We start from the raw sequence: 57,671 nt of genomic DNA on the forward strand, positions 1-57,671 counted from the left end.
CCGCTGGCGCGAGCTGCGCCCCGGCAGGACGGCGGTCCTGCTGGCAGCGCTGCTCGCGCTGGGGTTTGCCGCGCTGTGGCTGCTCAACAGCGCCGATTCTCCCGCGGCCGCCGCGCGGGAGAGCCACGTCGGGCGCGCGTTCGACGCGCTGCGCGCAGGGCAATTCGATCGGCTCGGCGAGCTGATCGTGCGCAAGCTGCGGATGAACGTGCACCTGATCGGCGCATCCGCATGGAGCAAAGTGCTCATCACGAGCCTGTTCGTGATGGCGGTGCTGGTGCTGCGCCCCCGTGGGCGGCTTATGCTGTGGCAGCGCCAATACCCGTACTGGATGTACGGGTTCTCGGCCAATACGCTCGGAGCCGTAGCAGCTTTGCTGCTCAACGACTCCGGCATCGTGGCGGCGGCGACGATGATCGTCTACGTCGCGGTACCGATGCTCCTGCTGTGCTTGCAGGAGCTGGAGCTCCGCCCGCCCGACTCCGCCAGCGGGCCTGCCGAAAGACTCGCCGGCTAGAGCCGGCTCATCTCCTTGGCAGCGCGGAGAATTGCTGCAACAGCCCGCCATGCCGCCGGGCGCACCCATGCCGCCGTCGCCGGTTTATCATCCCTTTGCTGCTGGATACGCTTGCCTCGACTAAAAGCCTGCAAATTTCAGGCTGTTGAGAAAGTGATGCGTTAGAGGAACCGAAGGGGGCGCACCGCTCTCACGCAGGTTGCGGCGCTGCTCAGTGAGAGAGAGCATGAAGAGGCTGGACAGGGAGAAAACCTGCGAAAGTCAGGCGTGTTGAGAAAGCCGTAATACTCAGTTAGGGCTACGGGAAACAGTGAGGCCCTAATTTGAGGGATAGCCACTTTTTCCGGGCGCGCACCTCTCCTTGTGAGATCGCGGAACTGAACAAAATGGGCGGGAGACATCGTGATAGGGAAAAAACCTGCGAAAGTGCAGGTTTTTTCTCCGGAATTAGCGTATTTTGGCGAAAATCCTGCGAAAGTACAGGAATTTTCGCTAAAAGTGAACCTGAGCCCATGTCCCGGCTGAAAAGCCTGCACTTTTGCAGGAATTGTTCGTGGACAGCGATCAAGGACGCAAATTCATGTATTTTTGCAGGTTTTCTTCGTGCAGTCAAGCAAATTGTGGTTATCGCCTCTGACGCGGGGGTTTTACAAAAGCCTGCGAAAGTGCAGGCTGTTTCCGTGAATGCAGCCCGTCTGGAGGAAAAGCCTGCAATTGTGCAGGAAATTCCTGATCATACTGGGGCTAAGCCCCGAATTTTAGCGAAACAACTGCACATTTGCAGGAATTCCCGGAAACCAGCGCATCAGTGAGTAAAAAGCTGCACTTTTGCAGGCTTTCTGTTCAGGGGCCCGCAGGGGCGGCGATTTTTCGCCCGCCGGATGCCTGGGAGTCCGACCGAGGGAGTTACTTTTGTACATCGTACAGACTTACTAGACCAGCAGCGTCTCCCATTCTTCATAGCAGGCGGCGAGCTCGCTTTTTTTCAGCTCGGCCGCTGCCGTTTTCTCCTGCACGAGCACGTAATTGTTGTACACGTCCGGATCGGCCAGCTCGGCTTCGACCGCCGAGATTTCTTCTTCCAGCCGGGCGATGTCCTGCTCCAGCTGTTCAAGCCTGCGCTGGCGGTTGCGTTCTTCGCGCTTGGCCTGCTTGTCGGCTTCGTAGCTGCCGCCCGCGCCTGCACCTGAGCCCGAGGAGCTTCCTCCGGCGGCGGCGCTTTTCTTCTCGGCCTCTTTGGCCAGGCGCTTCGCTTCCATTTCGGCCAGCTCCGCCTTTTTTTCCATGTAGTCGTCGTAGTTGCCCAAATATGTGTGGATGCCGGCAGGGGTCATCTCCAGCATGCTTTCCGCCATTTTGTTCAGGAAATAGCGGTCATGGGAAATAAACAGCAGCGTTCCTTCGTAATCGATGAGGGCCGATTCCAGCACTTCCTTGCTGTACAGATCGAGATGGTTCGTCGGCTCGTCGAGAATGAGCACGTTCGCTTTTTGCAGCATCAGCTTGGCCAGCGCGACTCTTGCCTTCTCGCCGCCGCTCAGGGCGGACACTTTTTTGAACACGTCCTCACCGCTAAAAAGAAAGCTGCCGAGCACCGTGCGAATGCGCGCTTCCTCCAGATTCGGGTAGGCGTTCCAGACTTCGCCCAGCACCGAGTTGGCCGGATTCAGGCCGGTTTGCTCCTGGTCGTAATAGCCGATCGTCACATTCGCGCCCCATTTCAGGCCGCCCTGATCCTGCGCATGCTGTCCGATCAGCGTCTTGAGCAGCGTCGATTTGCCGATGCCGTTCGGCCCGATCAAAGCGGCGGTTTCCCCGCGGCGCAGGTGGAAGGAGATATTGTCCGCCAGCCGCTTTTTCCCGCCGTAGGAAAGCGCCAGGCCGTCAACCTGCAGCACCTCTTTGCCCGAGGTCTGCTCGATTTCAAAAGAAAACGAAGCCCGCTTCAAATCGCCCAGCGGCTTGTCGAGACGCTCCATTTTTTCGAGCGTTTTGCGGCGGCTTTGCGCTCTTTTGGTCGTGGAAGCCCTGACGATATTGCGCTGGACAAAATCCTCCAGCTTGGCGATTTCTTCCTGCTGCTTTTCGTATTGCTTCATTTGGATTTCGTAGTCGGCCGCCTTGATTTCAATGAAGCGCGAGTAGTTGCCTGTATACCGCCTGGAAGCGTGCCGCTCGATTTCATAAATGGAAGTGACAAGCGCGTCCAAAAAGAAACGGTCATGCGATACGACGAGAATCGCGCCCGGATATCCGCGCAAATAGCCTTCCAGCCACGTCAGCGTGGCGATGTCCAGATGGTTCGTCGGCTCGTCGAGCATCAGCAGATCGGGCTCTTCGAGCAGCATTTTGGCCAAGGCGAGCCGGGTTTTTTGCCCTCCGCTGAGCGTCGCCACTTTCGTCTCCGGCGGAAACTGCCCGAAGCCCATGCCGTGCAAAATACCGCGGATTTTCGCCTCGATCTCGTATCCGCCCTGCTCGCGGAACCACTCGGATTTTTGCGCGTAGCGGTTCATGGTAGCTTCGTATTTTTTCTCGTCGGCTGCGAGATCGGGGTCGGCCATGGACGCCTCCAGCTCGCGCAGCTCTTTTTCCGCATCCAGCAGTCCCGCGAAAACGCCGAGCAGCTCGTTCCATATCGATTTGTCCGTGTTCAAGCCGCTGTTTTGGCGCAAGTAGCCGATTTTGGTTTCCTTCGCCTTGAACAGTTCGCCGCTGTCGTAGGATATCTCGCCCGCGATGATTTGCAGCAGCGTCGATTTGCCCGCACCGTTGACTCCGACGAGGCCGATGCGCTCTTTATTTTCAATCTGCAGCGTTATATTGGAAAGCACGGAGCGTACGCCGTAACTTTTGGATAAGTTCGATACTTGCAATAACATCCTGCCTCTTGCCTCCTGCTTGAGTAATAATGCCGTCAATTTATTAGTATACACCATTTCTGCGGCGCGTCGTAAGCCGGATTTGCCCGGACACGGTTTCGGCCATGCGCTATTTTGCCTGCTGGAGGCGGTTTCGGCGGGCTTCGGGGTACGAGTGTAGTTTTTTTTCTTGTTTATGTTAAAATGAGGGAAACCACTCCTCTTTAGTGAAGGACTGAGCATCTATGAACATCCGAGAGCGGAAAATTGAACTGCGCAAGGCCGTTGAAGCGAAGCGCGCCTCCCTGACGCCCGAGGAGCGCAAAGAGAAGCAGCAACGCATCCATGAGCGCCTCGTCGCGCTGTGTGAGGACAAGCTGAAAGGGGCGGACGGCAATCAACCGGCTTCCCGCGTTCCGACGCTGCTTTCTTATATGCCGTTTCGTACTGAACCCGATATTGCTCCGCTTATGGCCTGGTGCTGGGACAACGGAATCCGCGTTTTGCTGCCGAGAGTGGCTGCCGATACGAAAACGATGAATCTGCATGTCGTACAAAGCCCGGATGATTTGGAAAAAGGCGCATACGGCATCAGGGAACCCCGCCCGCATTTGGCGGTAGAGCACGATTTGTCCGTCATCTCGATGATTTTGGTGCCGGGACTCGCTTTCGATACGGATTATGGCAGGCTTGGTTACGGCGGCGGCTACTACGACCGCTTCATGCAGTTGTTTGCCGCACGCGGGTTGAAACGGCCTTTGGCGGTTGCCGCCGCTTTCGATATTCAGCTGATTCCCCAGGTGCCTTCTTCCTGGCACGATTTTCGGGTGGACTGTCTTGTAACCGAAAGCAGACAAATGTTTAAATCATAAAAGATTGAGGTGAGTGCGCTGAGCGAATCTCCGGATTTGACCCATTTTAACGAGCAGGGACGGGCGCGGATGGTCGACGTTTCCGATAAAGCGGAGACAAAGCGAACTGCAACGGCGCGTTCCGCCATCATCATGAAGCCTGTGACGCTGGATTTGATCAAACAGGGCAAGCTGAAAAAAGGCGATGTGCTCGCCGTAGCCCAGGTAGCGGGCATTATGGCGGCGAAAAAAACGGCGGACTGGATTCCGATGTGCCATCCGATTCCGCTCACCGGCATTGACATCGTTTTTGGCGACAACGGTTTGAATGAATTATACATAGAAGCAACCGTGCGTACGACCGGCCAGACCGGAGTCGAGATGGAGGCGCTCACTGCCGTATCGGCGGCGGCGCTGACGGTCTATGACATGTGCAAAGCGGTGGAAAAGGACATGGTGATCGGCCCCACGATGTTGATCAGCAAAACGGGAGGCAAGAACGGGGACTTTCACCGCAGCGATCGATAAAGGGAGAGGTGACAGAGGATGAGCTGGAAGGTTGCGATTTTGACAGCCAGTGATCGCGGTTACCGGGGAGAGAGAGAAGACACAAGCGCACAGGTAATTCGCGAACTGGTCGAAGAAGAGATTCAGGGGGAAATCATCGAGTATCGGGTAGTGCCGGATGAAATGGATGAAATTATGGCTTCTTTGATTGAAATGACCGATTATTATCAGGCTGACCTCATTCTGACCACCGGAGGGACGGGGCTCGCTCCCCGGGATGTCACTCCGGAGGCGACCTTGAACGTAGTTGACCGCGTCGCGCCGGGATTCGCCGAGGCGATGCGGATGGTTTCGATGCAGCGGACGCCCAGGGCGATGCTTTCGCGGGCCGTCTCCGGCATTCGGGGGCGGACGCTCATTATTAATCTGCCGGGAAGCCCGAAGGGCGTGCAGGAAAATTTGATGGCGATTATCGATCAGCTGCCGCATGCACTCGGCATTTTGACCGGCAAAGAGGGTGATCACGGTTGAGCAAAGCGGATGGCATGCTTCGTGAAGTCAAAGTGGAAGATGCGGTCGGGATGATCCTGCCGCACGATTTGACGCAAATTTTGCCGGGCGAATTCAAAGGCCGCCTCTTTCGCAAAGGACATCAAATCAGCGAAGGGGACATTCCCGCGCTCCTGAGTATAGGCAAGGAGCACATCTATGCGATGGAGCTTGAGCCCGGCTATCTCCATGAGGATGAAGCCGCCCTGCGCATGGCGCGGGCGGTTCAGGGAGCGAACGTGACGCTGACGGAGCCGCACGAAGGCAAAGTGAACGTGAAGTCGGCGATTCACGGATTGGCGCGAATCGATCGCGCTTTTATCGATCGCGTGAACGCGATGGATCAGATCGTCATGTCGACGATTCGGACGAACACGGTCGTGCAGGCCGGCGCTTCGCTGCTCGGGACGCGCGTCATTCCGCTGATCGTCGAGGAAGCGAAGATCGAGGTAATCGAGCGGCTCGCTGCGGAGCGGCGGGCGGAAGGCGCGGCTTTGGTCGAGGTCAAGCCGTTTCGCCGGCTGCGCGTCGGCGTCATTACGACCGGCAGCGAGGTGTTCAAGGGCCGAATCGAAGATAAATTCGGCCCGGTTGTCAAAGCCAAGGTCGCCGCGCTCGGCTCCGAGGTCGTGGACCAACGCTTCGTCCCGGACGATAGCGAGGCGATTGTTCGCGAAATCCGCGCTTTCCAGGCGGAGGGCGCGGATTTGATCCTGGTCACGGGCGGCATGTCCGTGGACCCTGACGATCGTACCCCGGGCGCGATCAAGCAGGCCGGGGCCCGTGTGGTCAGCTACGGCACGCCGATGCTGCCGGGCTCGATGCTGATGATCGCCTATCTGGGCGATCTGCCGGTTATGGGACTGCCGGGTTGCGTGATGCACGACCCGTACACGTCCTTTGACGTGCTTCTGCCGCGCATCTGCGCCGGCGAAGAGATTGTGCGCCAAGACATCGCCGAGATGGGCTACGGCGGCTTTTACCAATGTTAGCGGACGTTAAGCATAATAGATGGAGATGAAGCGATATGTTTCAAAATATCGGATTTACCGAGCTGCTGCTGATTGCGATCGTCGGGCTGCTGCTGTTCGGTCCGCAAAAGCTGCCGGAACTTGGCAGGGCGATAGGGCGGACGATCAGCGAGTTCAAAAAAGGGACGCGCGACCTGATGAATGACGTAAAAACGGCGCCGGGGCAGGAAACGGCGGTTAAATCCGACGTTATTGAAGCCGTCGGCGGGCAGGCGCCGCAAGGGCCGCAAGCCGAGCCCGCGCGCAAAGAAGCGGACGCGCCGGGCCCGGCGCGGCGGCTGCCGGACTAAGCCGGGGTTGTCGGGGATTAAGTGAGCGGGCAGACCGTTCGCTTCACAAAGGTTAGGTTGGTGGACACATGACAACGAATGAAGAAATGTCGCTCGTCGAGCATTTGAGCGAGCTTCGCAAGCGAATCATCTGGGTTTTGGTCGTGCTGGTGCTCGGCATGGTGGTCGGACTTATTTGCGCCAGACCGATCATTCGCTTTCTCAAAAATATTCCCCCGGCCAGCGGCATCGGCTGGAACATCTTTTCGCCGTGGGATGCGCTGCGGTTATACATGAATTTTGGCCTGGCCGTAGGCATTCTGGTCACTTTGCCCGTCGCGCTTTATCATATCTGGGCTTTCGTGAAGCCCGGTTTGAGCGAAATCGAGCAGAAAGCTTCGATTATTTACATTCCTGCGGCGTTTCTGCTGTTTTTGGTGGGGATTGCCTTCGGCTATTTCGTCGTGTTTCCGATGGCTTTTTACTTTACGTCTTCCATCAGCAAAAGCCTGGAAATTACCGAGCTGTACGGGGCCGCACAGTATTTCTCTTTCATGTTCAACATCATCCTGCCGCTGGCGCTGCTGTTCGAGCTGCCGATTGTGGTGATGTTTTTGACCAAAATCCGCCTGCTGAACCCGAAACGGCTGCACAAATTCCGGCGCTACGCTTACATGGTGCTCGTTATTTTGGCCACCGTCATTACGCCTCCAGATGCGATTTCAGCGATTCTGGTTGCGGTGCCGCTTATCATTTTGTATGAGTTCAGCGTGTTTTTATCGGGAATTATTCATCGGAAGCAGCTCGCGAAGGATGCTGAGTGGGAAAAGGAATACGGCCCTAAATAACGACAGTCTGCGGTTTGCCGCAGGCTGTTTTTGGCGCTTAAGGGGGCTGGGCGGCAGGAACCCGCGGACTTTTTGCTGGGAACCGGGTTCTGCAGTAACTCCGCCCGCCGGAATCCTATGAATTTTCTCGCGGCGAAGAATATTTGCATCCGCTTTGGATAGAATGAGGGGGGTGCCCCAAGAAGTGAAAAATGTGTAAAAAGACTTGCAAAATGCTTCTGGAATGATTATCATAAGAATTGTTGTTAGCACTAAACACATTCGAGTGCTAATAAGCTTGAAACATATCCAATACCTATTTCTAAAGGAGGCTATTTTTCCATGATCAGACCGTTAGGTGATCGCGTAGTCATTGAAGCCATTGCGAAAGAGGAGACAACTGCCAGCGGCATCGTGCTGCCGGATTCAGCTAAAGAAAAACCGCAAGAAGGCAAAGTATTAGCTGTTGGCGCGGGTGCATTGAAAGACGGCGTGCGTGTTCCGCTTGAAGTTAAAGAAGGCGACCGCATTATTTTCTCCAAATACGCTGGAACTGAAGTGAAATACGAAGGCCGCGAACTGTTGATCTTGCGCGAAAGCGATATTCTCGCTGTTTTAGCCTAATTTAGCAGTCATAGAGCTGCAGCAGCGCCCTGCGCTGACGGCAGCGCCGGTTCGAGAGTATACTTAAGTTTTTACCGAAATCGCTACTTACTTCGTATATGGATCCGTTCCGTCACCGGCTTGGTGAGGACGGTTTCGAAATATTTATAAATACAAGGAGGCTTCCTATATCATGGCAAAGGAAATTAAGTTCAGTGAAGACGCACGCCGCGCGATGCTTCGCGGGGTTGATGCATTAGCGAATGCCGTAAAAGTAACCCTGGGTCCAAAAGGCCGCAATGTTGTTCTTGAGAAAAAATTCGGCAGCCCGCTGATCACGAATGATGGCGTAACGATCGCGAAAGAAATCGAGCTTGAAGATGCTTTCGAGAACATGGGCGCTCAACTCGTTAAAGAAGTAGCTACCAAAACAAACGATGTTGCCGGTGATGGTACGACTACAGCGACGGTTCTGGCTCAAGCGATCATTCGCGAAGGTCTGAAAAACGTAACTGCAGGCGCTAACCCGATGGTTATCCGCAAAGGTATCGACAAAGCGGTTAAAGCGGCTGTAGAAGAGCTGAAAGCTATCTCCAAATCGATCGAAGGCAAACAATCCATCGCGCAAGTTGCTTCCATTTCCGCAGCTGACGATGAAGTAGGCCAATTGATCGCAGAAGCTATGGAAAAAGTGGGCAACGACGGCGTCATCACCGTTGAAGAGTCCAAAGGCTTCGCTACCGAGCTTGAAGTTGTAGAAGGTATGCAATTCGACCGCGGCTACACTTCCCCTTACATGATTACCGATACGGATAAAATGGAAGCTGTCCTTGACAACCCATACATCCTGATCACCGACAAAAAAATCTCCAACATCCAGGAAATCCTGCCTGTGCTTGAAAAAGTGGTGCAATCCGGCAAACAATTGCTGATCATCGCTGAAGACGTTGAAGGCGAAGCACAAGCGACTCTGGTTGTGAACAAACTTCGCGGCACGTTCACTTGCGTAGCGGTTAAAGCTCCTGGCTTCGGCGACCGCCGCAAAGCTATGCTGGGCGACATCGCTGCATTGACCGGCGGCCAAGTGATCACGGAAGAGCTGGGATTGGATCTGAAATCCGCAACTCCTGATCAACTGGGCAGCGCGCGTCAAGTTCGCGTAACTAAAGAAAACACGATTATCGTGGACGGCGCTGGCGACAAAAAAGACATCGGCGCTCGCATCACGCAAATCCGTGCTCAACTGGAAGAAACGACTTCCGATTTCGATAAAGAAAAACTTCAAGAGCGTCTGGCTAAACTTGCCGGCGGCGTAGCCGTTATCAAAGTTGGCGCAGCGACTGAAACCGAGCTGAAAGAGCGCAAACTGCGCATCGAAGACGCTCTGAACGCAACTCGCGCAGCCGTTGAAGAGGGCATCGTTTCCGGTGGCGGTACAGCCCTCGTGAACGTGTTCAATGCTGTATCCAAGGTAGCAGCTTCCGGCGACGAGCAAACAGGCGTTAACATCATCCTGCGCGCTCTGGAAGAGCCTGTTCGCACGATCGCGGCTAACGCCGGTCAAGAAGGCTCCGTTATCGTTGAGCGCCTGAAAAACGAAAAAGTCGGCATCGGCTACAACGCAGCTACCGGCGAGTGGGTAAACATGTTCGAAGCAGGCATCGTCGACCCTGCCAAAGTAACGCGCTCCGCGCTGCAAAACGCAGCTTCCGTAGCGGCTATGTTCCTGACAACCGAGGCTGTCATCGCCGACAAGCCTGAAAAAGACAAACCGGCTATGCCAGACATGGGCGGCATGGGTGGAATGGGCGGCATGATGTAAGAAGGGCTTCGAGCCCTGATACATCAAGAGTTTCCGCCGAGCGGAAACGCCGTTTGATCAGCTTTAATAAAAAAGAGGCTTCTCACGAGTTCAAATCGAACTTTGTGAGAAGCCTCTTTTCGCCTACCCCAATATCTTTTTCTTCTTCGCTTCGGCGATGGCTTTCGTGCGGCGGTTCACATTTAATTTGCTGAAGATGTTGTGGATATGGACTTTAACCGTACCTGCCGTTACGCCGAGTTGAAAGGCGATTTCTTTATTTGTCATTCCCGACGCCATCAGGTTCAGCACTTCGAGCTCGCGGTCGGTCAAGGAGTCTATGGACTGCTCTTCAGACTTTTCGGCCTGCTGGATAGCCGAGACAGACGCATCGCCGAAGGAGTCGGAAAGCTTCCAAACGAAAAGAGCCTGCGATGCCAAAATGCGGAGCGTTTCGATGCGCTCATCCGTAAACAGACGGTGAACACGATTATCCTCCAAGTACAACACACCGGAAAATTGTTCCTGAGAAAAAAGCGGCAAACAACAAACCGTTTTGCAGCGATTCCGGGCTATATATGGATCGGACCGAAAAAGATCGTCCTGTGCGGCATCCATCAGCTGAACCGGTTTCTCAAGCCGGGAGGTGTACTGAATTAAGGATACCGGCACATCTTTGCTGTCAACCAATAGCTCCGCTTCCCATGCCGATTCCCCGTTTGCGTCGAATACCGTTTCCACCCGCAAATCCCCGTTTCTGCGAACGATCAGGCATCCCTTTTCCGTTTCGGAAGCTTCCATAATGATCGACATGAGCTGTTTCAGAATATCTTTCAAGTCCATGCCTTGCGACAAGGATGCGGAAGCTTTTACAATAGCGGCCAGGTCAATCTCTCCTGCGCCAGACGCAATTCCTTCCAATTTGTCCGTTTGCAGCGAGACAAAGCTTTCATCCGCGGCTTTTGCGGCAGCGGCCAACGCATTACCGCTTGGCGGTTCATCCAGCCACCCCGGATACTCAGTCCGCATTTTGCTCCGCTTGGACTCCGCGCCCCACAATCCATACGCCTCATAAGCCTCTTTCAAATATCCGACCGCAACTCTCTCTCTGCCCTTTTGCAGATGATATTTCGCCGCTTGTTCACAAGCCACTGCCTGATACTGGAGGTAATTGTGCTCGCGTGCAAAAAGGATGGAGCGATCGTAAAGCTCGATAATCTCCTTTTCCAAACCTTTGAACCGGGCGAGTTCCGCCTGGAGCAGCAAAAACTTATGCCTGAAGTTTTCCGGCGACATCCGGTCCCAAGCTTTGAACTGGCGATACCGCCGTTTCAATCTTTTTGAACACTCGGCTCTTTCGTCGACGGGAAGTTCGTCCCAGGCAGCTATAATAGATAGCGCTTCATACAAATGATGCTCCGGCAAATGAGGGGCATGGACAGAAAGGAGCTCATACGGATTGGCTTGTTCCGCAAAGCCGACCGCTTCCCGGTAGCGTCCGAACAAATAATAAATTTGTGCTTTGTAGGTGTATAGCTGATAGAGTGTTACGGCTCGGCTCTCGTCTTTCATCACGTCATCCAGGAAATTTGCTTCGCTTGCACGGCCGTCAGTGAGGTGGAACGCATCTCCATGGGGGGATTGCAGTTTTTTCGCCATATCCATGTACACTAATGCATTTTTAAAAACGAGATCCTCCTTGGTGTGCTCGATCACCTGCAAATTTTTGCGGTTGACTCTCAGCATATGATCCATAGAATCTCTGACATAAGACAAATTAATAAGACTTCCGACCGCATAACTGGCGTACACGTAATCGCCCGCTTCCAAACCAAGCTTTGCAGCTTGCTCCAGCTTGGCTTCATCATCCCGATCATATCGCACCCACGGGGAAATTACACCGTAAAACATCACATGCACCTTGCATCTCACAGAAGCAATGGCGGATTGATCGGCCAGATCAAGTGCGATTTTCCCCAATTGATACGCCATAGGGTACTGGTCGAGCACGGTGCCTAGCAACATGCCGAAAGAAGCATACAAGCTTGGCGCCACGGGGCAAGAACCGTACTTGTAAGCCAGCCGGATGAATTTCGAAGCAATGACGGCGAACACTTCCCGATTAGAAAAGAAGGTCGGCGCTACAAGCGAAACTAGCAGTTCCATCATGACTTTGATTTGAAGGTTGTCAATCTCCGGTAGCGAGAGGAGTTCGTTCATCCTTTTGTCCAACAGCCGCTTCGTTACAAGCATTTCTTTAATAATCACGAGCTTATGCGGCCGCTCTGATATGCGGATCCCGACTTCCCGAAGGGCTTGCAGCCCCAATTCGATAGCCTGCGAATATTTTCCCGTATTGCTGTACTGTCCGATTTTTAAAATATACACCTGGGCTCGCTCAGCCCACGTTCTTGCCCGCTTCAGCACATCGTTCAACCTGGCCTCAGCCCGCCCATAATGCGCACACAAATAATCGCACTCGGAACACTTTAAATAAAGCTGAAACGTGAATTCAAAATGGCCCGCCCAAAAATCGTTCGGAAGACATTCGATCCCAGTTTCGAAGTATTGCAGCGCTGTCGAGTAGGCGGAGGATTGCATCGCTCTCCTTCCCGCTTGCTCATTCAGCCGGGCTGTCAATTCCAGCTCCTCTGCGGACAGCAAATCCAACGCTTGATTAAAATGGTTCACGATATCGAACAAAGCTTGTTCTTTTTCGTTGGAATTGTCGAATTCAAGCAAAACCCGGCCTGCCGACAAATGAATTTCCATCCGCCGCCGACTGTTCAACAGCGAATAAACCGCCTGCTGAATCCGGTCGTGAGTAAATTGATACTGCCTGATAGCCTCAGGCTCTTCAAAAATGCTCAAAAGTCCTTCATTCACGGCGGACGATAAAATATGGACCAACCCATCCTCGTTGTTCCCACTAACGGCATGCAATACCCGGATGTTGAACTTGCCGCCCAGACAAGCACCAATCATCAGTAATTCTCTGGTTTGAAAAGGAATTTTGTTGATGCGCTCGACAAGATAGTCGAGTTGGCCGTCGATTTCCGGGAATTGGTTCAGAACTTGCATGTTCCATTCCCAACTACCGCTTAATGGGCTGGGACGAATGCATTGTTCGTCGTAAGCCGATTGCAGCAACTGTTTCAAATAAAGCGGATTGCCGACGGATTTTACATATAGCGTATGAGCGGCTTGAAAGCATTCGTCAGGGTCGCACTGCAGCGAATCCGACACCATGGTTTGAATATGCGAGAGCTCAAGCGGCTTCAACGAAAGCTGGCGAACTGAATATCCAGGATGTTCTCCCTGCAGCCATTCTTCGAGTAAATTCATGTTCGCGTTCCGTACTTGACTCCGGTATGCGGCAATGACGAGCAGATGCTGGCTTTCAGGGTCGACAATCAATGAATGCAGCAATCGAAGCGAAGCTTCATCCGCCCACTGCACATCGTCAAAAAATAAAACAAGCGGATGATCCCTGCCAGTGAAAACTTGCACGAACCGGCGGAACACCCATTCAAACCGATTCCGGGATTCCAAACTCGGAACATCCTCGCTGGGAGGAAACCGTCCGAGAAGCAATTCGGCTTCCGGAATGACGTCCGTTATTATGGAGCCGTTCGGCCCAACCGCCTCCTTTACCCGTTCAGTCCATTTTTGCAAATGGGGTTCAGGCTCGGTCAGCAGCTGTCTGATTATAATTTGAAAGCATTTTATAAAAGGCTCGTAAGGGCCGCCTGCATTGTATTGGTCGAATTTTCCGGAGGCAAAATAGCATCTGCCAATTACCTCGGGTTTGAAGGCATTCTGGACGAGAGCCGATTTACCGACACCGGGTTGACCGGATATCAGGACCAATTCCGTAGATCCGACAGAAGCCCACCGAAAAGCTTCCTGCAAAACGGCCAGATCGTCCTCTCTGCCATATAATTCATCCGATACCCGGAGAGTTCTGGAATGCTTTGACAAGGCTACACTTCCTTTGATGCACATGATGGATCCTAATAAAAAATTACAAAATAAAATTCGACAATATGTGTGAATTTCCTCTTGATTACGAGTAAATTTCCGGATCTATACCATTTGGTATATGTGAAATCGGTCGTTTTGAACTATACTGCTCGGGAAGAGCTGCCTGTAGGCGGAAAAAGCATTCAAAAATAACCATTTTGGAGGTGAAGATATGTTTCGAAAGCTTTTATTGGCGGCTGTTATTTGTTCGGGCATCGGTTACCTTTTTGCAATTGCAGACGGCAATATGACCGCACGCTGGATTTTAAAGCCGGGAACGATCATTCTCATAATTTTACTTGCTGCAACCTGTCGCGACGCTGCCAAGTCCTATAAGCGTTTCATCATTGCCGGATTATTCCTCTCCGCTATTGGCGACAGTTTTTTATTATTATCAGGCAATCAATGGTTCACGTTGGGAGTACTTGCTTTTCTCATCGCTCATCTTGTCTATACCGGCGCTTTCTTGACACGTTGGCGATTTTCTCTCCTGCGTGCGCTTTCTCTGATTCCGATTGCGATTTATTCCTTTTTTCTTTTGCGGGGACTTCATGCAGGCATGCTTACAGGCGGGAAAAGCGGATTATGGGGTCCCATTCTGCTATATGTCATCGTGATTTCCGTCATGATATGGAGCGCTGTCATGAGCAAAAGCCGGCTTGCCGCAACAGGCGGAGTGTTGTTTTTCCTGTCGGATTCGCTGCTTGCCTGGAATATGTTTGTCACGCCGGTTCAATGGGCCGCATACGAGGTGATGATCACCTACTATATAGCCCAATTTTTAATAGCTGCGAGTATTGAAAAGTCATAGAATTATTTGGGATGGGAGCGGGAATAAGACATGATGGAACGGATCATAAAAGCATGTTAAGCAGGCGGACGATTGCCGCGGTGATTGCGATGGAGATACCGTCGCTAGCGGTCCTGCCCGGGACGGCTAGTGCGGGGACAGTCGGCAATTTGTGGTATCGTGTGTACGTTGCAGGAGACGTTGCATCCATGTAATACTGCTTTAGTACCCTGAGCAGCGGATTGCCAAACGTGCAAACATCGCTTATGGTTTTTTCCCCCATGTAGGCAAGTGCACACGCCTTGTCTAGGGGATATTCGTATAGTAACGTATACCCAATAAAAGGAGATGACCTGATTCATGGCTTTTCAACCTCAAAGAAATGTTCAATGTCCGCCTGCCGACCCTATAATGACAGATCCGCAAAGAGTCGTTAGAGATTTTTATCATCCGCAGCGCGTTCAAGTCGTTCATCCGATCGAGGTCGTAAACAGACATTATTGTATTCCGGTTTACGAGCATGTATATACTTGTTCGGAGAGAGATGAGTTTTGTGGAGTTCATCCACACCACCACGCATTTAGAGAAGGATTTTAATTTCGGAAAAAAATACTGTAGGCCGGCAAGCAGCAGGGCGATGCGCTCCTCAAGGAGACAACGCTTGCTGCTTGCTGCTATTTTGAAAATGATGCCCCTTTATTTCAATCATAGATCAATTTCTGTATACTTAAGGGATAGACCAATCATTAGAGGGGCAGTACGGATGGAAGAAGCAGATACAGTTATCGTTAAAATAATCAACACGTACCGGTCTTATTTCAGCAGTACCATATTGAACAGGGGCTGGCACTACTACGAGAACCGGGCGGTCAGGCAGATGCAAATGGAAGGCCTCAAATTGGCAAAAGCCAAAGTAAGAGGCTCATTTTCATACACCGTAACCATCAATTTGGAATCTTTTCACAACAGCAGTTGCAGCTGTCCTTACGGCGGGTATTGCAAGCATATGGCAGCAGTGCTTTTTGAAATCTTCGATGAACTCGGCTATAATCCCAAGGATTTGCGGAAACCTGTGCAAAGGGACTTGTTTGGCGATCCGATCGTTAGTTCTTTCGAAACGCGGACAGCTCGTCCAAAAGCTCAGGAGATGAGCCAAGTCCCCACAACGCCCCGGGAGTCCGAATCAACGGTTAAGTGGCACCAATATTTCGAGAAACAATTCGAAGGCACTACCGCTTATAACGTTTATTATGTGGATGAATTATACAAAAAGGCGTTCAACAAGCTGTATCCGATTGCCGAGCATTGGAATACGACCATTCGGGGCATATACCGGATTCATGTGCAGCTTTTTCTGATGAAGCTGTGCGAAAGCAAGTATCAGCAATTGGCGAGAGGATATTACTCTTATCAGGAAATGAGCAATTATTCAAGTGCGATCTCCAAAGACTGTATGGAAAAACTGTACCAGGCTTTGGCCGACTTGAATTCTGAGGATGCGAGAGCCAAATATCCGCTTCACTTGGCGGAAACGTGCGACTTTTTGGCGGAGCATGCCTTGAAAGGTTATCGACAGGAGAAGATGGACATGACAGAAGCTTATCGGTTGCTGTGGTGGAATCTTCTGAACGAAGAGAGCCTAATGAGCAAGGAGCAGCAAAGATTGCGGCTTGTGGCGGCTGATTCGTCGCTACCGGCCGATACGAAGGATGCGGCCATCATGGCGCTTGCCCATTTTGAGGCGATTGCGGGACGGGATGAGGAAGCCTGGCGGCTATTCTCCGGGGAAGTGGAACGTTTTGAGCCGGCAGAAGTTTTCGGTTATTTCCATACATTTGTGCAAGTGGAGCAGTGGGACAGACTTGCGAACTGGCTCCAGGAACTGCTGCCGCTGCTCAAATCACCCAGTCGAGAGCAGCTGGTCTACTATTTCAATCTTTGGAAAGAGGCCGCCAAGCATCGGGAGCTGAAAACACAGGTCAGACAGGCTATGATTGCGTTGCTTCCGGGGAGCTACCCATGGTATTCGGCGCAGCTGCTGGGGGACAGGGAGTATCGGCAATGGGTGGATCTGTGCTTATTGATGGAATTGACCCCTTTCCAGTTGGGCACCGCTTACTTGAAGGAAATTGAAAAAGAAAATGTGCGTCTGCTGCTGCCGCTTTATCATCGTGCCGTGGAGCAGTTTGTACAGGAAAAAAGCAGGGATTCTTACAAGCTCGCTGTCAAGCTGCTCAAAAAACTGGCGCAGTTTTATAAAAAGCTGAAGGAGCCGCTGACATGGGAGCGGTACATCGGGCAGCTCAGCAAGGAGTATGTGCGCTACCGCGCTTTCCAGGAAGAACTGAGGAAAGGAAAGCTGATCTCATGATTGGTTTGGAACCGATATTTGTATCGTCGGAATGGTTGAGTTCAGGCAATCTCGTGCTTAAAGGCACTAACTTGAACTATCTTGTTGAGTCTGATTGGCTTAGAAGGCTGCTTTTCGCCTGGCATGAGCGATCCTTCTATGGGACGCGGGTTGAATCCACTGAAGCGGAGGATGGTACCCCCGGGCTTGACTTATCCCCTTTAACAGCTATGGATTATCTGGCTGCCCCTTCGCCTGCGCTGCTGCATAGTGAGCTTGAATGGAGCGGGGAACTGCAGTTCTTGAAGCGGGCGGCGGCAATCTATAAGGAGGCGCTTGGCCATGGCTGGTTCCGGCCTTCGTTCAGCCGTTGGCGGGCCGGAGAATTCGGCTGGGAGCTTGCGCTGCCGGAAGAACAGGAAGCCTCCTATCGGGAGCTGCTGCAGCAAGGCGAACGCTCGAATATCGCTATGCCGGATCGTTGGTTCGATGAAATCGTCCAGGAACTGCTGCGCGAGGAGCCTGAAATCGCTGCCGCGTGGAACGAAGTTGTAAGCGAGAACGAACTGCTGCGTCTGGGCCCGGCAGTAGATAGCGAAAGCGTGGGAGCTTTGACTTGGATGCAGGAAGAGGACTGGCTGGCGGCCATAGGCTGGAAGCAGGATGAAGCGCCTTTTCGCATCTGCTTGCATCTGTTGGAGCCCGGTGAATTGGAATTGGATGACGGCTGGCGATTGCAGCTTATTGTTCAGGATCGCCGCGATCTGGGGCAATTTGCTGAATTTGACGTAAGCGGGAAGCATTTGTCGGGACATATACCTGAAGCGTGGGGGGGCGCGATTGAGCAGCGCGTCAGCGAAGCTGCAGATAAATTTGTGAGGATTGCTCCCGGTTTGGCAAATAGCGGGCAATTGATGGAATATGTTACGGATGACGAAGCATGGACGTTTATGAACGAGACGAGCCTGAGCTTGCTGCAGGCCGGGGTTTCCGTGCTTTTGCCTTCGTGGTGGGAAGAACTGAAGCTGTTAAGACCGCAGTTGAAAGCGAAGCTGCAATCTTCTGTAGGTTCGTCGCGAAACTCCATGTTCGGCATGGATCAGCTTGTGCAATTCGATTGGCGGGTCGCGGTCGGGAAAGTAGATCTAACGGAAGAAGAGTTCCTGCTGATGGCTGAGCAGAAAAAGCGGCTCATGTACATTCGCGGCAATTGGGTGCAGCTCGACCCGTCATTTTTGGCAAAGATCATGGCTGCCATGAAACAAGTGGAAAAAAAGAAAGGACTTACGTTCCGCGATGTGCTGCAAATGCATCTGGCCGAAGGGGACGAGCCACCGTCAGGAGATGCCGCGCTTGACGCCGCGGAGGCGATGCCCATTAAGGTAGAGCTGAACAATAACTTGCGCAATCTGATGAAACAGCTGAATCAAACCCAAAGCATTCCTCTTATAGAGCAAGTGGAAGGATTAGAAGCGCATCTGCGGCATTATCAGCAGGAAGGGGTATCATGGCTCGCGTTCCTGCGCAAGATCGGTCTGGGAGGCTGTCTGGCCGACGATATGGGACTGGGCAAAACGATTCAATTCATCGCCTACCTGCTGCATGTGCGAGGAGAAGAGGCTAAAGCTATAGGACTCACGCTTGCGCCCTCACTGCTCATCTGTCCGACCTCCGTACTGGGCAACTGGCAAAAGGAATTGGAAAGGTTCGCTCCTTCCCTGCGAATTCATCTGCATTACGGCTCGCAACGCGCCAGAGGCGAGCAATTTGCAGAGGCTGTCCGGGACGCCGATCTTGTGTTGACATCGTACAATCTCTCACACCTGGACGAGGAAGAACTGTCGTCTCTTGAGTGGAACGCTCTCTGTCTGGACGAGGCGCAAAACATCAAGAACGCCTATACCAAGCAAGCCTCGGCGATCCGCCGCTTGAATGCAAGACAGCGCATCGCCCTGACGGGAACGCCGATTGAGAACCGGTTGACCGAGCTGTGGTCCATATTTGATTTTATAAACCCTGGATACTTGGGCAGTTTGGGGCAGTTCAATCACAAATACGTTAATCCGATTGAAAAAAACGGAGACGCCGCGCTGACCGCCCAAGTACAGCGGCTTATTCGCCCCTTTTTGCTGCGCAGGTTAAAAAAGGATCCGGCTATTCAGCTTGATTTGCCGGACAAATACGAGTCCAAAACCTACGTATCTCTAACTCCGGAACAGGGGGCTCTGTACGAAAACATCGTCCGAAACATGCTGGACAACATCGATACGTTAACCGGGATGGAGAAAAAAGGCCTGATTCTGGCTTCGCTTGTCAAACTGAAGCAAGTTTGCAATCACCCGTCCTTATTCCTCAAAGAAACGGGCGCTGTGCCCTCATTAGACCGCTCGCACAAGGTGGAGCGCTTGCTCGAAATGATTGACGAGCTTCGGGCGGAGGGCGAAAACTGCCTGATATTCACCCAATTCGTAGAGATGGGCAACATTTTGCAAGCCGTCATCGAAAGGGAACGCCAAGAGCCCGTCCAATTTTTACACGGCGGACTCAGCAAGCTCAAGCGCGATCAGATGATCGCTCGCTTTCAGGATCGTTCGCTGACGCCAAGCGAGCAATGCGGCATCTTTGTCCTCTCGCTGAAAGCGGGGGGCACCGGTCTGAATCTGACCGCGGCGAACCATGTGTTTCACTTCGACCGCTGGTGGAACCCTGCCGTCGAAAATCAGGCCACCGATCGCGCCTTCCGCATCGGCCAGACCCGCGACGTTCAGGTGCACAAATTTGTCACCTTAGGCACGTTGGAAGAGCGCATCGACGAAATGATCGAGCGTAAGCAGGGCTTGAGCCAGCAGATCGTAGGAAGCGGCGAAAACTGGATCACCGAAATGTCGACAGGCGAACTGCGAGAATTGTTCGCCCTGCGAAAAGAATGGATCGAGAAGTGAGGCCGATGAAGATGAGCGAGAAAAGAAGAGGCCGCCCGCCCGCCGAAACTGCCGATACCGGCGGGACCGGCGAAGCGGATAGCTTGCCGGCAAAGCCGCGGAGAAGCAAAAAAGCCGCTAAAGAGGCGGCAGTACAGACGGAAGAGCTGCAGGGCATGTCGGCTGCCTGGAGGCGGTTTTACGAGGCTGTGAATAGGTCTGTAAAGTAAGAACACAGTAGTCTTGCCGAAGAGCAGAAATATAAATGCAAAAACAAGCCCTTTGACGGTGTTTAACCATCGAATGGCTTGTTTTTTTGGATTCCCGCGCTCGCTTCGGGATTAACGATTTTTTAGCTTTTCAATCTCTGTTTTAAGTTTCAATTGCTCACGATTCAGTATGTCGATGTTGTATTCATGCGTGTTCAAATCCGACGCCACTCTGCGCTCAAAAGCTTCCTTGTCCTTCTCGATATTTCTTAAAATCTCGGCGCTTTCAAGCACAGCCCGGCGAATAAGCGGAATGTCCGAAGTATCCGCTTTAATGGAACGCAGTTCTTCGCTCATCGAGCGCTGCTCTTTTTGTATGGAGCTCATTTCACTCTGCATGAGGCTCAAATCATTCCTCATTGAACCGATCTCACTTCTCACTCCGCGCTGCTCGTCCCGAACGGTACGCAGCTCATCCTCTACAGATTGCAGCTTCTCCAATATTTGATTCAAAATATTCTCACTCATACTCTACCTCCCTTTCCACGAGAAAATAACCGTCCCGGGCTGCCCACGAATCGGCGATTCGAAAGTCCTCCGCTAAAATATACTCCTACGATTATACCACAGATCTTGGTCAGGAGCAGTTCAAACACTACCTATCGAATCAACCTGAAACGGCAAACAGCCGTCACCCAGGGTGGGGACGGCTGCTTTTCAAAGGCTGTACTTATTTCAATTCAAAATTCGTCGCCTTAATGGACTCGATCACTTGCTTCTCATTCGCGTCCTTGGCGATCAGCTTATCGTAAAGAGCTTGATCGTTCGAGCCTTGTTTTTGCAGCGCGGCGAGATACCAGCGGGCGGCAAGCCTATTTATTTGATCATCGAGCTGATCGCTCAGGTATGGCTTGATTGCATTAGCCGCTGCCGCATAATCTCCGCGCATATAATACACTTGCCCGACATTCAGAGCCATGCTCGGAGTGACGGCGAATTCGCGGCCCTGCAGCTGCCCTGTAGGCAAATTCTTCAACGATTCGACGCGATCGACCACGGTTTTATAAGTTGCAAGCACTTCGTCCCACAATTTGTTTGTTTCCTGGAAATCTTTGCTTTCCCGCTTCTGATTCGCTATCTCAACATCTAAAGCAGTAATTTTCTCATAGAGATCAATATACCAAGGGTAGTTGGCAATCTCAGTTCTGGCTACATCCAGAGCTTCCTGAAGCTTGCCCTTAGTTTGGTACATATAAATTTGCTGAAAAGGAACCATGCGGTTGTGCGGCTCTTTCTTTTTCAAATCATCAAGCAAGCTCTGCGCCTGATTAAAAAATTCGTCGGCTTTGGCTTGATCCTGGGCTTTCATTTGGTTATACACCTGCAGCGTAATCCCGATCCGGCTAATATAGCCGCTCAAAATATAGTCAGGATGCCCGGGGTGCAGGCTGATCGCTTTATCCAACGGCGCTACGATATCGTTAAAATTGTTGTTGTTCTTGATAACATCCATTGCTTTTAAATAAGAACTGTTTGCCGAAAGCAGCTGCGCAGAGATGTAGAACATGACGATGGACAACACCGTCAAAAGCGCGGGAAATGCTTTTTTCAATGCTACAGACTCCGACTTGATCCGGATAGGCGCCCCAGCGCTGCCGGCAAGCATAGCCCCGAGAGCCAGAAACAAAATTCCCCCCAAATAGACATAACTCAAATCAAAGTCAATCATACTGTGAATCAACAACGAGATTGCAATAATGAAAAAGATGAAGTGCAGATCCTTGTTCTCTTCAGAGCTTTTTATATAACTTCGAATATAGAAAAATAGCACAGCAGCAACAAACGCGATAAACGCCAAAAACCCAAGAGCACCGGCTTCTACCAAATATTGCAAGGCAAAGTTATGCGCCTGTCGGCTCGTATAAGGGTTGTTCTGATACTTTTCATAAAGGGAAGCCCACGCTCCGCCGCCGGCCCCGATAATCGGGTAATCCTTCCACAGCTTTACGGCATCTTTGTAGAAAGTGCCGCGCTCCAAAACCGAGTGCTGTTGAAAGTTGATATTTTCCAGGCGCGTCTTCACGTTATCCGGCAGCACATTTTTCAAACCGGTATCTCCGAACAAAAGCACAGCCCCGAGAATGCCGACTACAATCGCCGCAACCGGCAAAATAAAATTAACGAATTTCTTTTGAGCCAAACGCTCAGAAACGCGATTCAACCATGGCGCCAAAAAGAGCTGGATAGCGATAGCAAGAGCCGCATAAATGACGGAGGCCAGCAGCAAAATCGACCATCCGCTCCATGATAGCGATGCAGTCGGCTTCGTTTGCAGCTCTGTTCCGATCGTCGTGATCTTTTGCAAAATCACCAGAGAAGCCGCGAAGCCCAACACAAGATGGATCAGGGCCAAAATTTGCCTGCTGAACGACAAGAAGAACATCATGACTAAGAAAATAACCGGCAGCACCACCAAAGCGCCGCGGGACAAAGTCAGCCAAAAAGATACAATCATGGGAACCATCAATAAAGCGTGAGGCAAAATCCCATACCATTTACGAGACTTTAAAATATAGAAAATTGCGCCAAGAATAAAAGCAATCAGAAAAGCCGCATAAGTATTTGCATACTGGAAAACAGAGGTAAGACGCAGACCGTTCGAATCCGTCATCACCGCATCTTTATAGACCAAAGGAGCGTTTGACTGCATCAGCGCAAACCATCCGACCAAATGACCGGCAAAATTTCCGTTGCCCAGCCAGTACAAAAGTCCGAAAATAACGATGACATAACTGGAAACCATGAAGATCGTCGAAGTAATGGTTGTGCCAAGCTTGTTTTTTGTCAAAAAAACGCCTAAGATGAAGAAGGTGGCATACAGCATCTGGATGTAGACCATGTTCGTTGCCAAGTAATGCGACGCAGCATTCGACAAAGAGATCACATACGTAAGCGGCATTAGCAGGACGAGAATGGTTAATACATCTTTTTGATCATTGAGCTTGTACACAAAAAAAGCATAGATCGCAACCAAGAGCAAAATGATAGAAGACCAGACAGAAGCCGAATAAATCGATCTTTCAAAATCGTAGGTCCCGCCGTTAAAAAGCCCTCGCTGAAATGGCGCCCAGAACAAAAACAGGCCCACAAAGACGGTTAAAAGCCAAAAAATAATCGAGCTCTTCTCTGCCGTCGTCCCGTTGGCCTTCGCTCTCGCAGCCGCGTACGTATTCTTGCTTGCACTCATGAGAAAACAGTCTCCTTCTTCGCTAAAGTTCGAGTTTTATTTTAGCATACTGGGAGAGGCTTTCCAAATTATAATATGTGGGGTAAATGAAGTAGTGTAGCATTTATATTAAATTAATTAATAATAGACATGGATCGACATTATTGGTAATATTTTTGGCGGTGAGTAAAAGTATGGGGAAATGGTTTTATCGTATTTTATATAAATTAGCGGTATATGGGAAGCGAATTTTAAATCCCATACTTTCTACCAAATTTAAGAAACTAGTTAAGAAAAAATTACTTAATAAGGCGTACCCACTAGATAAAGGTTCAATAGTGGGGGGACGCGATATGAAGAAACTAGGTGACATTAATAAAGGTATTAATCTAATTGGATATTCAAGAGCGGAAATGGGGATTGGGGAGTCTTGTCGAATTGCCGCAAGAAACTTAAATGCAGTGCAGTATCCTTTTGGAATTATTAATTATAAAGGTACTAACTCATCGAGAATGACTGATACAACTTGGCAACACAAGGAGATAAAACAACCTTTATATAATGTTAACATTTTTCACATTAATGCTGAACAGATGATGGAGGTTTACTCCAGTGAGGGGAGCGAAATATTTCAAAATAGATATAATATTGGATATTGGCACTGGGAATTGCCTGATTTTCCGGATGAGTGGGTGGAGAACTTTCGATTCGTAGATGAAGTATGGGTTCCTTCGAATTTTGTAGCAGATTCCATATCAATCAAAAGTCCTGTTCCAGTCATTAAAATTCCCCACAGTATCGAAGTTATTATTAAAGAAGTTCGTACTAGGGAATATTTTAATCTTCCAGAAGATCGTTTTTTATTTCTTTCCATGTACGATACTCATAGCTATCAAGAGCGCAAAAATCCAAAAGCTGCAATTCAAGCTTTCATGCAAGCATTTTCTCCAGATGAAAATAGAGTCGGATTAGTAATTAAAGTTAACAACTCAAACTCGACGCCAAATGAACTAAAACTATTACAACAGATGATTCAAGACTACAGAAATATTTATTTATTAAAAGAAACCTACAGTAGAAATGATGTTAATGCGCTACTTGACAATATTGACTGTTTTGTTTCATTACATAGATCAGAGGGGTTTGGACTTGGGCTAGCGGAAGCAATGTATCTGGGTAAAGCGGTAATAGGCACGAATTGGTCTTCAAATGTAGATTTTATGAAACATGATAACTCTTGTTTAGTTGATTTTGAGTTGGTACAAATTGGTGAAGATCATGGTCCATATCAGTTGTATCAGTTTTGGGCTGACCCTGATATTAGTCATGCTGCTGAATATATGAAAAGACTTGTAGAAGATGAAAAGTATTATCAACAAATTTCTCTAAATGGGGAAAAGACCATTAAGGAACATTTTTCTCCAGAAGTAATAGGGGCTCTTATTCAGAAGAGACTGAAGTATGTTTGTAAGTAATTAAATTGCGGAGGTAATACAATGACAACAATTACGTCTGTAATTATGGCTGGAGGTAAAGGCGAACGGTTTTGGCCAAAAAGTCGAACAAATTTACCTAAACAGTTTCTAAATATATCTGGAAATAAATCGATGATTCAGCAAACTGTTAGCAGGTTAGAAACACTAATTGATGTCAGCCAAATTTTCATTGTGACGAATGAACTTTATGCGGAATTGATACGTGGCCAAATTCCCCATCTACCCGCCGAAAATATTATAATTGAACCGGTAGGAAGAAATACTGCACCTTGCATTGGGTTAGCTTCTATAGTCATTGAAGAGAAATTTCCTGATAGTACGATGGTGGTTTTGCCTTCTGATCATATTATTGAGAACGAACAGGGCTTTATCAACATATTAAAGACAGCTGTTCAGGTTGCTCAAGAGGGAGGGAATTTGGTAACATTGGGGATTTCCCCCACTTATGCTGAAACAGGTTATGGTTACATTGAGAGTACAGGAGAAGCAAAAGTTCTTGACGGTCTAGAAGTTTATAGAGTTAATCGATTTGTTGAAAAACCGAATGCTGTAACAGCACAAACATATTTGGATTCAGGAAATTTTTATTGGAATAGCGGTATTTTTATTTGGAAGATCTCCACAATTAGAAACTATTTCAAATCCTTAATGCCTGAGGTTTATGATATATTAGAAACAATAAAGCAAGGATTTGGTCAGAATGATAAACAAAACATCATTAGGTCGGAATTCACCAAAATGCCCGACCAATCTATTGACTATGGAATTATGGAAAAGGCAGAACATATTTTTATGATTCCTTGCATGTTAGGTTGGGATGATGTAGGCAGCTGGACTGCACTTGACCGAATCAATGACAGAGACGAAGATGGGAACGTTATCCGCGGCAATATACTTAATATTGATACCAAAAGATGTATTATTGAGAGTAATAACGGAAAGTTAATAGCAACTCTAGGGATTGAAGATTTGATTGTTGTTGATACGGATGATGTAACACTAATCTGTACGAAAGATAAAGCACAAGAGGTTAAATTACTTCTTAAAGAACTAAGAACTCAAAAGTTAGATCATTATTTATAATAGACCATTTAAAGGGGATACTAGGAAATGTCATCAAAGAAGGCTCTAATAACAGGAATTACAGGACAAGATGGATCTTATTTGGCGGAATTACTGCTTTCAAAAGGGTACAAAGTATATGGTTTACGAAGAAGAACAAGCTCCCCTTTAATGGAGAATATTGCACATATTGCAAATGAAATTGAATTTGTTGATGGAGACTTGCTCGATCAGGGTTCTCTTTCCCAAGCCATTCGAATTTCTAGGCCAGACGAAGTATACAACCTTGCGGCGCAATCCTTTGTTGGCACATCCTGGGCCCAGGCGGTGTTGACTGGTCAAACAACAGCTATTGGTGTTACTAATATGCTTGAAGCGGTTCGTTTGATTAAACCGGAAGCTCGTTTTTATCAGGCATCAAGTAGTGAGATGTTTGGGAAAGTAGTGGAAACTCCGCAAGTTGAAACAACACCATTTTATCCACGGAGCCCATACGGAGTAGCTAAAGTATATGGTCATTGGATCACAGTTAACTATAGAGAGAGCTATGATATGTATGCATGTTCGGGTATTCTGTTTAATCATGAGTCGCCTCGTCGCGGTGTCGAGTTTGTTACTAGAAAGGTAACAGACGCAGTAGCACGAATAAAATTAGGGATGCAAACAGAACTACGTTTGGGGAACCTTGACTCAAAACGTGATTGGGGGTTTGCTGGTGATTACGTGAAAGCAATGTGGCTAATGCTTCAACAAGATAAACCGGATGATTTTGTTATATCGACTGGCGAAACCCACACGGTCCAAGAACTTGTGGAAATTGCTTTTAATTATGTTGGCCTCAATTGGAGGGATTACGTCATTATTGACCCTAAATTTGTACGTCCGGCCGAAGTTGATCTTTTGTTAGGAGATTGTACGAAAGCTAAGGAAAAACTAGGTTGGAAGCTAGAGGTTGAGTTTGAACAGCTAGTGAAAATGATGGTTGAAAGTGATTTAACAAAACTGAGTAAACTGAAGTAAGAGGGTTCATATAATGAGGGCATTAATTACAGGCTATAACGGTTTCGTAGGACAACATTTAGTTAGACATCTCGAATCTATTGGATATGAAGTATACGGTACGACAAGTAAAGTAGGTAATACAAGAAAATCACTACTTCATAATGACTTATCCAACGAATCAAGTATAGTACAATTAATTAACCAAATAAAACCTGACCATATTTATCATCTTGCTGGTCAAAGTAATGTACGTAAATCATGGGAGGCAATCTCAGATACATTCCAAAGTAATGTTAATTTAACAGTTAATTTGTTGGAAGCTATACGAAAAAGTGAAGTCGCCAACAAAGTTCGGATTCTAACAGTCGGTTCATCTGAAGAGTATGGAATATCGAGAAAAGATTCGTTACCGATCAATGAAACTGCTAAATTAAATCCATTAAATCCATACGGAATCTCGAAAGCAGCTGTATCATATTTAGCAAACCAATATTATAATGCCTATGGATTGAAGGTAATTCATGCACGCCCATTTAATCATATCGGGCCGGGTCAGAACCTAGGGTTTGTTGTCCCAGATTTTGCATATCAGATAGCTAGAATTGAAAGGAAGGAATCTCCTCCGATTTTGAAAGTGGGCAATTTAGAATCATTTCGTGATTTTACTGATGTAAGAGATCTAGTTCGGGCTTATGTCAATTTATTATTAATAAATTCAGAACATGGAGAAGTGTTTAATGTTTGCTCAGGTAAACCTACTACAATAAAAGAACTATTGGATTATTTAGTGCTGAGTTCTAAAAAACAAATTGAAATACAAATCGACCCTAATAAATTTCGCCCTATAGATGTTCCAGTCTATTATGGAGATAATAGAAAATTAACAAGTATTACTTCGTGGAGTCCACACTATTCTTTAGAGTCAACTCTTACAGATGTACTAAACTATTATCGTAGTTACCAAGGTGGTCAATAGCAGTGTTTAAACAATGGAAAGAAATTTACCAATATAGAGAATTTCTAAAAAATAATGTGTCTAAGGATTTAAGAACAAGATATAAAGGATCTTTTTTCGGGTTTCTTTGGACATTTCTGAATCCTCTGTTAATGCTTGTTGTTTATTCCACCTTGTTTTCTCTCATTATTAGAATGGATGTCAAAAATTATCCGATTTTTTTGTTTTGTACTTTATTAAGTTGGAATTTTTTCCAAACCTCAATTCAAAGTAGTGCATCGGTTATAGTTTCATCTGGAAATTTAATTAAAAAAGTTTATTTTCCCCAAGAAATATTACCAATATCTGTTATTGCAGGTGGACTAATTAATTATCTTTACGGATTGGTGATATTAATTCCTGCATTAATGATTTTTGGTTATTTTCCCGATGTACATTATTTATGGCTACCATTGATTATTCTTATTCAGTGTATTTTGTCACTTGCATGTGCATTCTTTGTTTCAGCTCTAACTGTTTTTTTTCGAGATCTAGAACATATTTTAAATATCTTTCTCAGTGCTCTAATGTATATGACCCCAGTTCTGTATCCAATTGCTATGGTACCAGAAAAGTTTCGATGGATATTTAGTTGGAATCCATTGGGGATTATAATTAACTCATATAGGGATGTTTTTTACTATCATCAATCCCCTTCTTGGGTCTCATTATTATCACTTGGGTTGTGTTCAATTTGTTTGCTGATTTTTGCTCAAAATTACTTTCATAAGTTGAAGGGCAAATTCATAGAAGAAATTTAGGTGAAAATAATGACTTATGCTATTGAAGTCAATCGAGTATGGAAAAAATATAAAATATACCAGGATAAGCCGATTTCCTTAAAAGAAAGATTCCTTTATAGAAGTAAAGGAGTTTTTAAAGAAAAGTGGGTTTTAGAAGACATATCCATGGCTATTCCTAGTGGGAAAATGATTGGTCTAATAGGCCGAAACGGCTCGGGAAAAAGTACTCTTCTAAAAATTATGACGCGAATTTTGCAACCTGATCTAGGGGAACTCATCATTAGAGGGCGTGTTTCCAGCTTACTTGAACTTGGTGCAGGTTTTCATATGGATTTTACAGGAAGAGAAAATATTTATATGAATGCTTCACTGTTTGGGTTAAACAGAAAAGAAATTGATCAAAAATTATTTGATATAATTCAATTTTCTGAATTGGAGCGCTATATTGATAATCCAGTTCGAACGTATTCCTCAGGTATGTATATGAGGCTTGCCTTTTCTATTGCTATTCATGTTAATCCGGATGTGTTACTAATTGATGAAATACTTGCTGTTGGAGATAACGCATTTCAAAAAAAATGTATTAGCAAAATTGAAGAGTTTAAAAAAAATGGGAAAACAATTGTTTTTGTGTCACATGACCATAATTCAATGGAAAGGCTTTGTGACGAAGTGTATTGGATTGATCAATCGAAGGTTAGAGAAAAAGGTTCTCCCCGAGAAGTGATTCGTAATTATCTAACTTTCTTGACAGAAAGTGAAGAGGTTCGACATCATCGCGAGACTCAAGAGGAAGAGACAGAAAAATCTAAGAATGAAAATCAAGAAAAAGAAATAAAAAGATGGGGAAATAGAAACATCGAGATTACAGAAGTTAGGGTTCTAAATTCTTTCGGAAAAAGTAAATATATTTTTGAAAAAGGTTCTGAAATAAAGATTGAAATATCTTATAAACTGAATCGTGATGTTACAGAGCAAGTGGCATTTGGAATTGGAATATTTAGAGCGGATGGATTATGTTGTTATGGGACAAACACTTTTATAGATAAAATTCCAGTTAGATTAAGTGCGACTGGAACTCTAAGTATCCAAATAATTTCTCTGAATTTAACGCGAGGTAATTATTATATCGATGTGGCCGCTCATCATATTGATGGAACCCCTTATGATTACATTACTAGAATCCAAGATTTTGAAGTAAACTCGTATGAAGATGACGCAGGGGTGGCGTATATGCCTCATAAGTGGATAGGAATATCGGAGGTATCAAATGAGTAAAAAATTTGATTTAAATAATAATGAAATTACAAATAGAATATTGATGAAAACTTATGATCAGAATAATAATTTAGTAGAAGATAATAAAAAGTTAAATGACAATGAACTCCAGAGAATGAGCGGCATTTATAATAGTAATTGGATGCTAGCATCCGAAAGGTTGATAACTTCACATAGGAAATATACAGGCCCATTGATAGTCTTCGTTAAAAAAATAGTTAGGAAAATACTTAGATGGTATATCAATCCAATAACAACCCATCAAACGATATTCAATAGTTCAATAGCTAATGCTGTAAATGTGTTAATAAGAAATTTAGACACTAATAATCAACTAATAACTAAAATGGAAAGCAAATTATCAAACATGGAGCAACAAAATAATGATTTACTCTCACAACTTTATCTGTTAAAGCAAGCGAATGAATCACTTTCTATTTCAAAAACAAATAATGAAGGACATCTTCAAGTAATTAGAACAGACCTTGATGACTTAAAGCAGTTTATAACTGATTTAACAATAGAAAATAAGTTGAAAAATGATGCAATAACAGACTTAGACTCAAAAGTAAACTCGCTTAAAGATAAATTAACTCATTTACAAACTCAAAGTTATCAAATCCAAAATAATATCCATGGTGAAATTGGGGTATTATCTAATCGTATTAGAAGAGTAGAAAAGAAAAAAAATGATGAAAATTCTCAATTAACAGAAGGTATTCATCAACTGCCAAATGAAACGAATAAAAATATGGATGATAAAATGACTTTCGATTATTACTTATTTGAAGAAAGGTTTAGAGGTCCTTTTGAAGTCATAAAGAAACGTCAATCGATTTATCTAGAGTATTTTTTGGGAAAATCCAATGTTTTGGATATAGGGTGTGGCAGAGGAGAATTTTTAGAGATTCTTACGGAGAATAATATTTCTTGTGTTGGGATCGATTTAGATCGAGATATGGTTAATGTAAGTAGAGAACGTGGTTTTGAAGTTTATCAAAGAGATTTATTTGATCATTTAGAAGGAACTCCGGATGGTTCATTGGGTGGAATATTTTTAAGTCATGTAATTGAGCATCTGACTCCCCAGCAATTGACTAACTTTGTAGAGATTAGTTACAGAAAATTATCGCCTACTTCCTTTCTTATTATGGAGACGCCAAATCCAACTTCCCTATATATCTATGCAAATTCATTTTATCAAGATTTAACTCATGTTAAACCTGTACATCCTGGAACAATAAAATTTATAGCTGAATGTGCAGGATATAAAGATTTGAAAATTGAATTTTTATCACCTGTAGACGAAAAAGTTGCATTGCATAAAATAGAAAATATCGATGCGACTTTACATACTTTTAATGAAAATTTTGAAAAGATAAATCAACTTCTTTTTGGATATCAAGATTATGTATTAATTGCCAAAAAATAGATTAGAAAGGGCTAATTTATGAGCAAAAAAAATATAGTCATATGTCACTCTCAAGTACCTTTTGTGAATGGCGGCGCAGAATTACTTGTTGACGAGCTATTTATTAATTTGAGGCATCGAGGTTATAATGTAGATACGGTAAAAATCCCCTTTAAATGGTACCCGAAAAATGAAGTGTTGAATCATGCATTTGCTTGGAGGATGATCGATTTAACAGAGAGTAATGGTGAGAAGATAGATATGGTTATCGGTACAAAGTTCCCTTCTTACGGTATTAAACACCCTAATAAAGTAACTTGGCTAGTACACCAATATAGACAAGTATATGATCTATTTAATACGGACCATTCTGATTATACAATGGATCCTAACGATTTGGCTATCAGAGAGGCAATAAAAAAATTTGATGAGATTTCCTTAAAAGAGTCAAAGAAAATTTATACCATTGCTCATAATACATCAAATAGATTGAAGAGCAATAATCATATTGAAGGAGAAGTGCTTTACCATCCTCCAAAACATGTAGGTAGATATTATCATGAAACTTATGGGGATTATATACTTTCTATTGGTCGACTAGATAAACTAAAAAGAATTGATTTGTTAATCGAAGCGATGAAATATGTACCCAAAGAGATTAAATGCTTCATTGGAGGCAAGGGACCTGAAGAAAATTATCTTAAGAAAATGGTTCATGGCTATGGTTTGGAAGACCGAGTACATTTCCTTGGTTTTGTAGATGATGAACAACTTCTTAAGCTTTATGCAAACTGTTTTTCAGTCTATTATGCGCCCTACGATGAGGATTATGGTTATGTAACTTTAGAAGCTTTTTTGTCAAAAAAACCTGTTCTTACATCTCTTGATTCCGGGGGGGTTTTGGAGTTTGTCATTGATCAAAGAAATGGATACATTTCAACACCTGATGCTGAAAGTATTGCTGAGAAGATAAAAATGCTATATGAGAAAAAAACTAGAGGTCTAATGGAAATGGGGCAGTATGGTTTTGACTCAGTCAAAGACATATCTTGGGATATTGTAATTGATAAATTAACAGAAAATCTATAAGGAAGGGACGATAATTTGAGAGTTGCTTATTTTACTCCGTTAAATCCAGATCGATCTGGCATATCAGACTATAATGAAGAGCTCCTACCTTATTTAAAGAAATATATGAATATCGACTTGTTTGTTAAAAATTTGAAGTTAACAAATCGAAACATCAAACAACACTTCAATGTTCACTACTATAAAGAGTTTCCATTGTTACACATGGATCAGCCATACGATGCAATCATTTATCATATGGGTAATAATTATAAGCTTCATGATTACATTTATGAAACATTAATTCGTTACCCTGGTATCATTGTTCTTCATGATTATGCTATTCATCATTTTATGGCTGAAAATACACTCCAAAAAGGTAACTCTGATGAATATTTAAAAGAAATGATTTATAATTACGGTTATGAAGGGTTGGAGATTGGAAAACAGTTTCTAAATGGAGTAATTCCACCTGTTTGGGAAAGCGATTCGATTAGGTATCCTTTAAATCGGAGGGTTATTGATAATTGTAGAGCTTTAATTGCAACATCTGATTTTGTAAGAAATAAAATTACGGTTGAATATAGTAATTTACCTATAACTACAATTCCACTACATACTGTAGACACAATGTCGCTCGAAGAAATGAATGATTTGAAAATAAGATTAAGAAAAAAATATAACGTACCAGAAGAAACACTATTATTAGGGGCCTTTGGTTTTGCGACTAAAAACAAAAGAATTCACATTATCTGCGAAGCATTAGGGAAATTGGTTGAAAAAAACAATAAATTTATTTTTTATATTGTTGGTGAAACTTCAAATGATTTAGAGATCAGTTCACTTGTGAAAAAGTATAGATTAGAGAAGAATGTAGTTGTCACTGGATATACAGATCTTGAAAAATTCAAAGAATACATACTGTTAATGGATATTTGTTTCAACCTTAGGTATCCGATCCAGGGTGAATCTTCAGCTGCCCTTGTTAGAATGATGGGAATGGCTAAATTGGTAATAGCAACTGATATTGGTACTTTTTCAGACTATCCTGACAGCACTTTGGTTAAAATACCTTATGATAATAATGAATTAAATCAATTATATAATGAATTAATATTTCTATTTGATAATCAGAATAAAATAAAAAGAATTGGAGAACAAGCGGCTCAATATATTAGGGAAAATCAAAATATTGATATTGTTTCACAGAAATACTATGAATTTGTATCTAAAATAATTCTTGAAGAAAGATCAAATATCAAAATAGCTATGAGTCCGTTTTATGATCACCTTGCTAGTCTAATCGCTGAAATGAAATTAGATAATGAAACCAAACTAATTGGCTCGATTATAAATGAAGTTAATGACCTGAATTGGTTATAGTGCTACAATAAGCTGCGGAATGATCTTGAAGATGCACCATTTTGTCCAATCGAAGTTTCATTCAAAACATCTGAAGGTATAGCGCAAACGATAGAAGGGAATTAAAACAAAGTGAATCAAAAAAAAAAAAGAATCATTATTTTCTCGTTTTTCCATATATTTGATACCCCCACTTTTAGCAGTTATAATACTATGTATTGTCATGCGTTTGTGGGATGCAGATTTAAAAGTACCTTTTAATTATAGTAGTGATGCATTATTAACCAGTATGTTAATAAAAACGTTGACAGAAAATAGTTGGTATTTGATTAATAGTAAATTAGGTGCCCCGTTTGAGCTTAATATCAATGATTTTCCTCTCGGTACTGATAATTTGAATTTTTTAATTATTAAAATTCTTTCACTTTTCACTAATAACTTTGCCTTGATTTTAAATGTTTTCTTTTTAATAACTTTTCCTCTCACTGCTTTTATTACATTCTTTGTTTTAAGAGAACTTTCATTAACTGTTTTATCTTCTACTCTCGGTAGCTTACTGTATACTTTTATACCATATCATTTTTTTAGAGGAGAAATTCATCTATTTCTTTCCTGTTACTATACAATACCGCTAGTAGTTTTAAGTTCGATTTGGATTATGTCAGATACGATTGATAAGACAAGCATAAATCCTAAAAAAAATAAAAAATTACTTTTTTGTTTAATTGTTGCATTAATAATTTCGTCAACTGGAGTCTATTACGCTTTTTTTGCTTGTTTTTTGTTTTTAATTAGTGGTGTATATAGTTATATCAATCACAATAAGAAAAACATAATTATTTCTGTTTTATTGATATCGACTGTGATTACTGGGGTAGTTATTAACTTATCCCCAAGTATTCTTTATAGGATACAGAATGGGTCAAATTTGGAAGTAGCACACCGTTCACCCATTGAGACTGAAATTTATGGACTTAAAATTAGTCAACTTTTGCTTCCGATTCCCGGCCATAGATTAGAATCACTAGACAATCTAAGGACTCGCTATGATAAAAATAGTCCCCTTGTTAATGAAAATGGCATGGCTTCTTTGGGAGTAATAGGAAGTTTAGGATTTATGATCTTACTGATGAATTTCTTTTTTAAGAGAAAATCTTTTTCTAAATATATTGAGTATCTCAGCTTCTTAAACTTGTATTGTTTAGTATTAGCGACAACAGGTGGATTAAGTTTCATAGTAGCTACAATGTTCACTTCACAAATTAGAGCATATAATAGAATAAGTGTTTTTATTGCTTTTTTTGCTATAAGTACTTTTGTTTTAATGTTTGATTATTATTATAAAAAATGTTTGTTTTTTTCTAAAAGAGAGAGGATACTCTGTTTTTTGGGGGTTGTATTTCTTCTAATTGGTTTGTTTGATCAGACAACTTCCAAGTTTACTCCTTCTTATGAATCCAATAAAAAAGAATTTGAAAATGATAATGATTTTGTTGAAAAAATAGAAGGTAATTTGCCAGCTGGTTCAAAGATATTCCAATTGCCTTATGTTGCTTTTCCAGAAAGTTCGCCAGTAAATAAGATGAATGATTACGAATTGTTTAAAGGGTATCTACACTCAACAAAGTTAAAATGGAGTTACGGTGCTATGAGAGGAAGAAAAGAGGACTTATGGCTTAAAGATATCTCATCAAAACCAGTTGATCAAATGATTGAAAGCCTTGTATATGCTAACTTTTCTGGAGTCTATATTAATCGAGATGGGTATGCAGATAGAACTTTCGAGCAGAGAATTGCTGAAATAATAAAAGAGAAACCTATTGTTAGTAATAATAATAAGTTGGTTTTTTATGATTTTTCTAGATTTTCAGAAGAACTAAAAGAAAGAGTTTCGAAAGACGAATGGGAAAATAATTCTTACAGTGTACTTCATCCGCAATAATTCGCTGGGATGTATGCTTCGCTTGCAAACTCTGGATCATCAGAAAAATTATTGGCATTTTCAGCTTTAACTTTACATAAATTAAAAAAAGAAAAAAATACTACACAGATCGTTTGAATGAGTTTTCAGATTTTCATATAGGGGGAACTTTATGAAAGGTATCATCTTAGCAGGCGGTACAGGTTCACGTCTCTACCCACTTACGAAAGTTACTAACAAGCACCTGCTTCCAGTCGGCAAATACCCGATGATTTTTCATGCAGTTGCAAAGCTCAAGGAAGCTCAAATTGAAGATATCCTCATCGTGACGGGTAAGGAGCACATGGGGGATGTTGTGAATTTGCTTGGAAGCGGTAAAGAAATGGATGTTACTTTTACTTATAAAGTACAGGACGAAGCTGGCGGTATTGCTCAAGCGCTTGGGTTAGCCAAACATTTTGTTGGTGATGATCGCATGGTTGTTATACTGGGCGATAACGTATTTGAGGATAACATATCACCGTTCGTCAGTAACTTCAGGCAGCAAGAAAAAGGTGCAAAAATTCTCATTCAAGAGGTGCATGATCCTCAAAGGTATGGGGTTCCGGAATTGGTTGGGGACAGGATCATTTCCATTGAAGAGAAACCTTCGATACCGAAGAGCAGTTATGCGGTTACGGGAATATATATGTTTGATAGTACTGTTTTTGATATTGTGGCAATGCTAAAGCCCTCTGGTAGAGGTGAACTCGAAATTACAGATGTAAACAATGCTTATATTCAAAGAAACGAACTCACTTATGACATACTGCAGGGCTGGTGGACAGATGCAGGAACCCACGCTTCATTAGCAAGGGCAAATGAGTTGGCAAAGGATTTGGTGTTCGGCGAGGAATTTGGTAAGCTAAAATTATAAGAGGTGCGAGACATGCAAGTCATTCCGACAAACCTTGAAGGACTCTACATCATTGAGCCCGATGTTCATGGCGATCATCGTGGCTTTTTTATGGAAACTTACAACAGTCAGAAGTTTGCTGATTTAGGTGTTAACTATTCTTTCATACAAGACAATCACTCTCTTTCAGTCGAAACCGGCGTCTTGCGTGGTCTACATTACCAGTTGAACCCTAAGGCGCAGACAAAACTTGTTCGTGTTGTTTCCGGAGCTATTTACGATGTGGCTGTGGATATTCGCAAAAGCTCCCCGACGTTCGGGCAATGGGTGGGGGTCATTTTAAGCGAAGCCAATAAGCGTCAGCTTCTTGTACCACAAGGTTTTGCTCACGGATTTTGCACGATTGTTCCGAATACGCAGGTACTTTATAAAGTCGATGAATATTACTCTCTTGAACATGACAGAGGGATTCTCTGGAACGATCCGACGCTAGGTATTAAGTGGCCGACGTCAAAGCCAATTTTATCGGACAAAGATCAGAAGCACCCGCTTTTTAAGGATGCTGAGATTAATTTTTAAGCGAAGATCAGATTTTAATAGGTTGGAGGCTTATTTGCTATGAAAATTGTTGTAACCGGCGGGGCCGGCTTTATTGGCAGTAATTTTGTCCATTATATGCTGAATCGTTATGCGGAATATGAAATTATCAATCTTGATGCGCTGACCTACGCAGGGAATTTGGAAAATCTTACATCCGTACAAAATAACGCTCAGTATACGTTCGTTAAAGGTGATATCTCGGATTCAGCTCTGGTGGATAGCATTTTTGCGCAAGGTGTTGATGCTGTTGTTCATTTTGCTGCGGAGTCGCATGTGGATCGGAGTATTTTGGAGCCGGAAATATTTGTGAAGACGAATGTTTTGGGGACTCAGGTGCTGCTGGAGGCTGCCAAGAAATATAAGGTTCAAAAATTTGTTCATGTTTCAACTGACGAAGTGTATGGAACTTTGGGGGAAACTGGTCTGTTCACGGAAGAAACGCCGTTAGCGCCGAACAGCCCTTACTCCGCTAGTAAGGCAGGATCGGATTTGATGGTTCGGGCTTATCATGAGACTTTTGGCTTGCCGGTGAACATTACCCGCTGTTCGAACAATTACGGTCCGTATCAGTTCCCGGAGAAGTTAATTCCGCTCATTATTGCCAATGCATTGAATGATAAGTCTCTGCCTGTTTATGGGGATGGGCTCAATATTCGCGATTGGCTGTATGTGGAGGATCATTGCAGTGCGATCGATTTGGTGCTGCACAAAGGTGTGAGCGGTGAAGTCTACAACATTGGCGGCAATAACGAAAGAACGAATATTCATATCGTGCAGACGATTTTGAAGGAGCTTGGAAAGCCGGAGTCTCTGATTCAGTATGTCAAAGACCGTCCGGGTCACGACAGACGCTATGGCATTGACGCAACGAAGATTACGAGGGAATTAGGATGGAACCCGGTGCATCGTTTTGAGACTGGAATCAAGGAAACGATTCGTTGGTATTTGGATAACCAGGAATGGTGGAAGCGAATCCAATCCGGTGAGTATCAGCAATATTTTGCCAAGCAGTATGGAACACGTCTAGGGGCTGAATAGATGAAAGTTTTGGTTACTGGGGCGCATGGTCAACTAGGCCGGGATATCGTCAAATTGCTGGATGGCCGGCATGAGGTGCATGGTTTTGGGCGCGATCAGTTAGATATTGCGGATGAGGCGCAATGTCATCAAGTGATTTCATCGCTGAAGCCGGATGTCGTTATTCATAGTGCGGCGTATACGGCTGTGGATTTGGCTGAGACTGAAGAGGATCTGGCCTATAAAATCAATGCGTTTGGCACCAGAAATGTCGCCGCGGCGGCTGAGCGGGCAGGGGCGAAGTTTTGCTATGTTAGTACGGATTATGTTTTTGACGGTACGGCATCGGCTCCATATAGGGAATATGACAATACGAATCCGCAGAGTGTGTACGGCAAGTCCAAAAGAGCCGGAGAGCAGCTTGTGCAATCCCTTTCGAGTAAATATTTTATCGTGAGAACTTCTTGGGTGTATGGCCTGTACGGGACCAACTTTGTTAAAACGATGTTGAAGCTGGCGCATGACCGCGACATGCTTAAAGTCGTGAGCGATCAAGTCGGTTCGCCGACGTATACGGTAGATTTGGCCCAATTCCTTGAGCAGCTTGTGCAAACGGAGCGTTACGGCATTTATCATGCTTCCAATTCGGGCATTTGTTCGTGGTTTGATTTTGCTTGTGCGATATTTGAGGAGAGCGGGAAGCAGATGAAGGTTGAGCCTTGTGCTACCGAGGATTTTCCCAGACCAGCCCCGAGACCTCGCTATTCTGCGATGGAGCACTTGGCAATACGTGCGAATGGTTTCGAGGATCTTAGGCCTTGGCGTGAAGGGCTGAGGGCTTTTCTGAAGCAGCTGGCGGAAAGCGAAGTATGAATACGGTTAGCGTTCATATTGTTACTTATAACAGCGCTGAACATGTTGATGAGTGCTTGCAAGCCGTGCTCGCCCAAAGCTATCCCATTGAGCAAATCATTGTGGTGGACAATGCGTCAAACGATGGCACGCTTGAAAGACTGGCTAAATGGTCCGATAAGTGTGTCATTGTTCCGAATACCGCTAACCAGGGCTTCGCAGGAGGGCATAATCAGGCTATCCGCTTGTCCGATGCCGATTATTGTCTGATTTTGAATCCCGATGTCGCGCTGGAGCCACAATTCATTCAGCTTTTGGTCGGGACTTTGACGGCGAACCCTTTGGTCGGCAGCGCAACCGGGAAGCTTTTGTTTAAAAGCAATCGCCAGTTTGTAGATAGCACAGGACTTGTGATGAACGAGGCCCGCAGAGCTTTTGACCGTGGGGCGAATGAACCGAGCGAGGCTTATCAGGATGCCAGGGAAGTGTTTGGCGTTTCCGGCGCGGCTGCTCTATATTCTCGTAAAATGATCGATGATATTAGCATCAACGGTGAATTTTTCGATGAGGATTTTTTTGCCTACAAAGAGGATGTGGATGTTGCCTGGAGGGCGCGGCTTATGGGCTGGAAGGCGTATTTCGAGCCTGGGGCGGTGGCTTATCATGAGCGGGGCTGGAAAGAAGGCGGGAGAAGCGCTAAGCCGCTCTTTGTGAGAAGGTTATCTTACATCAACCGTTATAAAATGATATGGAAAAACGACCGGCTATTGCCTGTTTTACGGCACATTTTTCCGATAATCTTCTATGAGCTATTAAGTTTGGCTTATGCCCTCGTTCGTGAACCGAAGCTGCTAGGTGCTTGGATGAGCTTTTATCGGAAACTTCCGGAGCTTAAGAAAAAGCGCAAGCTCGTTCAAAGTAAACGAAAAGCAAACGATAGTGAACTTTATTGCTGGTTTAGTTAGCAGTTCCTTGATCGGCGCTGTCGGGTTATAATGAAGTATACGATCAAAAGCTGTAGCAGGGAATTTCACCGTTCGCTTGGAGGTTGATGCAGTGGAAAACAGAGTAATAGAGATGCTTACACTCATGCAGGATCAAATGATGCAGGTGCAAGACCAAATGACGCAAATGCAGAAGCAGATGGGGCAAATGAAGGACCAGATGAGTAGGACAAGGTGATTGATATTCTTTCGGGCAGGACGACAAGGCTGCAGGCCAGATTAGCTCTCAGCAAGGAAGCATGAGTTGAGTGAATGTTTGAGGCGTCAGAGCGCGGAATGCTATTTGCGATACTAGAAGCGAGGCTGATGGAGAGGTCTTGCTTTTTTGTTATGTGAAAAATAGACCATGTCTATGGTATAATTGCAATAGACATGACCACAAATGAGGTTTTACCATGGATGTAAGCATCATCATTGTCAACTATAACACACGCGAGCTCACTTTGAATTGCATTCGGTCGGTGATGGAGTCGAGAGTCTCTTACGGCTATGAAATCATTTTAGTTGATAATGCTTCCAATGACGGCATTATTGAGGCCGTTGCCGAGCAATTTCCGCAGGTCGTTTGCATAGCCAACTCTGACAATGTCGGCTTCGCCAAAGCCAACAATCAAGGGATGAAGGCAGCCAGCGGGCGATACATATTATTGCTAAACTCCGATACCGTTGTGCAGCCTGATACGCTGGAGGTTATGCTTCGTTTTATGGATGAGCATCCCACGGTGGGGGCTAGCGGGTGCAAGATTGTCCTGCCGGACGGTTCGCTGGACAAAGCTTGCAAACGCGGCTTTCCGACGCCGTCGGCGTCCTTTTACTATGCGTTCGGGTTTTCGAAGCTTTTTCCGCATGTGCCGCGATTCAATCAGTACCAGTTAGGCTATCTGGACCCTGATCAGGAGTATCCGATAGATTCGCTTGTCGGAGCGTTTATGATGGTGCGCCGCGAGGCGATCGATCAGGTGGGGATGCTGGATGAAGAGTTTTTCATGTACGGCGAAGATATCGACTGGTGCTACCGGATCAAGCAGGGCGGGTGGCAAAATTATTATTTTCCGCGTACGCAGATCATACATTATAAAGGGGCCAGCAGCCGCAAGAAGCCTTACAAAATCATTTATGAATTTCATCGTGCGATGATTTTGTTCCATAGGAAGCATTATCGCAGCAAATACGCATGGCCGGTGAATGCGCTGGTGTATGCGGGGGTTGGACTGAAGTTTGTGCTTTCCTTGATGGTTAACAAATTACGTGTTTTGAGGTGATTGTGCTTGATTCGCCAGAGCCAGCGTTTTTTAACGCAGATGTACGCGGTCACGGATTTTGTTTGTATACAGCTCGTTTTTCTTTTTTCGTGGTGGCTCAAGTTCGATAGCGGTTGGATTCCTTTTGACGGACCGCTCCCTTTCAAGCATTATGTGCTGTGGAGTTGTATTTACGGAGCGTTGGCGATAGGCATCAGCTATTTTGTCAACTTTTATACGCCGAAAAGAAGAAAGCAGTTTTCATTTGAAATTTTGAAAATCGTGCAGGTGCATTCGTTCAGTTTGCTGCTGCTGCTGAGCATTTTGTTTATTTTTAAAGAAGTGGACGTGTCGCGTTCGTATTTGCTGTTGTTTCTCGTGAACAATATTCTGATTATCAGTTTTTACCGGTATGTGATCAAAATTTCGCTCAAACGCTTCAGGGAAAAAGGATACAACAAGCAATTCGTGCTCATCCTTGGGGCCGGAACGCTGGGGCGCAAGTTCTACAACAATTTGCAACAGCACCCCGAGCTTGGGTACGAGGTCGTAGGTTTTTTGGATGACTATCAAGTGAAGCATGAGCCGTCCTATCAGCACTACAAACCGATCATCGGCACGACCAGCGATTTGGAAGGGATTTTGAACAGGCTGATCGTCGACGAGGTGATCATAGCACTGCCGCTTGACGCGCATCCCAAGTTTGGAGCCATCATTAATGTGTGTGAAAAAATCGGCGTGAAGACGCTCATTATTCCGGACTTTTACGATTTTCTTCCGTCGCGACCTTACTTCGATAATTTTGCCGACATGCCGCTGATCAATGTGAGGGACATTCCTTTGGACGAGTTCAGGAACCGGCTGCTGAAAAGGGTGTTCGACGTGGCGTTCTCGCTCACTGCAATTCTGATTACGCTGCCGGTTATGGCAGTGATCATTGTGTTCATTAAGGCGACGTCCCCGGGGCCTGTTATTTTCAAGCAAGAGCGTGTAGGGCTTAACCGCAGAAGGTTCATGATGTACAAGTTCCGCAGCATGAAGATTTTGCCGGAGGGGGCTTCGGACACGCAGTGGACGGTCGAGAATGACCCGCGGCGGACGAAGTTCGGGGCTTTTTTGCGGAAAACGAGTCTGGACGAGCTGCCGCAGTTTTTTAACGTGCTGTTCGGACATATGAGCGTAGTGGGCCCGCGGCCCGAACGTCCTTTTTTTGTGGAACAGTTCAAGGAAGAAATACCGAAGTACATGGTGAAGCATCATATCCGGCCGGGTATCACGGGTTTGGCTCAAAGCAACGGGCTCCGTGGGGATACATCCATCGAAGAGCGGATCAAGCATGACATTTTCTACATTGAAAATTGGACTTTTCTTTTTGATATTAAAATCATTTGGAAAACGATCGTCAACGGTTTCGTCAATAAAAATGCATATTAAAATTTAAATCGACAGCATAATTCGCCAGTATCCTTCCCATACTAGTACATATACTAAGTACGGGGAGGTTTTTTTATGATCGATCATGAAGACGCTTACGAAAATGAGCACCCTTCCATTGGAAGAGGCCTGATAATCGGTGTTATTTTCGGCTCCCTTTTTTGGGCTGCTATCATTTGCGGAATCGTGTACTTGTGGTATTGAAATAGGAGTTGAAAATAGAAGGGCTGCTCGGGCGGAAGATGCGCCTAAGCAGCCTTTTTATGTTAGGATGCGAGTTTCGGGGATTTGGCCCGCTGCAGGGTGACCATCGTTTTAATCCGGGCGACTAAAGGTTTTTCGGCCCAATGATACGCGATATAGCACAACATTAAAGTAAATACAACTACAAGCAGGTCGGTTAACAGGTATCCGAGCTTGTCGGCCAGATGAGTGGTCCGGGAAAGCTTCATCATTACCGAGATGAACAACAGATGCGTCAGCAAAATCGTATAGGACGCATTGCCGAGCTTGCCGAATCCGAGCACCCAGCGGGGCAGCTTGATGTCCTCCGGAATGGAGGCGATCCCCAGCAGCGCCAGTGTAGCGGGAATCAAGTACAATAAATAGCTGTGAAAAGGAACGGCCATATATTTGTTGTTCAGCCATATCGCGATGAAACCGGCCATTGCCGATGCGAGCAGCAGGTTGTAGCGCTTACCCCGGAGATACGGCGTCAGTCCGGCCAAGAGGCATCCCAGAGCAAATTCCAGGTTCACTTCGCTGAACAGGAAATTCAGATAAAAATGGCGCGAAATATCGAAACCTATGTATGGGACAGGCGCGACATTACAAATCGTTAGAGCGATCCATATGGAAGCAACGAGATAAGCCGGAGTTTTGCCTATGGCCATGATGACGCTGAACAGGGCATAGAACAGAACAAAGTAGCTTAAGGACCAAGCGACGGGAAGGATAGGCCCGTGTGCTTGCGGCAGCAAGAGCAGGGAACGGATGATCGTCCCTTTTTCCGTCTCGTATCCGTAGCCGAAGCTGGGAACGAGAAAGTAAACGGGAAGCACGATCAATGTAATGAGCCAGTAAAATGGGTAGATGCGAATCAGCCGGTTCCTCAAATATGGAAGCACGCTTTTTTTGGCGCCGATCTGATGTCCGTACGTTTTAAAGAGCAAAAATCCGGTTAGCACGAAAAAGTAATCGACGCCTCCCGAACGCGTCAGTGTGCTGATTCCTAAAAAATCGTATTGGAAGTATTTATACGACATCGATGACACGTGGAAAAGCAGCACAAAGCAAGCGGCAACTCCTCTGGATGCTTGCAGTGCAATGTTTTGATTGGAATTCACTTTAGGGCAGCCTCCGATCTATGTAAAAAATGCTAATCCTCTACATCATGCCAAACGATTGTGAAGAAACCGTGAATACAAGCTGAAAATTGCCTGACTCTTCCAGTTGGAGTGCACAACTCGTCTGCATAATCGTCCAAGTCCTCTCATATGCATGTACTAACACTGAAATCGGGCTCCGATGATGGGGCAGTTCAATTTCAGTACAATTGAGTTTAATTTTGTGTTGAGGGGATGATTGAATGCGCCGGGTCACATGGATGGTAGCCATCATGTTGTGCTTAGCAGTTGTTCTCGCGGGATGCGGGAAGAAGGATGCAGGATCAATTGTAAAGGATTTGGATCATGTGATCAGCAAGCAGAGCAGCTACCAGGCATCGGGAAGCATGGTTCTGCATACGGGGCAGCAGCCGCAGGAGTATCAGGTGGAAGTGGCGTATTCGCCGGAGCATTTTTACCGGATTTCGCTGACGAATGCGCAAAAGGATGTCACGCAGATCGTGCTGCGGAATGAAGAGGGCGTATTTGTGCTGACGCCTCATTTGAAGAAGAGCTTCCGCTTCCAGAGCGATTGGCCGGAAAATCAAGGCCAGGTCTATTTGTTCCAATCGCTGGCGAAAAGCATTATTGCGGATAAAGAGCGCCAATTCACGACGGATAACGAGTCCTATGTATTTGATGTTGCGGCTAATTATCAAAATGAGCTGCTATCCCGCCAAAAAATTTGGCTGAACAAAAAGAATCTGGCGCCTCAGCAAGTGCAGGTGTCCGATGCGAACCAAAATGTGATGGTGCAGGTGAATTTCACCCGCTTTGAGTTCGATGCGAAGTTCGATAAAGATTACTTCCAAATGGAGCGCAACATGACGAGCTGGAATTTGAATACGCTGCCGACGATGGCGGATGCCGTGGCTCAGGGCGACAGCACTGGCAAGCAGGCCGATGCGGCGGGCAAGGCGGCAATCGGCACGAACTTGACGGCGACCGGCGGCCAATCCGATCTGACGGCGGGCAAAGCGGGCCAGACGTCCGGGACGGCAAGCAGCGGCAGCAGTAGCGGCAAGCAGGCCGATGCCTCCAAGACGGGCGTCCAGGCGGCAGGAGCAGCGACTCAGGACGGCAAGCAAGCGCCTGCCAAGCAGCAAAGCTTCGGCGTGATCGAGCCTTCCTATATGCCGAAGGAAGTCGTGAAGCAGGACATTACCGATATGAAGCTCGGCGAAGATCCGGCTGTACTGCTCCGGTATAAAGGTAAGTACAACTACAGCCTTATCGAGGTGAGGCCGCAGGCCAAGACGGTTTCCCTGCAGCCGGGCGACATCGTCGATCTGGGCTTTACGATAGCGGTTTTGACAGGAGATGAGAAAAAGACGCTGATGTGGACGGACGACGGCGTGGAGTTCCGTCTGACGACGGCGGATTTGCCGACATCGGAGATGATCAACATCGCCATGTCTATGCAGGGCCAATCCGGAAAGTAAGTTGACGGTTTGCACGTAAGGGATTAACATAGATCTATCGGTCCGAACGGATTCGTAAAAAGGAAGGGGAGCCCTGCTCGCACGTAGAGCAGGTCTTCCCTTGTCCTTTGCATATACAGACAAAGCAGGTTTTGCTTAAGATGAAGAGGTGAACGTCGGTGGATGCTTTTTATCGGCCTACTTGGGTGGAAATATCATTGGATGCGCTGCGCAGCAACATAGAAGGGTTTCAGCGGGTACTGCCGGATGGAATGAAGCTGATGGCGGTCGTGAAGGCGGATGCATACGGGCATGGGGCCGTAGGAGTGTCTAAAGAGGTTATCGAAGCCGGAGTCGATTATTTGGGCGTTGCGTTTTTGGATGAAGCGCTGGAGCTTCGGCACGCGGGAATTACGGCGCCAATTCTGGTGCTCGGTTATACGCCTCCTGACGGGCTGGAGATCGCGCGCCAGATGGATATCACGATTACGGTATACAGCAGGGAAGTGCTGGAGGAGCTGCAAAAGCAAGCGAAGCATACGGCGCAAGGGACTGCGCATAAGCTGAAAATTCATATCAAGCTGGACACGGGGATGGGCCGGCTTGGATTGCGGGCGGAGCAAGAGGCGATTCCTTTTATCGAGGAGGCGTTGTCGCTGCCGAATGTGGCGGTGGAAGGGCTTTTCACTCATTATGCGAACGCGGATGAAACGGATAAGAGCTATACCCGCGAGCAGTACCGCAAGTTCGAACGGATCGTGGAACATTTTAAGCAAAAAGAAATTGAGTTCGTTTACCTTCACGCGGGCAACAGCGCGGGGGCGATCGACCTGCCCGAACTCACTTACAATATGGTGCGGCTCGGCATCAGTATGTACGGCTTGTATCCTTCAGAAGAGGTAAACCGGCAAAAAATCGACCTGAAACCGGTGCTTAGCCTGAAAACGGGAATCGTGAACCTTAAAACGCTGCCGCCGGGCTCCGGTATCAGCTATGGGACGATTTATCATACGAAGACCGATGAAAAAATCGCGACGCTGCCGATCGGTTATGCGGACGGATATTCGCGGATGCTTTCCAAGAAAGCGGAAGTATTGATTCGGGGGCAGCGGGTGCCGGTTGTCGGCCGAATTTGCATGGATCAATGTATGGCGAATGTAACCGGCGTTCCGGATGCGGATATTAGTGATGAGGTCGTGCTGATCGGCGAGCAGCAGGGGGAGCGCATTTCGGCTGAAGATGTGGCGGATCTGCTGGGAACGGTCAATTATGAGGTTACGTGCATGATTTCGCACCGGGTAGCCAGAGTGTACGTACGCGGCGGCGTGCGTGAAGACGCCATCAATCCGTTGATGCGGCACCGTTTTTAGCGCTGAAAAAATTACCACGAAAATTTTGCATTTATTTGAAAGGAGTTTCAGAACCGGATATCGAATAATAGGGATGAAGAATGTGATATCCAGCCCGTGTAACATAATTGATATACTCAAAGCATATATTATTGTATAATTTGGTTTTCATTATGGCATACTGGTAATACTGTCTTTTGTATCGTTTCCGGGGGTGGTTAAAGGGTGAGCAATGCGCACAATACGAAAAGAATCATGATCAGTCTGCCTGACCATTTGCTGCAAGAGGTAGACGGGATCGTGGAAAAGGAGAACTCCAATCGAAGTGAGTTCATTCGCCAAGCGATGAAGCTCTACTTGATTGAGCGCAAAAAACGCACTATTCGCGAGTCCATGCAGCGCGGCTATATGGAGATGGCGAAAATCAATCTCAGCATGGCATCGGAGGCTTTTCAAGCGGAGGCAGAGGCGGACAATACGGTGGATCGCTTAGTAAGCGGGGTGTAGACAGTGATTGTGAAACGTGGCGATGTGTTTTTTGCAGATCTCTCTCCGGTTGTAGGATCAGAACAGGGGGGCGTTCGTCCTGTTCTAGTCATCCAGAACGATATTGGCAACCGCTTTAGTCCGACCGTGATTGTTGCCGCGATTACGGCGCAAATCCAGAAGGCGAAGCTGCCTACGCATGTGGAAATAGACGCGGAGACGCACGGATTCGATCGCGATTCCGTCATTCTGCTGGAACAGATCCGGACCATCGATAAACAGCGGCTTACGGACAAAATTACGCATTTGGATGAGGAAACGATGCGAAAAGTGGACGATGCTTTGCAAATTAGCGTTGGACTGATAGAATTTTGAATAAGCTCCGGAACCGACGAGGGTGGCAGATCCCCTCGTTTTTTGGTTGTTCGGGGCAGGAGTCTGTCCGAATGAACCTCTTAGAAGGTATATATGGTCGACCGACCGCCGCCATGCAGCGCAAGCGGCAGTATATACACAAAAGTAACTCCGCCCGTCTGACTCCTAGTATAACGTTCTTAAAATTACGCCCAGCATAACGACCAACAACGGACCATAACGCAGACTAACTGATTGTCCTGTAGGAACGTCTTTTTCGGAACGTTCTACCAGGAATCTGTCCGATGAACTCACAAAAGTAGCTCGGTCGGACAGATTCCTGGACTTACATAACTGAGGATTGGGGAAAAGGGAATGACTTTATTGGATATGTTGAGAAGGAAAATGTTTTTTGCAAAAGATGACGGCAGCGCAGGAGCTGTTGCTGCTGAAGAAAGCGGCGGGAAGGCGCAGCTTTCCGAAGAAAAGAAAGCGGAAATCCGCGAGCGCATCCTGAAGCAAATCTCGGCCGAGCTGCAGCTGCCGGCCGGCAAAGTGAAAACGACCGTCGATTTGCTCGACGAGGGGAACACGATTCCGTTCATCGCCCGGTACCGGAAGGAGATGACCGGGGAGCTGGATGAGAACCAGCTCCGGGACATTGAAGAGCGGCTGCAATATTTGCGCAACCTGGAGGACCGCAAAATCGAAGTGGTGCGGCTCATCGACGAGCAGGGCAAGCTTACGGACGAGCTGCGTCAATCGATCGAACAGGCGGCGAAGCTGCAGGAGGTCGAGGATTTGTACCGGCCTTACCGCCAGAAGCGGAAGACAAGAGCGAGCGTAGCTAAGGAGCGCGGATTGGAGCCGCTCTCCGAATGGATCTGGAAGCAGCCGCGCCAAGGCTCGCTGGAGCAGGAAGCAGCCCGCTTCGTGAACGCGGAGAAAGGCGTAGGAAGCGCCGAGGAGGCGATCCAGGGCGCGATGGATATCGTCGCGGAGAACGTGGCGGACGATGCCAAAATCCGCGCGTGGGTACGGAAATTTACGCAGGATCAAGGAATTTTGCGTACGGAAGCGAAGGATTCGCAGCAGGAATCCGTATATGAAATGTACTATGCGTACCAAGAGCCTGTGCGCAAGCTGCCGCCTCACCGGATTCTCGCGATCAATCGCGGGGAGCGGGAGGAAGTGCTGAAGGTTGGCATGGATGTGCCGATCGAACGGATTCACGAATATATGGCCCGGCAGATCATTAAGGGGCCGTCGGTTGTCCGCGATGTGCTGCAGGCTGTGATCGAAGATGCCTACAAGCGTCTGATCGCGCCTTCCATCGAACGTGAAGTGCGCGGTGTGATGACCGAGATGGGGGAGGAGCAGGCGATCAAGATTTTCGCGGAAAATCTGCGCAATCTGCTGCTCCAGTCGCCGGTCAAAGGGCACGTCGTGCTCGGTGTCGACCCGGCTTACCGGACAGGCTGCAAGCTGGCCGTCGTCGACGACACCGGCAAAATGCTGGAAATCGCCGTTACTTATCCGACCCCTCCGAACAATAAGGTCGCGGAAGCGAAGGCGAAGTTCAAGCAGTTGATCAGCAAGTACGGCGTAGAGCTGATCGTCATTGGCAACGGGACGGCTTCCCGTGAAACGGAGCAGTTTGTTGCGGAGCTGATCGGCGAAATCAAAGAGCGCGAGCTCAAGTATTTGATCGTCAGCGAAGCGGGGGCGAGCGTTTACTCCGCGTCGAAGTTGGCGCAGACGGAGTTCCCGGAGCTCGACGTGGCCGAGCGCAGCGCGATTTCGATTGCGCGGCGTCTGCAGGACCCGCTCGCGGAGCTGGTGAAGATCGAGCCGAAGGCGATCGGCGTCGGGCAGTATCAGCACGACGTCTCGCAGAAGCGGCTCGACGAGAACTTGAAGGCCGTCGTGGAGTCGGCCGTCAACCATGTCGGCGTCGATCTGAACACGGCGTCGCCGTCGCTTTTGTCCTATGTGTCAGGCGTGAACGCGACACTGGCGAAAAACATCGTGAAGTATCGCGAGGAGAACGGCAAGTTCGGCAGCCGGCAGGAGCTGTCGAAGGTTCCGCGCCTTGGCGCGAAAACCTTCGAGCAGTGCGTCGGCTTCATGCGGATTCCGGGCGGCCGCAACCCGCTCGACAATACCCCGATCCACCCGGAGTCCTATGAGGTGGTGGATCGGTTGTTCAAGGAGCTGCGCCTGGAGCTGGAGCAGCTCGGGTCGCAGCAGCTTCGCGAGCTGCTGCAAGGTCTTGCGCCGGAGCAGCTCGCTCCGAAGCTGGGCGTAGGTGTCCCGACGCTGCGGGACATCCTGGACAGCCTGCAGCGTCCGGGGCGGGATCCGCGGGACGAAGTCCCCGCGCCGATCTTCCGCACCGACGTGCTGCAGCTTGAGGATCTTGTGCCGGGCATGGAATTGACCGGCACGGTGCGCAACGTCATCGACTTCGGCGCGTTCGTCGATATCGGGATCAAGAACGACGGCCTCGTTCATATTTCCCAGCTCAAGAACGGTTTCGTCAAGCACCCGATGGACGTCGTCTCCGTCGGAGACATCGTCACCGTGTGGGTGCTGGGCGTGGACGCGAAAAAAGGCCGCGTCAGCTTGACCATGAAGAAGCCGCAGTAAATGATGGCGGCGGCAAGAGCAGCCGGATGCATGTTGGTGTCCGGCTTCCTTTTTGCCTTTTTCAGTCGAGAAGGAGCCGGAGCTCTCACGATGAGGCATTATCGCACTTAGAAAACCCTGCAAAATTGAGACTGTTGATATAACTCGTCCGTTAGGGCAGAGCTTCGCTGTTAACGCGGCGCAGAAAACCTGCAAAAATACATCTTTTTGCTCGTAGATACGCTTGCAGCGGAATATTCCTGCAAATCTACAGCTTTTTTGCTAACATTTAGGATTTAGCCCTCTATTAAGGGATAATTCCTGTACATTTGCAGGCTTTTCCCTAAAATGGCCCGCTTCCTTCGAAAAAGCCTGCACTTTCGCAGGTTTCTTTACAAGCTGCCAAGCGCTAAACGAACGGCTGCGCCGACTATAACGGCCACACCTTTGTCCTGGGACAGTCCTGCAAATTGTCGGCTTTTCCTATAACAATGAAATAAAGAATCGCCATGGCTGGTTAACGCAGATCGACAATCTCCAAAAGACAACGGATCAACCTCTAAACAAATTAATGCCCGTTCTATTATTGGTTCCTTTTTCAGTGAAACTCGTTTAGGAACTACTTTGAAAATAACTAGCGATACATTATTTTCATCTTTATGGGTACCGCCTAGCGGCATGAGGGCTTTTGCTGTTTTGTTGGTTTGCTTGGTCAGCGTTTTTCTGCTGCAAGCTTGAAAGCTGCAGCATTCTAAGCAGAAGCATGAGCTTCAACAATGGATGGGTCACCTTCTTTCGTTTGACAACATGCGTGCATACATCAATTAACTGGAATTATCCTCATCCTCTCATCTATAAACTAGCCCGCATTCCGCAAGCCCAACTAAGCTGCCTCACCACCAGCACTATTCGATTTGGTACAAGCGACCACCGTGGAAGGTTCACCATCCAGCAGCAGTCAATGCAGTAGTAGTCCTCATCCTCTCATCTATAAACTAGCCCGCATTCCGCAAGCTCAACTAACTCAGCCTCACCCCTAACACAACTCAAATTAGCAAAGCAACCGCCACCGCGGTGTCCATTATTCGGTAGCAGACAAGGCATAGATTTTAGTGGTACCCTCATCCTCTCATCTGTAAACTAGCCCGCAATCCGCAAGCTCAACTAAACCGCTTCACCCCCAACACAACTCAAACTAGCAAAAGCGACCTCCTCAGAGGTGTCCATTATTCGACAGCAGACAAAGCATAGATTTTGGTGGTAATCCTCATCCTCTCACCATGTAAACTAGCCTGCATTCCGCAAGCCCAACTAACCCAGCCTCACCCCCAACACAACTCAAATTAGCAAAGCAACCGCCACCGCGGTGTCCATTATTCGGTAGCAGACAAAGCATAGATTTTAGTGGTAACCCTCATCCTCTCATCTGTAAACTAGCCCACTGTCCGCGAGCTCTCAACTAAATAGCATCACCCCTTTCAAAGGTGCATGTGTCGTCCATCTGGACGATTTTCTCGGCAATCTGTCTCCACTTTGGCGGTTTTCAAAGGTGCCTGTATCGTCCTTCCGGGCTTTTTCCGTCCACTCAACGGACGGAATCGCTCAAGCTGTACACCTTGGACTGTTTGGGTCCGGCGGTGAGGGAGAGCATGCCTTCGACGGCGAGGCGTCTTAGCCATTCGGCTGCGGAACGGATGCTGATGTTGAACTCGGCTGCAACTTCGCGTGGTCTGATTGTGCCGTTGTGGCGCATGGCCATTTGAATGACGATCCCTTTTCTAAGTTCCCAGATGTCGGTTTCTTTGCTGGAGGAAGCGGTTCTGGGCGGTAAATGACGGTAATCGGCCGCTTGCTTCAGCTGTTTTTGGCAAAGTCCGGGGTACCGTTTGATCAGTTCGGCGGAGAACCGCAGAAAAAGCCATCCTGACAAGATCAGGTCATTTTGCCAAAACAGCTGCTCGTTCGTCTCGCCCGGTACCGTATTGCCCAGGTTGTCCGAAGTGTCCGCGATTTCAATCAGCACTTTGGCGTCTTCCCGGGAACATAGGAAAACGGTGCACGGCTGATGTTCGAGCGTCAATCCCTCGTAATGAAAATGAAAGACGGGGCCCCATACCTCTTCGAGAAAAAGGATGGCGACGGGATGAAGCCTTTTGCGTACGGGGCCATTGGCAGCGGCTTGCCGTTCCATGGCAGTTACATATTTTTTAACCTCCGGATGCATGAATCTCTGCATTCCCCCCTGTTAAAGAGTGCAAAAAAGCACACCCGACATGCAGAAATCTCTGCATAATCGAGTGTGCTTCACTCCGTAGTGTATGGCATTTATTTACATTATAGAGCGCAAGGGAGATGAAAGCAATACTTGGAGCCAAAAATTTGCATTTACTCCGTTGTAACGGACAGCGGCGTGCTCGACGCCGATTCGTTGCCCGCGTCGTCCTCGGCTTTTACGGTGAAGGAGTAGGCGGTTTTGGAAAGCAGTCCTGTCACGGTAAAGCTGTTGCTTGCGGTGCTTCCTACACGGGCGGTTCCCGAATAAATATTGTATTGTTTGACCACATCGTTGTCCGTGCTGCCGGTCCACGTTAAGGTAACGGCTGAATTGCTTAAGCCCAGAAGGGTAAGGTCCTTCGGAACGGAAGGAGGCGTTTTATCGGAAGTAGCGGCTGTAACCGGATTGCTGGCGGCAGCGCGGTTGCCGGTAGCGTCCTTGGCTTTTATCGTGAACGAATAAGAGGTGTTCAATGCCAGATTGTTAATCGTTATACTGGTGCTCGTAGGCCCGGTAGTTCCGACCCAAACGGAACCGTTGGAAATTTCATACCCGCTTACGCCTACATCGTCCGCCGCTTTCGACCAGGCCAAATCGGCGGAACGCACTCGCAGCGCCGTTAAGCGGAAGTCCGAGATCGTTGTTGGAGCCGTGACATCGGCCGGATTCAGATTCGGGCCAATGACTTTTTGCGGCGCATTCGTATCCATGGTCGTACCGTTCCCGAGTTGGCCGGTGTCATTGCGGCCGAAAGCATACAGAATGCCGTTGTTTCCATACGCGAGCGTCATATGCTCCCCGCCGCTAATAGCTTGAATGGAGGAAAGGGAAGCAATTTGCTCGGGGTAAGTCCGGTTGGAAGTTGTGCCGTTCCCGAGTTGGCCGTAGCCGTTATACCCCCAGGACCAGGCGGTGCCGTCGTTTTTCAAAGCCAGCGCGTGCGAGTAGCCGGCCGCAATCGCTTTAATGTCGGTAAGCAAGGAAACCTGAACGGGCACATTAGACTTGGCCGTAGTGCCGTTGCCGAGCTCACCGTTGCCGTTCGCGCCCCAAGCCCAGACGGTGCCGTCGCTTTTGAGTGCGAGGGAGAAATTTTTGCCGGCCGCGATAGCGCTCACGGAGGTCAAATCCTTGACCTTAACGGGAATTTTCTGGTTTGTGTTCGTTCCGTCGCCTAACTGCCCTTCGCAGCATTGGGGCGGAGCAAGAGAAAAGAGGGGAAAACCAGGGAAAACCGGGGGAGACGATGCGGGTAAATAAAGGGGGTTTTTAGAATTAGGAAAAACGCAAAAAAAGAAAAGGGAGAGCGGATACATGGGTATCCAATGGAAGATCATGCGAAATCAGCGAGGTTTCATCACAAATTGGGGTAAGGCTGAGGGAAATCCGTGAAGGGTCTGCTGTCGGAAGACTTCGACAGGGGTTTATCTCATCTTATAGGCGATTCCTCCTTAAAAAGGGATGGGAATTTCTTTGAATGATACATATTGTATCAGAAATGATGCAGAAATACAGTGTTGTTTTTCGCATTTTAAAAAAATTTAAATTGCAAAAAGCTGACACCCGCTCGTTCAGGCGCCAGCTTCTTTATTAGTATTTGCGTTTGCCCGGGCCGTCCGGTGTTTGCGAATCGGTCCACTCCTCGTTAGAGCGGCGGGAACGATAAAAGAACCAGCTGTCGTTCAGCAACCGGATTTGTCTGCGGTTTTTGTTGTGGAAGGCCCGCATTAATTGATTACAGAGCCATTGCGGCATGTGCCCATCCCCTTCCTAGCCTATGTATGAATAGGATATGTGGAATGGGCGCATTAGGTGCAGGTCCTTTGCCGGGCCGACTTCCTGCTTCTGCACGTGAGGCAGCTTAAAGGCAAAAGTTTAAGCTTGCCATTCCTCTTCGTACCACTGCTCCAGCTGCGCCTGCAGGGCGCGAATTTCGGTCAGCAGAGAAATCAGCGGGTAAGTTTTTTCTTGTACGGCCGCGAAGGATTGCTCAAGCCTGTTGATGTAGTCCATGCCGTGAATCAGGCTGTACTTGGCCCCGATCAGCTCCAAATCGTCGCATTCGGCAATGACAACGGGCAGCTCCGGCACACGGTCGGCCGTAAGCTTTTCAAGCTCTTTATGCAGCCGTTGATTTAAGGCGGTGAGCTGGTACATGTAAGCGGAAGGCAGTTCGACAAATTCCAATTGTTCGTCCAGCTTTAGAATGGCGTATCTCATTTGTGGCATAATAATCGATAATTCCCCTCTCAGGAAAGGCTGCGTTCTACTTTTCTACTTGACAGTATAGCCGTTCATACGGTACAAATTCAAGTGAGAACTTCATAAAAGGAGCGTATTTTGATGGATGATCGGGAGCTGCAGCAGTGGGTAGAGCACATCTCTTTGACATCGTTCGGCAGACCTTTTCTACATCAAGCGCGGTTTAATCGAAGGTTAAGGTCGACGGGAGGGCGCTATTTTACGAAATCCCACGATATTGAAATCAGCTGGGTGCAGTGGGAATCGTTCGGCCGCGATGAAGTTGAGAAAATCATTAAGCATGAGCTTTGCCATTATCATTTGCACATTATGAAAAGAGGGTACCAGCACAGAGACCACGATTTCAAGACGCTGCTCGAACAGGTGGGAGGAACGCGATTCTGCCGCTCTTTGCCGCGCCCTTCGAAGAAACGGTCGTACAAGTACCGGCTTGAATGCGTAAATTGCAAAACGGAGTATTACCGGATGCGCAAAATGGATGTCGGCAAATACGCTTGCGGAAAATGCAGGGGCAAATTGAAATCGTATACACTTGACTTACAAACTCCTTCATAATAAAATAAAACTTGTTATTCCCTGATAGCTCAGTTGGTAGAGCACTCGACTGTTAATCGAGTTGTCACAGGTTCGAGTCCTGTTCGGGGAGCCATTCTGGAGAGATACCCAAGTGGCTATAAGGGGACCCTCTGCTAAGGGGTTAGACTGCGTAAGCGGTGCGAGGGTTCGAATCCCTCTCTCTCCGTATGTGAAAGCCGATAAACCTGACGGACGTCATGCCGTCGGGTTTATTTTTTTGCACTTTTCAAACAAAATTCTAAAACTTTCAACATCTTTTCCGGATACGATAGACGTAGTTTTACAACAAAAAGGGAGGACAAGCATTTGGCAAAATTGTTTACGATCCGGATCAGACTTATTTTATTGCTTCTCGTGCCTTGCTTGTTCTATTTGGGGACGAGCACGTACCTGTCGCGGCAAAATGACAGAAATGTGGAGGAACTGGCGTCCTCGCTCTATGAAACAACGGAAAAGAGCACATCGCTCATTCTGAATGCGGATCGGGATATGTACCAGGCGCTCGCCGCGTATCAGCTTCTTGTTTCCGGATCTTTAAGCGCGGATGAGAAAAAAAACCAGCTTCAAATTTTACAGGACAACATCGATCAGGCCAATACGCGAGTCGGGCAGGTCGAAACCGTTTTGAAAAACAAACAAATGCTTCAGATTGCGCATGAGAAATCGAAACTTACTTTTGAGCAAAATTTTTCCAATTTCCATAAATTGTTCGATCAATGGGCCCAAGCGGCAAAGCAAGCGGTTCAATCGCCGGCTCCCGCACAGGGTGCCATGAACGATCCGAAGCTGGAAGCGGTTTTCGAGGGCGGGCGCGAAGGGCTGAATCAAGCCGGCGAAATTTTGGATGCATATGCCAAATCGAGTATCGAAACCAAGCGGGTGCAATCGAGACAAACGATGTGGATGACGATTGCGGGCGTGATCGTGCTAATGATTATCATCAGTGCTGCGGGTGCATTTATCATTCGCCGCATTATGGTAACAGTGCGAAGGATCGCAGAAGTGACCGGCAAGGTAGCCGCAGGGGATCTTCGCCACGAACCGGCGCAGCGGTATACGCAGGATGAGCTGGGGAGCATTTTGCAATCGGTGGACAAGATGGTGATGAAAATGAAAGAGCTGATCGGCACGATCGCCCGTCACGCCGAATTCGTCCATTCGGCATCTTTGGATCTGAACGACAGCTCCAGGGAGTCTGCGTCTGCCGCCGAGCACATTGCCGGGAGCATCCAGGAAGTTACGCACGATGCGGAGCTCCAAACGCGCAGCAGCGCGGAGACAAGCAGAGCCGTCGAGGAGATGGCTATCGGAATTCAGCGCGTAGCGGAAAATACCGGCGTTATGGCCGAGCATTCCTCGCTCACTTCCCGCCATGCGGGGATCGGCAACGAATTGCTGGTGAAGCTGCAGCAGCAGATGACTCATATTTTGGCGTCAGTCGATTTGCTGGCCCAAACGGTACAATCGTTGACGCACAAATCCGAGGAGATCGGGAAAATCGCTCTGAGCATTACGCATTTCGCCAACCAGACGAACCTGCTTTCGTTGAACGCTTCCATTGAAGCGGCAAGAGCCGGCGAGCACGGCAAAGGCTTCCACGTCGTCGCCAACGAAATTCGCAAGCTGGCCAGCCAATCGCTCCAATCCGCCGAAGGAATCAACGGGCTGATCGACGCAACTCGGCTGGAGATCGCCAGCGTATCCGGTTCCATGAGCGCTGCGAAGCGGGAAGCCGATGCAGGTTCGGAGCTGATGATTGAAGTGAATCAGAGCTTCCATACCATTTTGCAATCGGTGCATCTCATCGTTTCTCAAATTCATGAGACGTCGGCCATTACCGAACAGATGTCTGCCAGCTCGCAGCAAATTTCCGCTACGATGGAGCATTCCTCTTCGGCTTCCGGTCAAATTCTGGTCGAATGCCAGGGAGCTGCAGCAGCCACCGAGCAGCAGCTTGCGATGATGGAGAACATTGCATCCGCCGCGGAGCAGCTTAAAGCCGTCGTTGCGGCATTGAGCGAATCGATATCTTATTTTAAAATTGCATAATAGTCGACAGTGGCGCCTACTGGACCTAACCGGCACGAACGCCGGGTGGCGCCGCTTTTTTTCTAAAACCACCGTTTGCGTTTGAAGTAGTACCACATTAAGACCCCGATGGACAGCATCAAAATCCACACATAGACGTAGCCGTACTTCCAATTCAGCTCGGGAATCAGC

49 protein-coding genes, 2 tRNA genes and 1 pseudogene (1 of these 52 running past the window's edge) are annotated in these 57,671 nt (G+C 47.1%); 42 read left to right on the top strand and 10 right to left on the bottom strand.

Annotation, left to right across the window (positions count from 1 at the left end; translation table 11 throughout):
- A pseudogene (locus AC6RNO_RS20625) lies at nucleotides 1–517 on the top strand (hypothetical protein); the annotation flags it as partial.
- A gap of 323 nt (nucleotides 518–840) precedes the next feature.
- A complete protein-coding gene (locus tag AC6RNO_RS20630) occupies nucleotides 841–1,329 on the top strand; it encodes a hypothetical protein (RefSeq protein ID WP_497106578.1) in 489 nt (162 codons plus the stop codon).
- Between the two features lie 120 nt (nucleotides 1,330–1,449).
- Here AC6RNO_RS20630 and AC6RNO_RS20635 read toward each other — a convergent pair whose 3' ends face one another.
- Nucleotides 1,450–3,399, bottom strand: a complete 1,950-nt coding sequence (locus tag AC6RNO_RS20635) for an ATP-binding cassette domain-containing protein (protein WP_497106579.1) — start codon at nucleotides 3,397–3,399, stop codon at nucleotides 1,450–1,452.
- 224 nt (nucleotides 3,400–3,623) lie between these two features.
- On the opposite strand from AC6RNO_RS20635, the gene AC6RNO_RS20640 reads away from it, so the two are divergent.
- The 8 genes from AC6RNO_RS20640 to groL all read left to right on the top strand — a co-directional run bounded on the left by AC6RNO_RS20640 (nucleotide 3,624) and on the right by groL (nucleotide 9,837).
- Entirely contained in the window at nucleotides 3,624–4,250 is a 627-nt protein-coding gene (locus tag AC6RNO_RS20640; protein WP_497106580.1) for a 5-formyltetrahydrofolate cyclo-ligase, read from the top strand.
- A 9-nt stretch (nucleotides 4,251–4,259) separates the two neighbouring features.
- Nucleotides 4,260–4,757 carry a cyclic pyranopterin monophosphate synthase MoaC gene (moaC, locus tag AC6RNO_RS20645; protein ID WP_497106581.1) on the top strand — a complete coding sequence of 166 codons (498 nt, stop codon included), beginning with the start codon at nucleotides 4,260–4,262 and terminating at the stop codon, nucleotides 4,755–4,757.
- 18 nt (nucleotides 4,758–4,775) lie between these two features.
- Nucleotides 4,776–5,267, top strand: coding sequence for a molybdopterin adenylyltransferase (gene mog / locus AC6RNO_RS20650; RefSeq protein WP_474683921.1), 492 nt, complete (start codon nucleotides 4,776–4,778; stop codon nucleotides 5,265–5,267).
- A gap of 14 nt (nucleotides 5,268–5,281) precedes the next feature.
- On the top strand, nucleotides 5,282–6,277 hold the full coding sequence (locus AC6RNO_RS20655) for a DUF8806 domain-containing protein (protein ID WP_497106665.1): 996 nt from the start codon (nucleotides 5,282–5,284) through the stop codon (nucleotides 6,275–6,277).
- Between the two features lie 35 nt (nucleotides 6,278–6,312).
- A complete protein-coding gene (locus AC6RNO_RS20660) occupies nucleotides 6,313–6,606 on the top strand; it encodes a twin-arginine translocase TatA/TatE family subunit (protein ID WP_497106582.1) in 294 nt (97 codons plus the stop codon).
- A 68-nt stretch (nucleotides 6,607–6,674) separates the two neighbouring features.
- Complete coding sequence (gene tatC, locus AC6RNO_RS20665; RefSeq protein ID WP_474683923.1) at nucleotides 6,675–7,433, top strand: twin-arginine translocase subunit TatC; 759 nt, start codon at nucleotides 6,675–6,677, stop codon at nucleotides 7,431–7,433.
- Between the two features lie 321 nt (nucleotides 7,434–7,754).
- Nucleotides 7,755–8,036, top strand: a complete 282-nt coding sequence (gene groES, locus AC6RNO_RS20670; RefSeq protein WP_474683924.1) for a co-chaperone GroES — start codon at nucleotides 7,755–7,757, stop codon at nucleotides 8,034–8,036.
- A 172-nt stretch (nucleotides 8,037–8,208) separates the two neighbouring features.
- Nucleotides 8,209–9,837: a chaperonin GroEL gene (groL, locus tag AC6RNO_RS20675; protein ID WP_474683925.1), complete on the top strand. Its 1,629-nt coding sequence runs from the start codon at nucleotides 8,209–8,211 to the stop codon at nucleotides 9,835–9,837.
- A 123-nt stretch (nucleotides 9,838–9,960) separates the two neighbouring features.
- Here groL and AC6RNO_RS20680 read toward each other — a convergent pair whose 3' ends face one another.
- On the bottom strand, nucleotides 9,961–13,797 hold the full coding sequence (locus AC6RNO_RS20680; RefSeq protein ID WP_497106583.1) for an AAA family ATPase: 3,837 nt from the start codon (nucleotides 13,795–13,797) through the stop codon (nucleotides 9,961–9,963).
- A gap of 214 nt (nucleotides 13,798–14,011) precedes the next feature.
- Here AC6RNO_RS20680 and AC6RNO_RS20685 point away from each other — a divergent pair, with 214 nt between their 5' ends.
- From AC6RNO_RS20685 to AC6RNO_RS20700, 4 genes are all read left to right on the top strand, one after another.
- Nucleotides 14,012–14,650: a lysoplasmalogenase family protein gene (locus tag AC6RNO_RS20685; protein ID WP_497106584.1), complete on the top strand. Its 639-nt coding sequence runs from the start codon at nucleotides 14,012–14,014 to the stop codon at nucleotides 14,648–14,650.
- Between the two features lie 742 nt (nucleotides 14,651–15,392).
- The gene (locus tag AC6RNO_RS20690; RefSeq protein WP_488434299.1) at nucleotides 15,393–17,000 is read left to right on the top strand and encodes an SWIM zinc finger family protein; all 1,608 of its coding nucleotides are present in this window, start codon (nucleotides 15,393–15,395) and stop codon (nucleotides 16,998–17,000) included.
- On the top strand, nucleotides 16,997–19,921 hold the full coding sequence (locus AC6RNO_RS20695; protein WP_497106585.1) for an SNF2-related protein: 2,925 nt from the start codon (nucleotides 16,997–16,999) through the stop codon (nucleotides 19,919–19,921). The genes AC6RNO_RS20690 and AC6RNO_RS20695 overlap by 4 nt, the downstream gene beginning before the upstream one ends.
- Nucleotides 19,922–19,932: 11 nt before the next feature.
- The gene (locus tag AC6RNO_RS20700) at nucleotides 19,933–20,130 is read left to right on the top strand and encodes a hypothetical protein (protein WP_474683930.1); all 198 of its coding nucleotides are present in this window, start codon (nucleotides 19,933–19,935) and stop codon (nucleotides 20,128–20,130) included.
- A 111-nt stretch (nucleotides 20,131–20,241) separates the two neighbouring features.
- Here the strand turns inward: AC6RNO_RS20700 and AC6RNO_RS20705 are convergent, their stop codons facing one another.
- On the bottom strand, nucleotides 20,242–20,637 hold the full coding sequence (locus tag AC6RNO_RS20705) for a hypothetical protein (RefSeq protein ID WP_497106586.1): 396 nt from the start codon (nucleotides 20,635–20,637) through the stop codon (nucleotides 20,242–20,244).
- A 202-nt stretch (nucleotides 20,638–20,839) separates the two neighbouring features.
- A complete protein-coding gene (locus AC6RNO_RS20710; protein ID WP_497106587.1) occupies nucleotides 20,840–23,356 on the bottom strand; it encodes an O-antigen ligase family protein in 2,517 nt (838 codons plus the stop codon).
- Between the two features lie 173 nt (nucleotides 23,357–23,529).
- On the opposite strand from AC6RNO_RS20710, the gene AC6RNO_RS20715 reads away from it, so the two are divergent.
- The 19 genes from AC6RNO_RS20715 to AC6RNO_RS20805 all read left to right on the top strand — a co-directional run bounded on the left by AC6RNO_RS20715 (nucleotide 23,530) and on the right by AC6RNO_RS20805 (nucleotide 42,919).
- A complete protein-coding gene (locus tag AC6RNO_RS20715; protein ID WP_497106588.1) occupies nucleotides 23,530–24,810 on the top strand; it encodes a glycosyltransferase in 1,281 nt (426 codons plus the stop codon).
- Between the two features lie 21 nt (nucleotides 24,811–24,831).
- A complete protein-coding gene (locus tag AC6RNO_RS20720; RefSeq protein WP_497106589.1) occupies nucleotides 24,832–25,914 on the top strand; it encodes a sugar phosphate nucleotidyltransferase in 1,083 nt (360 codons plus the stop codon).
- Between the two features lie 27 nt (nucleotides 25,915–25,941).
- On the top strand, nucleotides 25,942–26,913 hold the full coding sequence (gmd, locus tag AC6RNO_RS20725; protein ID WP_497106590.1) for a GDP-mannose 4,6-dehydratase: 972 nt from the start codon (nucleotides 25,942–25,944) through the stop codon (nucleotides 26,911–26,913).
- Nucleotides 26,914–26,926: 13 nt separating this feature from the next.
- Nucleotides 26,927–27,871, top strand: a complete 945-nt coding sequence (locus tag AC6RNO_RS20730) for a GDP-mannose 4,6-dehydratase (protein WP_497106591.1) — start codon at nucleotides 26,927–26,929, stop codon at nucleotides 27,869–27,871.
- A gap of 2 nt (nucleotides 27,872–27,873) precedes the next feature.
- Nucleotides 27,874–28,650 (top strand): ABC transporter permease, encoded by a 777-nt coding sequence (locus tag AC6RNO_RS20735; protein ID WP_497106592.1) that lies wholly within the window; start codon nucleotides 27,874–27,876, stop codon nucleotides 28,648–28,650.
- A 9-nt stretch (nucleotides 28,651–28,659) separates the two neighbouring features.
- Nucleotides 28,660–29,910 (top strand): Wzt carbohydrate-binding domain-containing protein, encoded by a 1,251-nt coding sequence (locus AC6RNO_RS20740; protein WP_497106666.1) that lies wholly within the window; start codon nucleotides 28,660–28,662, stop codon nucleotides 29,908–29,910.
- Entirely contained in the window at nucleotides 29,903–31,342 is a 1,440-nt protein-coding gene (locus tag AC6RNO_RS20745; protein ID WP_497106593.1) for a methyltransferase domain-containing protein, read from the top strand. Before AC6RNO_RS20740 ends, AC6RNO_RS20745 begins: the two co-directional genes overlap by 8 nt.
- Before the next feature lie 18 nt (nucleotides 31,343–31,360).
- Nucleotides 31,361–32,410, top strand: coding sequence for a glycosyltransferase (locus AC6RNO_RS20750; protein WP_497106594.1), 1,050 nt, complete (start codon nucleotides 31,361–31,363; stop codon nucleotides 32,408–32,410).
- A gap of 15 nt (nucleotides 32,411–32,425) precedes the next feature.
- Nucleotides 32,426–33,772, top strand: coding sequence for a glycosyltransferase (locus AC6RNO_RS20755; RefSeq protein WP_497106595.1), 1,347 nt, complete (start codon nucleotides 32,426–32,428; stop codon nucleotides 33,770–33,772).
- 202 nt (nucleotides 33,773–33,974) lie between these two features.
- Nucleotides 33,975–35,693 (top strand): hypothetical protein, encoded by a 1,719-nt coding sequence (locus AC6RNO_RS20760; RefSeq protein WP_497106596.1) that lies wholly within the window; start codon nucleotides 33,975–33,977, stop codon nucleotides 35,691–35,693.
- Between the two features lie 151 nt (nucleotides 35,694–35,844).
- On the top strand, nucleotides 35,845–36,588 hold the full coding sequence (locus tag AC6RNO_RS20765; protein WP_497106597.1) for a sugar phosphate nucleotidyltransferase: 744 nt from the start codon (nucleotides 35,845–35,847) through the stop codon (nucleotides 36,586–36,588).
- A 12-nt stretch (nucleotides 36,589–36,600) separates the two neighbouring features.
- Nucleotides 36,601–37,146 carry a dTDP-4-dehydrorhamnose 3,5-epimerase gene (gene rfbC / locus AC6RNO_RS20770; RefSeq protein ID WP_497106598.1) on the top strand — a complete coding sequence of 182 codons (546 nt, stop codon included), beginning with the start codon at nucleotides 36,601–36,603 and terminating at the stop codon, nucleotides 37,144–37,146.
- A gap of 39 nt (nucleotides 37,147–37,185) precedes the next feature.
- The gene (gene rfbB, locus AC6RNO_RS20775) at nucleotides 37,186–38,205 is read left to right on the top strand and encodes a dTDP-glucose 4,6-dehydratase (RefSeq protein ID WP_497106599.1); all 1,020 of its coding nucleotides are present in this window, start codon (nucleotides 37,186–37,188) and stop codon (nucleotides 38,203–38,205) included.
- Nucleotides 38,206–39,057, top strand: a complete 852-nt coding sequence (gene rfbD, locus AC6RNO_RS20780; RefSeq protein WP_497106600.1) for a dTDP-4-dehydrorhamnose reductase — start codon at nucleotides 38,206–38,208, stop codon at nucleotides 39,055–39,057. It abuts the gene before it with no gap.
- A complete protein-coding gene (locus tag AC6RNO_RS20785; protein ID WP_497106601.1) occupies nucleotides 39,054–40,001 on the top strand; it encodes a glycosyltransferase in 948 nt (315 codons plus the stop codon). Before rfbD ends, AC6RNO_RS20785 begins: the two co-directional genes overlap by 4 nt.
- Nucleotides 40,002–40,092: 91 nt before the next feature.
- Nucleotides 40,093–40,218 carry a hypothetical protein gene (locus tag AC6RNO_RS20790; protein ID WP_474683939.1) on the top strand — a complete coding sequence of 42 codons (126 nt, stop codon included), beginning with the start codon at nucleotides 40,093–40,095 and terminating at the stop codon, nucleotides 40,216–40,218.
- A 217-nt stretch (nucleotides 40,219–40,435) separates the two neighbouring features.
- Nucleotides 40,436–41,302, top strand: coding sequence for a glycosyltransferase (locus AC6RNO_RS20795; protein ID WP_497106602.1), 867 nt, complete (start codon nucleotides 40,436–40,438; stop codon nucleotides 41,300–41,302).
- 6 nt (nucleotides 41,303–41,308) lie between these two features.
- Nucleotides 41,309–42,715, top strand: coding sequence for an undecaprenyl-phosphate glucose phosphotransferase (locus AC6RNO_RS20800; RefSeq protein ID WP_497106603.1), 1,407 nt, complete (start codon nucleotides 41,309–41,311; stop codon nucleotides 42,713–42,715).
- 75 nt (nucleotides 42,716–42,790) lie between these two features.
- Nucleotides 42,791–42,919 (top strand): hypothetical protein, encoded by a 129-nt coding sequence (locus AC6RNO_RS20805; protein ID WP_474683942.1) that lies wholly within the window; start codon nucleotides 42,791–42,793, stop codon nucleotides 42,917–42,919.
- Nucleotides 42,920–42,981: 62 nt separating this feature from the next.
- On the opposite strand, the gene AC6RNO_RS20810 is transcribed toward AC6RNO_RS20805, so the two are convergent.
- On the bottom strand, nucleotides 42,982–44,061 hold the full coding sequence (locus tag AC6RNO_RS20810) for an acyltransferase family protein (protein ID WP_474683943.1): 1,080 nt from the start codon (nucleotides 44,059–44,061) through the stop codon (nucleotides 42,982–42,984).
- A gap of 242 nt (nucleotides 44,062–44,303) precedes the next feature.
- Between AC6RNO_RS20810 and AC6RNO_RS20815 the strand changes: the two genes are divergently transcribed.
- From AC6RNO_RS20815 to AC6RNO_RS20835, 5 genes are all read left to right on the top strand, one after another.
- Nucleotides 44,304–45,542 (top strand): outer membrane lipoprotein-sorting protein, encoded by a 1,239-nt coding sequence (locus AC6RNO_RS20815; RefSeq protein ID WP_488434310.1) that lies wholly within the window; start codon nucleotides 44,304–44,306, stop codon nucleotides 45,540–45,542.
- Between the two features lie 158 nt (nucleotides 45,543–45,700).
- Nucleotides 45,701–46,891: an alanine racemase gene (gene alr, locus AC6RNO_RS20820; RefSeq protein ID WP_474683945.1), complete on the top strand. Its 1,191-nt coding sequence runs from the start codon at nucleotides 45,701–45,703 to the stop codon at nucleotides 46,889–46,891.
- Between the two features lie 204 nt (nucleotides 46,892–47,095).
- Entirely contained in the window at nucleotides 47,096–47,377 is a 282-nt protein-coding gene (locus tag AC6RNO_RS20825; protein ID WP_488434312.1) for a CopG family ribbon-helix-helix protein, read from the top strand.
- Nucleotides 47,378–47,380: 3 nt separating this feature from the next.
- The gene (locus tag AC6RNO_RS20830; protein ID WP_028553893.1) at nucleotides 47,381–47,731 is read left to right on the top strand and encodes a type II toxin-antitoxin system PemK/MazF family toxin; all 351 of its coding nucleotides are present in this window, start codon (nucleotides 47,381–47,383) and stop codon (nucleotides 47,729–47,731) included.
- Between the two features lie 354 nt (nucleotides 47,732–48,085).
- Nucleotides 48,086–50,359 (top strand): Tex family protein, encoded by a 2,274-nt coding sequence (locus AC6RNO_RS20835; RefSeq protein WP_488434313.1) that lies wholly within the window; start codon nucleotides 48,086–48,088, stop codon nucleotides 50,357–50,359.
- 1,564 nt (nucleotides 50,360–51,923) lie between these two features.
- On the opposite strand, the gene AC6RNO_RS20840 is transcribed toward AC6RNO_RS20835, so the two are convergent.
- From AC6RNO_RS20840 to AC6RNO_RS20855, 4 genes are all read right to left on the bottom strand, one after another.
- Complete coding sequence (locus AC6RNO_RS20840; RefSeq protein ID WP_497106604.1) at nucleotides 51,924–52,574, bottom strand: hypothetical protein; 651 nt, start codon at nucleotides 52,572–52,574, stop codon at nucleotides 51,924–51,926.
- Between the two features lie 149 nt (nucleotides 52,575–52,723).
- Entirely contained in the window at nucleotides 52,724–53,950 is a 1,227-nt protein-coding gene (locus tag AC6RNO_RS20845; RefSeq protein ID WP_497106605.1) for an RCC1 domain-containing protein, read from the bottom strand.
- Nucleotides 53,951–54,203: 253 nt separating this feature from the next.
- The gene (gene cmpA / locus AC6RNO_RS20850) at nucleotides 54,204–54,368 is read right to left on the bottom strand and encodes a cortex morphogenetic protein CmpA (RefSeq protein ID WP_474683950.1); all 165 of its coding nucleotides are present in this window, start codon (nucleotides 54,366–54,368) and stop codon (nucleotides 54,204–54,206) included.
- Nucleotides 54,369–54,488: 120 nt separating this feature from the next.
- Nucleotides 54,489–54,842 (bottom strand): hydrolase/acyltransferase, encoded by a 354-nt coding sequence (locus AC6RNO_RS20855; protein WP_474683951.1) that lies wholly within the window; start codon nucleotides 54,840–54,842, stop codon nucleotides 54,489–54,491.
- A gap of 114 nt (nucleotides 54,843–54,956) precedes the next feature.
- Between AC6RNO_RS20855 and AC6RNO_RS20860 the strand changes: the two genes are divergently transcribed.
- The 4 genes from AC6RNO_RS20860 to AC6RNO_RS20875 all read left to right on the top strand — a co-directional run bounded on the left by AC6RNO_RS20860 (nucleotide 54,957) and on the right by AC6RNO_RS20875 (nucleotide 57,500).
- Entirely contained in the window at nucleotides 54,957–55,430 is a 474-nt protein-coding gene (locus AC6RNO_RS20860) for a SprT family protein (protein ID WP_474683952.1), read from the top strand.
- A gap of 18 nt (nucleotides 55,431–55,448) precedes the next feature.
- A tRNA-Asn gene (locus AC6RNO_RS20865) sits at nucleotides 55,449–55,524 on the top strand.
- Between the two features lie 4 nt (nucleotides 55,525–55,528).
- Nucleotides 55,529–55,617 (top strand) — tRNA-Ser (locus AC6RNO_RS20870).
- Nucleotides 55,618–55,757: 140 nt separating this feature from the next.
- Nucleotides 55,758–57,500 carry a methyl-accepting chemotaxis protein gene (locus AC6RNO_RS20875; RefSeq protein ID WP_474683953.1) on the top strand — a complete coding sequence of 581 codons (1,743 nt, stop codon included), beginning with the start codon at nucleotides 55,758–55,760 and terminating at the stop codon, nucleotides 57,498–57,500.
- A 62-nt stretch (nucleotides 57,501–57,562) separates the two neighbouring features.
- On the opposite strand, the gene corA is transcribed toward AC6RNO_RS20875, so the two are convergent.
- Nucleotides 57,563–57,671, bottom strand: partial view of a magnesium/cobalt transporter CorA gene (corA, locus tag AC6RNO_RS20880; protein WP_497106606.1) — the final stretch only. 821 nt of this gene lie beyond the right edge of the window; the window shows 109 of its 930 coding nt (coding positions 822–930); its start codon lies beyond the right edge, outside the window — the gene reads right to left on this strand; the stop codon is at nucleotides 57,563–57,565.

The sequence above is a fragment of the Paenibacillus sp. sgz302190 genome (genome assembly GCF_059820445.1).

Coding starts and splice junctions, on each gene's coding strand:
- AC6RNO_RS20860 (WP_474683952.1), top strand. CDS start 54,957: ATGGATGATCGGGAGCTGCAGCAGTGGGTAGAGCACATCTCTTTGACA.
- AC6RNO_RS20715 (WP_497106588.1), top strand. CDS start 23,530: ATGGGGAAATGGTTTTATCGTATTTTATATAAATTAGCGGTATATGGG.
- rfbD (WP_497106600.1), top strand. CDS start 38,206: ATGAAAGTTTTGGTTACTGGGGCGCATGGTCAACTAGGCCGGGATATC.
- AC6RNO_RS20840 (WP_497106604.1), bottom strand. CDS start 52,574: ATGCAGAGATTCATGCATCCGGAGGTTAAAAAATATGTAACTGCCATG.
- tatC (WP_474683923.1), top strand. CDS start 6,675: ATGACAACGAATGAAGAAATGTCGCTCGTCGAGCATTTGAGCGAGCTT.
- groES (WP_474683924.1), top strand. CDS start 7,755: ATGATCAGACCGTTAGGTGATCGCGTAGTCATTGAAGCCATTGCGAAA.
- AC6RNO_RS20835 (WP_488434313.1), top strand. CDS start 48,086: ATGACTTTATTGGATATGTTGAGAAGGAAAATGTTTTTTGCAAAAGAT.
- mog (WP_474683921.1), top strand. CDS start 4,776: ATGAGCTGGAAGGTTGCGATTTTGACAGCCAGTGATCGCGGTTACCGG.
- AC6RNO_RS20740 (WP_497106666.1), top strand. CDS start 28,660: ATGACTTATGCTATTGAAGTCAATCGAGTATGGAAAAAATATAAAATA.
- AC6RNO_RS20795 (WP_497106602.1), top strand. CDS start 40,436: ATGGATGTAAGCATCATCATTGTCAACTATAACACACGCGAGCTCACT.
- AC6RNO_RS20730 (WP_497106591.1), top strand. CDS start 26,927: ATGAGGGCATTAATTACAGGCTATAACGGTTTCGTAGGACAACATTTA.
- AC6RNO_RS20640 (WP_497106580.1), top strand. CDS start 3,624: ATGAACATCCGAGAGCGGAAAATTGAACTGCGCAAGGCCGTTGAAGCG.
- rfbB (WP_497106599.1), top strand. CDS start 37,186: ATGAAAATTGTTGTAACCGGCGGGGCCGGCTTTATTGGCAGTAATTTT.
- AC6RNO_RS20660 (WP_497106582.1), top strand. CDS start 6,313: ATGTTTCAAAATATCGGATTTACCGAGCTGCTGCTGATTGCGATCGTC.
- AC6RNO_RS20695 (WP_497106585.1), top strand. CDS start 16,997: ATGATTGGTTTGGAACCGATATTTGTATCGTCGGAATGGTTGAGTTCA.
- AC6RNO_RS20805 (WP_474683942.1), top strand. CDS start 42,791: ATGATCGATCATGAAGACGCTTACGAAAATGAGCACCCTTCCATTGGA.
- groL (WP_474683925.1), top strand. CDS start 8,209: ATGGCAAAGGAAATTAAGTTCAGTGAAGACGCACGCCGCGCGATGCTT.
- AC6RNO_RS20750 (WP_497106594.1), top strand. CDS start 31,361: ATGAGCAAAAAAAATATAGTCATATGTCACTCTCAAGTACCTTTTGTG.
- AC6RNO_RS20760 (WP_497106596.1), top strand. CDS start 33,975: ATGCGTTTGTGGGATGCAGATTTAAAAGTACCTTTTAATTATAGTAGT.
- AC6RNO_RS20705 (WP_497106586.1), bottom strand. CDS start 20,637: ATGAGTGAGAATATTTTGAATCAAATATTGGAGAAGCTGCAATCTGTA.
- AC6RNO_RS20745 (WP_497106593.1), top strand. CDS start 29,903: ATGAGTAAAAAATTTGATTTAAATAATAATGAAATTACAAATAGAATA.
- AC6RNO_RS20700 (WP_474683930.1), top strand. CDS start 19,933: ATGAGCGAGAAAAGAAGAGGCCGCCCGCCCGCCGAAACTGCCGATACC.
- cmpA (WP_474683950.1), bottom strand. CDS start 54,368: ATGCCGCAATGGCTCTGTAATCAATTAATGCGGGCCTTCCACAACAAA.
- AC6RNO_RS20710 (WP_497106587.1), bottom strand. CDS start 23,356: ATGAGTGCAAGCAAGAATACGTACGCGGCTGCGAGAGCGAAGGCCAAC.
- gmd (WP_497106590.1), top strand. CDS start 25,942: ATGTCATCAAAGAAGGCTCTAATAACAGGAATTACAGGACAAGATGGA.
- AC6RNO_RS20685 (WP_497106584.1), top strand. CDS start 14,012: ATGTTTCGAAAGCTTTTATTGGCGGCTGTTATTTGTTCGGGCATCGGT.
- AC6RNO_RS20785 (WP_497106601.1), top strand. CDS start 39,054: ATGAATACGGTTAGCGTTCATATTGTTACTTATAACAGCGCTGAACAT.
- AC6RNO_RS20690 (WP_488434299.1), top strand. CDS start 15,393: ATGGAAGAAGCAGATACAGTTATCGTTAAAATAATCAACACGTACCGG.
- AC6RNO_RS20635 (WP_497106579.1), bottom strand. CDS start 3,399: ATGTTATTGCAAGTATCGAACTTATCCAAAAGTTACGGCGTACGCTCC.
- AC6RNO_RS20655 (WP_497106665.1), top strand. CDS start 5,282: ATGCTTCGTGAAGTCAAAGTGGAAGATGCGGTCGGGATGATCCTGCCG.
- AC6RNO_RS20845 (WP_497106605.1), bottom strand. CDS start 53,950: ATGATCTTCCATTGGATACCCATGTATCCGCTCTCCCTTTTCTTTTTT.
- rfbC (WP_497106598.1), top strand. CDS start 36,601: ATGCAAGTCATTCCGACAAACCTTGAAGGACTCTACATCATTGAGCCC.
- AC6RNO_RS20855 (WP_474683951.1), bottom strand. CDS start 54,842: ATGCCACAAATGAGATACGCCATTCTAAAGCTGGACGAACAATTGGAA.
- AC6RNO_RS20815 (WP_488434310.1), top strand. CDS start 44,304: ATGCGCCGGGTCACATGGATGGTAGCCATCATGTTGTGCTTAGCAGTT.
- AC6RNO_RS20765 (WP_497106597.1), top strand. CDS start 35,845: ATGAAAGGTATCATCTTAGCAGGCGGTACAGGTTCACGTCTCTACCCA.
- AC6RNO_RS20720 (WP_497106589.1), top strand. CDS start 24,832: ATGACAACAATTACGTCTGTAATTATGGCTGGAGGTAAAGGCGAACGG.